We start from the raw sequence: 49462 nt of genomic DNA, 5'->3' as shown, positions 1-49462 counted from the left end.
CGATGCTCCGCGACGGCACCTTCTACGACCCACAGCCCGCCCCATCAGCTTGACGAAACCCATAGGGGCACCCCCCCCACCGCCAACTCCCCGTCGCCACGGAGGCTCATGTCCGCGCCCGCGAAGATGCACGCCGACGAGCTGGACATCGACGAGACACTGGTCGCCCGGCTCGTCGCCGAGCAGTTCCCCCGGTGGGCGGGGCTGCCGGTGGTGCGGGTCGAGTCCGCCGGGACCGACAACGCGATGTACCGGCTGGGCGCCGACATGGTGGTGCGGTTGCCGCGGCTTCCGGGCGGGGCCCATCAGGTCCGGCGGGAGCAGCAGTGGCTGCCGCGGCTGGCGCCGCGGCTTCCGCTGGAGGTGCCCCTGCCGCTGGGGCTGGGGGAACCGGGCGCGGGCTACGGACTGCCCTGGGGCGTGTACCGCTGGCTGGACGGTGACAACGCCCACGACATGCCGTTCACTCGACCACTGGACGCAGCAGCCGAGTTGGGGCGTTTCACGGCGGCGCTGCGGGCGGTGGACGCGACCGGTGGTCCGGCGTCCTTCCGCGGCGACCCGGTCGCCCGGCACGACGGACCCGTCCGGGCCGCGATCCGGGACCTCGGTGCCGTCGGCATGCTGGACGCGCGGCTGGCGACCGCCCTGTGGGAGGAGACCCTCCGGCTTCCGCAGTGGGCCGCCGCGCCCGTCTGGCTGCACGCCGATCTCCTCCCGGGCAATCTGCTGACCCGCGCCGGGCGCCTCACCGCGGTCATCGACTTCGGCGGCCTCGGCGTCGGGGACCCGGCGGCCGACACCATCGCGGCATGGGCGGTCTTCGACGCCGGGGCACGTGAGGTGTTCCGGGCGGCGGCCGGCCTCGATGACACCACGTGGGCCCGGGGGCGCGGATGGGCCCTGTGCTTCGGGCTGACGGCGGAGCACTACTACGGCGAGCGCTGCGGGAACGGGACGAATCCGGTGCTGGCGGAGGTGGCTCGGCGGACCGTCGGTGAAGTGCTGGCGGAGTACGGGGGCGGGTGAGCCCGCGGGTCACCCGTTCACACCCCGGCGCCCCGACCATCCGGTTTCTCTTCCGCGCCGCACCCGCAGGGCCGCGGTGACCTGCTGAAACGGCTTCGCGCCAAGGGGTGCGGCCTCGCGCGGCGACACCCGTTCAGCACATTTCCGACGCTGTCTCGACAAGCGCTCCCGCCCCGCTGGCCCTTACCTCGAAAGGGCAGGGCTCGGCCGAGGCGGCGGCACTTGGGGGTGCCGCGGGTCATGGGCCCGTGCGCTCGGAGGAGCATCGATGCGACGTACCGCCCGTCTGCTGACCGGGACCGCGCTGGCCGTCGGCGCCGTCGGTCTCGTCGTCACGCCCGCGTACGGCGTTGACGGTGGCGGTGACGGTGGCGGTCTGGAGGTGTATCCGTCGTCGGTGGTGCCGGGCGGTCAGGTCACGGTGAACACGGCGGACTGCGGTGCGGGCGGTTCGGCGGACGGTGACGCCAGCGCGGTGGGTGCCGGTTCCTTCCCGCTGGCGCCAGGCGGGCACGAGCAGGAGGCGGGCGGGCAGTTCCGGGTGCCGCCGAGCGCGCAGCCGGGGACGTACGAGATCGTCGCGACCTGCGCCGACGGCGGGCGGCGGGTGACGGGGGACCTCGTGGTCACGCTGACGGCCGCGCGCGGGCAGGTGCATCCGCGAGGAAGTGTGAAGACGGGGGTCGGCGGTGCTCTCGGCGCCGACCCCGTGCAGACCGCGGCAGGCGTGGCGGCTCTCGCCGTCGCCGCCGCGGGCGGTACCTGGCTCCTGCATCGCCGGGCGAGAGGCGACGGGATCTGACGGACACCCTCCGCTGTCCGTCGACCGGTACCGCATGTCCCCTCCCCCTCCGGGTCCGACGCCCCTCGCGGCCCGGAGGGGGACGAGGGCGGCCCCAGGGAGAGTCCAGGAGGCTCACGTGCGCAGTCACCGCAGCGTCGGTAACGCCGCCATAGCCGCGGTCACCGCCCTGGCCCTGTGCTGCGGCGCCTGGCTGCTGCACAACGGCGCCGAGACACACGCCCCGCCGCAGCCCTCCGCCGCACAGGCGGGGGAGGCAGGGCAGGCGGGGGAGGCGGGGGAGGCCGGAGGGAACGGGGAGTCCGGAGCGGGCTCCGCGACGGAATCGGCAAGGACCGGAAGTCGGGAGCCCGGGGTCTCCGGGACCCCCGAGCCGCGCGCCTCGCACACCGGCCCAGGTGCCCGCGCCTCGCACACCGGCCCAGGTGCCCGGCCCTCGGCCGCCGCCGCGCTACCTCCCTCGCCGCCCGCGCGCATCCGCATCCCCGCGATCCGCGTCGACGCGCCCTTGATGGGCCTGGGCCTGACGAAGTCCGGCAGCCTCGACGTCCCGCCCGCCGAGCGCGAGAACCTCGCCGGGTGGTACGAGGCGGGCACCACGCCGGGCGAGCGGGGTACCGCCGTTGTCGCCGGGCATGTCGACAACGCCGACGGGCCCGCCGTCTTCTACCGACTGGGCGCCCTGAAGAAGGGCAGCACGATCGAGGTGGACCGGCGCGACGGCGGGACTGCGCTGTTCACCGTGCACGCCGTCGAGGTGTACGACGCGAAGGCCTTCCCCGACGCGAAGGTGTACGGCCCGGCGCCGCGCCCCGAGCTACGGGTGATCACCTGCGGCGGCGGCTACTCACGGACGACCGGGTATCAGGGCAATGTCGTGGTGTTCGCGCACCTCACCGGCAGCCGCTGACCGCTGCTCGCGAGGACCCAGGATGTTCTCCCGTCCCCAGGCCCCCAGCGGTCCCAGCGCGTCGTTGAGCGACAGGCCGAGCGGCGTCAGGGAGTACTCGACGCGCGGCGGCACCTCGTCGAACGCCGCGCGGTGGACGATGCCGTCCGCCTCCAGCTCCCGCAGCTGCGCGGCGAGCACCTTCTCGGTCACCCCCGGCAGCTCCCGGCGCAGCGCCCCGAAACGGCAGGGACGTTCGTTCAGCGCCCACAGGATGAGCACCTTCCACTTGCCCCCGACCACGTCCATCGCCGCGTCGATCCCACAGACGTACGCCCCCGGCCGCCGTCCGATCGCCATGCCGCCCCTCCCCTGCCTGGATGCTTTCCCGGCGGTAACCACCCACTCGGAAGTACGTACTTGAGCAGGCCGTTCCTCTGCGACGAGCCTAAACGCCATGACTGACAACCACGCCATCACAGGCAACTCCGACGGCCAGGCCGACAACCCGGTGGACCCCCGCTCGCCCTCCCCCGCCCTCACCCTCCTCGGCACCGGCGCCATGGGCACCGCCCTGGCCCGTGCCTGGCTCGCCGCCGGTCACCCCGTCACCGTCTGGAACCGCAGCCCGGCCCGGGCCGAGCCGCTGGCCGCGCTGGGCGCGACGGTCGCCGCGAGCGCCGCCGAGGCGGTGGCCGCGAGCCGGCTCGTCGTCGTCTGCCTGCTGGACGACGCCTCGGTCGGCGAGGCCCTCGACGACACCGACCTCACCGGCCGCGACCTGGTGAACCTCACCACCGGGACGCCCGCCCAGGGCCGTGCCCGCGCCGCCTGGGCCGAGGCGCGCGGCGCCCGTTTCCTGGACGCCGGCATCATGGCCGTACCGCCGATGATCGGGGCCGCGGGTTCGGGAGCGTACGTCTTCTACAGCGGCTCGCCCGGCCTCTTCGAGGAGCACGCCGCCACCCTCGCCGTCCCGGCCGGCACCCGGTACGTCGGCGCGGACCCGGGGTTCGCGGCGCTGCACGACGTGGCGTTGCTGAGTGCGATGAGCGGCATGTTCGCGGGCGTCCTGCACGCCTTCGCGCTGATCCGGCGGGAGGACATCGCGCCCAAGGACTTCGCGCCGCTGCTCGTGTCCTGGCTCGGCGCGATGACGCCCGCCGCGTACCAGGCCGCCGAACAGCTGGAGAGCGGCGAGTACGGCGAGGACGTCGTCTCCAACCTCGCCATGCAGGTGGCGGGCAACGCCACCCTGCTGGCCACGGCCACGGAACAGGGGGTGAGCCCGGAGCTGCTGACGCCCTACATGGCCCTGCTGGAGCGATGGCAGGCCGAGGGCCACGGTGACGAGGACACGACCGGAGCGGTCGAACTGCTGCTGCGCGGAGAAGAGTCGTAGGCAGGCCGGCCACTGCTCGTCGGTCACGGCTCGTCGGTCACGGCTCGTACGTCAGGCCACCCACTGCTCGTACGCCAGGTTCGCCACCAGCGCGAACACCACCGTCAGGAGCACGACCCGGACGAAGCCGCTGCCCTTCTTCAGGGCCGTGTGCGCGCCCAGCGTGCCGCCCGCGAGGTTGAACACGGCCATCAGCGCGGCCAGTTGCCACAGGACCGTGCCCTGCCAGGCGAAGGTGGCCAGGGCCCCGGCGTTGGTGCAGCAGTTGACGATCTTGGCGGTGGCGGAGGCCGTGACGAGGTCGAGGTGCAGGACGGCGGTGAGGGCGAGGACCAGGAAGGTCCCGGTGCCGGGGCCGATCAGTCCGTCGTAGAAGCCGATGCCCAGGCCCGCGAGCCCGATCGCGGCGAGCACCTGGCGGCGGGTGGCCGGGCCCGTCGCCGGTGCGGTACCGAAGGCGGGGCGCAGGATCACGAAGGCGGCGACACCGAGCAGCACCACCATGATCACCGGCTTCAGCACCTCGGTGCTCATGCCGGCCGCGAAGAACGCGCCGCCGGAGGAACCCGCGAGTGCCGCGAGGCCGATGCGTACGGCGAGGCCCACGTCCACCGGCGCCTTGCGGGCGTATGTCACGGCGGCGCCCGTGGTGCCGACGATCGCGACCGCCTTGTTGGTGCCGAGCGCATAGGCGGCCGGGGTGCTCGCGGGCAGGCCGAGCAGCAGCGCCGGGAGCAGCAGGAGTCCGCCGCCGCCGACCACGGCGTCGATCCAGCCGGCCGCGAGGGCGGCGAGGCACAGCAGGACGACGGTGGTCAGCGATATGTCGGGCATGATCGCGACCCTAGGCGGCGCCCGCGCGTGCCGTCCATGCGACTTGAGGGACTCCTGAGGTAGGCGGTTCCTGCGGCCCGAGGGACTCCTGAGGTAGGCGGTCCTGCGGCCCGAGGGATTCCCGAGGTGAGCGGTCCGGCCGCCGAGCCCGTCTCACAGCCCGTCCACGCCACGCCGCCCGAACCCTCACATCGCCCCCGGGCCCTCGCTGAGGGCAGCGTTCCTCGCGGGAAACAGAGGTGATGCGGTCGGGAAACACCCGCCCCGCACGCTCGATGCCATGACCTCGAATACGCGTGTGGTGGTGATCGGCGCCGGCCTCGCGGGCGTACGACTCGCCCGGCGGCTCGGCGAGCTCGGCACGCCCGTGACGCTCGTCGGCGACGAGGAGCACCGCCCGTACAACCGGGTCCTGCTCGCCGAGGTGCTGGCGGGCCGCTACAGCCCCGACGTGATCGCCCTGCCGGCGCCCGCGCGGCTGACCCGCGGCCGGGTCACCGGGATCGACCGTCAGGTGCGAGCCGTACACCTCGCGGACGGTTCGGAGATCGCATACGACACGCTCGTGCTGGCCACCGGCTCCAACCCGGTGCTGCCGCCGCTGCGCGGCCTGTTCACCGCCGACCATGTGCTGCCGGAGGGCATCCACGCCTTCCGGACGATGGACGACTGCCTGGGGCTGTCCAAGGCGGTGCGGCCCGGCGTGAAGGCGGTCGTGATCGGCGGTGGGCTGCTCGGGGTCTCCGCGGCCCGCGCGCTCGCCCGGCGCGGCGCCCAGGTCGTGCTCGCCCAGCAGGGCGAGCGGCTCATGGAGCGCCAGCTCGACCCGAACGCCTCCAAGCTCGTCCAGCGGCATCTGAAGGATCTCGGCGTGGAGATCCACACCGAGTGCCGGGTGCGGGACGTGCGCTGCGTGGGCGGCGCGGTCCGCTCCGTCGAGATGCACGACGGCTACGCCCTCGACGCCGAACTCGTCGTGCTGGCCTGCGGCGTGCACCCCCGCACGGGCCTCGCGCAGTCCGCCGGACTCGAGGTGCGCAAAGGGATCGTCGTCGACGACGAGCTGCGCACCAGCGACCCGCACATCCGGGCGATCGGCGACTGCGCACAGCACGACGGCACGGTGTACGGCCTCGCCACCCCCGCGCTCGAACAGGCGGAAGTCCTGGCCGAGCTGCTCTCGGGCCGCCGCCCGCACGCGCGGTACACCGGTACCCGCGCGCTCACCCGGCTGACGCTCGCCGGACACGACTCCCCCTTCGACCTCGCCGCGTTCGGCGAGACGGAGGCCCTGCCCGGCGACGACGTCGTGCAGCTGACCGACGCCACCCGCGGCACCTACCGCAAGGTCGTCGTCCGCGACGACCGCCTGGTCGGCGGGGTCCTCGTCGGCGAACTCGGCACCGTCGGCGCGCTCGCCCGCGCCTGGGAGTCGGCGGAGCCGCTGCCCGACGACGCCCCCCTGCTCCACCTGCTCACCAACGATGGAGGCTCCTGATGACCGCCACCCCGGAGGCCACGGAGGCCACCCCCACGATCGTGCTCGTCGGCCATGGCATGGTCGGCCAGCGCTTCCTCGAAGCGCTCGCCGAGCGCGGCCTGACCGCCACGCACCGCGTGGTCGTGCTGTGCGAAGAGCCGCGCCCGGCGTACGACCGCGTGGCGCTCACCTCGTACTTCTCGGGCCGGACGCCCGAGGACCTGTCCATGACGGACATGGAGTTCATCAAGGACCACGGCATCGAGCTGTACGTGGGCGACCCGGCCGAGCGCGTCGACCGCGAGGCGAAGGAGGTCACCGCCCGGTCGGGCCAGGTCTTCCGGTACGACGTCCTCGTGCTGGCCACCGGCTCCTACCCCTTCGTACCGCCGGTCCCGAACAAGGACGCCGAGGGCTGTTTCGTCTACCGCACGATCGAGGACCTGCTCGCGATCGAGGAGTACGCGAAGACGAAGGCGACGACCGGTGCCGTGGTCGGCGGCGGTCTGCTGGGCCTGGAGGCCGCCGGCGCGCTGAAGGGTCTCGGTGTCGAGGCGCACATCGTGGAGTTCGCGCCGCGGCTGATGCCGGTGCAGGTCGACGACGGCGGCGGCGCGGCGCTGCTGCGCACCATCGAGGACATGGGCCTGACCGTGCACACCGGGGTGGGCACCCAGGAGATCGTCGTCGACGAGTCCGGTGCCGTGACCGGCATGAAGCTGTCCGACGGTTCCGAACTGGCCACCGGCATGGTGGTGTTCAGCGCCGGTGTCCGCCCCCGCGACCAGCTGGCCCGTGACTGCGGCCTGACCGTCGGGGAGCGCGGCGGCATCGCCGTCGACGAGCAGTGCCGTACGGTCGCCGACCCGCAGGTGTTCGCGATCGGCGAGTGCGCGCTGGCGTCGGACGGCCGGGTGTACGGCCTGGTCGCCCCCGGTTACGAGCAGGCCGAGACGGCCGCCGCGACCATCGCCGCCGACGAGGCCGCCTTCGTCGGCGCGGACCTGTCCACCAAGCTGAAGCTGCTCGGCGTGGACGTGGCGTCCTTCGGTGACGCGCACGGCACCACCGAGGACTGCCTGGACGTGGTGTACTCCGACTCCCGCGCGGGCCTGTACAAGAAGCTGGTCATCGGCCGGGACGGCACCCTGCTCGGCGGCATCCTGGTCGGTGACGCGGAGGCGTACGGCACGCTCAAGGCGTTCACCGGTTCGGTACCGCCGGTCTCCCCCGAGTCGCTGGTGCTGCCGGCCGGTGCCGGGGCGCCCGCCCAGCTGGGTCCGTCCGCGCTGCCGGACGACGCGGTCGTCTGCTCCTGCCACAACGTCACCAAGGGCACGATCCGCGGCGCGGTCACCGACCACAAGTGCACGACCGTGCCCGAGGTCAAGAAGTGCACCAAGGCCGGCACCGGCTGCGGCTCCTGCGTCAAGGTGCTCGGCCAGCTGGTCACCGCCGAGCTGGAGGCGTCCGGCGTCGAGGTCGACAAGGGTTTGTGCGGCTGCTTCGCACAGACCCGCGAGGAGCTCTACGAGATCGTCCTCGCCCTGCGCATCAACACCTACCAGGACCTGCTCGACCGCTACGGCCGCGAAGGCGCCCGGGGCGGCGACGGCTGCGAGATCTGCAAGCCGGCCGTCGGCTCGATCATCGCCTCCCTCGCCCCGACGATCGGCGCGAGCGGATACGTCCTGGACGGTGAGCAGGCCGCCCTCCAGGACAGCAACGACCACTTCCTCGCCAACATCCAGAAGAACGGCTCGTACTCGATCGTGCCGCGCATCCCCGGCGGTGAGATCACCCCGGAGAAGCTCATCGTGATCGGTGAGGTGGCCCGCGACTTCGGCCTCTACACCAAGATCACCGGCGGTCAGCGCATCGACATGTTCGGCGCCCGCGTCGAGCAGCTCCCCCTGATCTGGGCCCGCCTGGTGGATGCCGGCTTCGAGTCCGGTCACGCCTACGGCAAGTCGCTGCGCACGGTGAAGTCCTGCGTCGGGCAGACCTGGTGCCGCTACGGCGTCCAGGACTCGGTCCGCATGGCGATCGACCTGGAGCTGCGCTACCGGGGGCTCAGGTCCCCGCACAAACTGAAGTCGGCGGTCTCCGGCTGTCAGCGCGAGTGCGCGGAGGCCCAGTCGAAGGACTTCGGCGTGATCGCCACCGCCAACGGCTGGAACCTCTACGTCGGCGGCAACGGCGGCGCCACCCCGCGCCACGCTGACCTGCTGGCGCAGGACCTGTCCGACGCCGAGCTGATCCGGCTGATCGACCGTTTCCTGATGTTCTACATCCGCACCGCGGACCGCCTGGAGCGCACGTCGACCTGGCTGGAGCGGATCCCCGGCGGCCTGGACCATGTGCGCGAGGTGGTCGTCGAGGACTCCCTCGGCATCTGCGAGGAGCTGGAGTCCCTGATGACGGCCCATGTCGCGCACTACCGCGACGAGTGGGCGGAGACCATCAACGACCCCGAGAAGCTGTCCCGCTTCGTCTCCTTCGTGAACGCCCCCGACACCCCCGACCCGGTCGTCGGCTTCGTCGCCGAGCGCGACCAGATCAAGCCCGACCTGCCGTTGCTGTCCATCGGTATGCGACCCGACGCTGAAGTCCTGGAAGGAAGCGCCCAGCGATGACCCTGGCCCCCGAGACGACCGACCTGAAGGTTCAAGTACGCCTCAGCGACGACTGGTTGACGGTCTGCGACCTGACCCATCTGCTGCCGGGGCGCGGGGTGGCGGCCCTGCTGCCCGACGGCAACCAGGTGGCGCTGTTCCGCGACCGCGCGGGGGAGCTGTACGCCATCGACAACCGCGACCCGTTCGGCGGCGCGGCCGTCCTCTCCCGCGGCCTGACCGGCAGCCACGCGGGCCGCCCGTTCGTCGCCTCGCCCCTGCTGAAGCAGCGCTTCGACCTGGAGACCGGGCGGTGCCTGGACGACGAGGCGGTGCGGGTGGCTACGTACGAGGTGCGAAGCGCCTGAAGGCGACGTCCGTCGTCACCCCCGTCAGCCACTCCGACGCCTCCCAGAGCCGTTCTCCCGCCTCGTCGTCCAGGGTCCAGCGCGCCCGCCGCGACGGGGCGGGTGAGCCGCGCCAGCCGGCGAAGGACGGGCCGGTGAAGGAGTCGGGGCGGACGCCGGGGGCGGTCGCGGCGTACAGGGTGGGCAGGGCGCCGGCCTCGGCGGACTGGGCGAGGACCCGGTTGCCCAGCCGGACGAGCCGCTCGGCGGCCCGGCGCCCCGCCATCCGCGGCCCCGCTGCCTGGAGCTCGGTGTCCGCGTACCCGGGATGGGCCGCGGCGGCCACCACGTCCACGCCCTCCCGCGCCGCGAGGCGGCGCGCCAGCTCGTGCGTGAAGAGCAGGTTGGCGGTCTTGGACCGCGCGTAGGCGATCCAACGCCGGTAGCGGCGCTCCCCGTTGAGCTCGGCCAGGTCCACATCGGCCAGTGCGTGCAGCGGGCTGGAGACGGTCACCACCCGCGCGCCCGGAGTCCCGAGCAGCGCGGGCAGCAGCCGGCCGGTGAGCGCGAAGTGCCCCAGATGATTGACGCCGAACTGCGTCTCGAAGCCGTCCACCGTGGTGCCGTACGGCAACGCCATCACCCCGGCGTTGTTCACCAGCAGGTCGAGCCGGTCGTACGGGAACTGTCCGACGAAGTCCCGTACGGAGCCGAGGTCGGCGAGGTCCAGGTGCGTCAACCGGAGCCGTGCGGCCGGGACTTCGGCCTCCACGGACATCCGGTCCCGGGCCGCCGCACCCCGCGCCTCGCTGCGGCAGGCGAGCACCACCTGGGCACCCTTGCGCGCCAGCTCCCGCGCCGTGACGTAACCGAGCCCGCTGTTGGCGCCGGTGACGACGGCGACGCGACCGCGCTGGTCGGGGATGTCGTGCGCGCTCCAGCCGGCCATCGCGGGCTCCTTCCGGTACGGACGGCCCGGGATCCAGTCTACGAGCGGTGGGTGCTCGCGTAGTCGCCGTGGGCTTGGCCGTATCCGCCGTGAGCCTGGCCGTGTCCGCCGTGAGCTTGACCGTGTGCGCCGTGAGGCAGACCGTGGTCGCCGTGAAGCCGCCCGTGGCCGCCGTGGACAGGGCCATGGCCGGTCTGTCGCGCGCCATGGTCGGCGGGTTCCAGGCCGTAGTCGCCGTGACCTGGGTCGTGGTCGCCGTAGCCCCGCTCGTGGTCGACGTGGCCGTACTCCTGGCCGCCGTGGCCGTGCTCATGGTTCGCCGGGACGGGTCGCGTGTCCAGGTAGAACCATTCGGCGTCCGGGCCGGGGGCCGACCGCCCTGGGGAGGTCGGTGGCGGGGACGGGACCTGGCCCGGCCCGGGCGCGGCCGTGGTGGCCACGGGTGGCTCCGTGGGCGCCGGTCCCGGCATCAGCAGTTCCACCCGGGTGCCGAGCCCGCGTTGCTGTGCCGTGAACTCCTCCACCTGGTTGCGGCAGGCGTGGTCCAGGTGGGTCACGCCGGTCAGGTCGAGGCGGATGCGCGGCTTGCCCGAGGCCGCGGCGCCCTCCAGGGCCTCGATGACCTGGGGCAGCCGTAGGAACGTCGCGTTGCCGGCCATGACGACCTTCGCGGTGTCGTCCTCGACGTGCTGGCGGATCACCGTCTGCGACATGCGCAGGGCGGCGAGCACGATCCCGGCCGCGAGGCCGATCAGGACGCCCTCCAGCAGTGCCGTCGCCACGATGACCAGGGTCGTCACCGTCATGACGACGAACTCGCCCCGGTCCTGCCGCCACATCTTCGGGAACTCCTGCGGCGCGAACAGCTTCCAGCCGCTGTGCACCAGGACGCCCGCGAGCACCGAGATCGGGATCAGTGCGAGCACCTGCGGCAGCAGCAGCGCGAAGGCCAGCAGCCACAGGCCGTGCAGGGTGCGCGACAGGCGGGTCTTGGCGCCGGCCTGGACGTTGGCCGAGCTGCGGGCGACGACCGCCGTGACCGGGAGGGCGCCGAGCACGCCCGCGATGGTGTTGCCGGCGCCCTGGGCGATGAGCTCGGTGTTGTAGCGGGTACGCGGGCCACTGTGCATCCGGTCCACGGCGGCCGCGGTGAACAGGCTCTCCGCGGAGGCGATGACCGTGAAGGTGAGGATGGAGCCGATGACGGCGGCGTTGGCGAGTCCCGCGAACTGCTCGGCCCCCGGCGGCTGTACGGACGCCAGCAGATTGCCGACCTGGAGCGTCTTCACGTCCACGCCGGGCAGCGCGGCGACCGCGATGCCGATGCCGACCGCGACCAGTGCGGCCGGGACCTTCTTCGCCGGGCCCGGCACCTTGTTCCACAGGAAGCTCAGCACGATCGTGGCGACACCGAGCAGGGTGGCGATCATCGCCTGCGGGTCGGTCAGGATGTCGGCGAACAGGCCCGGGATGCCCGCCATGTTCTCGATCGGCGTGCCGGGCGCCTTGGCGTCGGCCACCGGGTACGCCTGGCTGAACATCAGCGGGAGCCCGATGCCCGCCAGCATGCCCTGGACCACGGCGATGGAGATCGCCTGGAACATCCGGCCCAGACGTACGACGCCGAGGACGATCTGAAGGAGGCCGGAGAACAGGACGATCACGCCGAGCATCGCCAGGCCGTGCCGCAGCACCGTCTCCGCGACCAGTGCGGCGAGTCCGGCGGCCGGGCCGCTGACCTGGAGGGTGCTGCCCCGGACGGCGCCGACGACGAGACCGCCGATCACGCCGGAGATGATCCCGAGCTCGGCCGGGACTCCGGAGGCGACGGCGACGCCGATGCACAGGGGAAGGGCGACGAGGAAGACGACGAGGGAGGCGGTGATCTCGTTGGCGAGGTCGGGCTTGGCGCCCTTCCCGGGCTTCACCGGCTTCCCGCCCCCGGCCGCCCCGATGCCGGGCGTCTCGATGCCCGGCGTCTCGATGCCCGGCGTCTCGATGCCCGGCGTCTCGATGCCGGGCGCACCGGAGGCCCCGGCCGCCCTCGATGTGCCGACCTTGGTGCGCGTACGACCGCGCGCATGCGCCCCGCTCATCCGCTATGCACCCGGAACCGGCCGTCGTCCTCCAGCTCGTGCACCTGACCGGTGTCGACCTCGTAGTACCAGCCGTGCAGCCGCAGCCGCGCCGCCTCCAGACGCCTGCGTACCACGGGGTAGGTCCGCAGCACGGCAAGCTGGTTGACGATGTTGCCCTGTGCCACGTCCGGCAGTGACGGGTCGTCGGACGCGGTCGCGAGGACCGGCACCAGTTCCGGACGGGCCAGGCGCAGCCACGCGTCCACACCGGGCAGCGCCGAGAGGTCGTCGCCGGACTTCAACGCCCCCATCGCACCGCAGTGTGAGTGACCGCACACGACGATGTCCTGAACCCCGAGCACCTCCAGTGCGTATTCGATGGTGGCCGCCTCACCGGACGCGCCCGGGCTGCCGTACGGCGGCACGATATTTCCCGCGTTGCGCAGCTCGAATATCTCACCGGGCCGCGCACCGGTAATCAGTGCGGGTATCACCCGGGAGTCCGAGCAGGTAATGAAGAGCGCCTCGGGATATTGTCCCTCGGCGAGTTTCCGGTATTCACCGCTCTCGAATTCGACCTGCCGCCCGAACGAGCGCGCATGGTCCAGCAATGCCTTCAACGTAGCCTCCTCGATGGGGAGTTGACCAGGTCGTCTCACCGTAGAGCAGGCCACACCAGACGAAGGTTAAGCGAAGGCAAGCGCCCGCACAGAAATTGGCCATTCTTTGGCGCACTGTTCTGCAAGGGCCTGTTTCTTGTAGCGTGTTCAGGCCAGGGCAGAGAAATAAGAATTCGAGAGACGGGACCCATGGGCATACACGTGCTGCTCATCGAGGACGACGAGACGATCGCCGAACCGCTCACCGAGGGCCTGGCCCACTTCGGGCTGAGGGTGGATCACGTCACCACCGGGGCCGAGGGGTTGAGAAGGCCGTACGGCGACGTCGTCCTGCTCGACCTCGGGCTGCCGGACATGGACGGGATCGACGTCTGCCGCGGCATCCGGCAGGTCTCGGACGTGCCGGTCATCATCCTGAGTGCGCGGGGTGAGGAGGCCGACCGGGTCCTGGGGCTTGAGCTCGGGGCGGACGACTATCTGGCGAAACCGTTCAGCGTCCGGGAGCTGGTGGCGCGGGTCCGTGCGGTGACCCGCCGGACCCAGCGCACGGAGGCGGCGGCCGAGGGCGGGGACCCGCCGGCGACGGCGGACCGTGCGCGGCCGGAGGCGCTGGTGGAACGGCTGCGGACGGAGGCGGTGGCCTACCGCGAACGCGCCGAGGCGGTGGTGGAGCGGTTGCGCGCGGAGGCGCTGGCGGAACGTGACCGCACGCGGGGGGCGTCGGAAGGCAGGCACGCACGGACGACGGCGGAACACGGGAGTACGCCGACAGCGACGGAACCCGGGCGCACGCAAGCAGCGGCGGAACACGGGCGCAGGCAAGCAGTGGCGGGGCACGGGCGAACGCAAGCGGTGGCGGAGCCGGCGGTCGCACCGCCACCCGCTTCGTACGAGTACACGCTGTCCGCGTCGGACGAGGCCGCGCCGCCGCCGTCGGACAGGTCCGCGCGGCCGAATCCGGACGGGGACGTCTCGTCGGCTCCCGGATCGTCCCCCGCATCGCCACCCGGCGAGGGCCCCGGCCCGCTGGTCGTGGACCGCCGTACCCGCCGGGTCTGGGTCGGCGAGTCGCCCGTCACGCTCACCCCGAAGGAGTTCGAGCTGCTGGCGCTGCTGGCCGAGGACGCGGGCGCGGTCTACTCCCGGCAGCAGATCCTGGACCGGGTGTGGGACCCGCACTACGAGGGCCCGACCAAGACGCTGGACGTGCATGTCGCCTCGCTGCGGCGGAAGTTGGGCGACCCGGCGTGGATCCAGACACTGCGCGGGGTCGGCTTCCGGCTGGCGGTGCAGACCGAGCCGGACGGCCGGCGGGTGCCCTCCCCGTGACCCGCCGGCTGCTGCTCAGCTATCTCAGCCTCGCCGCGCTCGTGCTGCTCTGCCTGGAGATCCCGCTGGGCTTCATGTACTCGCGCAGTGAGCGGGAGCGGGTGGTGAACGCGGCGACGGAAGAGGCGGAGTCCGTCTCTGCGTACGCCTCGCTGTCCCTCAGCACGGGCCGCGCCGCACGGGACCTGCCGCGCCGGGTGGTCCACTGCGCCGAGCGGATCGGCGGCAAGGTGGTGATCGTGGACGCCGTAGGCACTCTGCTCGCCACCTCGCATCCGCGGGCCGCCGTGATGTCCTCCGACCTCGCGTCCCGACCCGGCATCGCGGCGGCCCTGCGCGGCACCTCCACGGTGGACGTCCGTACGTCGACCATCGGCGGTGTCGAGTATCTGTCGGTCGCCGCGCCGATCCAGCGCGATGCGCGGATGCAGGGTGCGGTCTGGCTGACGTTGCCGACGCAGACCGTGCACGAACGCGTCCATCACGTCTGGCTGTTGCTGGGCCTCGGCGGGCTCGGGGTGCTCACGGCGGTGGCCGTGGTCGGGTTCGCCATCGCCTGCTGGGCGGGCCGGCCCATCCGTGAACTGGAGCGCGCCACGCACGAGTTGGCCGAGGGCGGCCGGGCCACGCCGGTGACCATGACGAAGGGTCCGCCCGAGGTGCGCCGGCTGGCCGCCGCGTTCAACCGTACGGCGGCCCGGCTCGGGCAACTCCTCGCCGCGCAGCACGCGTTCGCCGGCGAGGCGTCCCATCAGCTCAAGACGCCGCTCGCGGCACTGCGGCTGCGGCTGGAGAACCTGGAGCCGAGTGTCGCCACCCGCGGCCGGGGCAGTCTCGCCGCGGCCGTGACCGAGACGGACCGGCTCTCCCGGATGGTGGAGGGGCTGCTGGCGATGGCGCGGCTGGAGGAGAGCGCGGCGACGCCCGGTCCGGTCGACGTGGGGGCGATCTGCGCGGAACGGCACCGCACCTGGCAGCCGCTCTTCGAGCAGCAGGGGGTTTCGCTCGTGCTGTTCGCCGGGAGTGTGGGGCCGGTGCTGGCCGTGCCGGGCGCGGTCGAGCAGATCGTGGACAATCTGCTGTCCAACGCCCTGCGGGCCTCGCCGTCCGACAGCACCGTGACGATGGAGCTACGGCTCCATGTGCCGGCCCGGCGCGCTCTGCGGGACGCCCGCCCGGCCTGGGTGGACCTGCACATCACCGACGAGGGCCCCGGGATGACGTCGGAGCAGCGCGCCCGCGCCTTCGACCGTTTCTGGCGTGCGCCCGGCGCCCCCAAGGGCGGCACGGGGCTCGGCCTGTCACTGGTCCAGCGGCTCACCCACGCGAGCGGCGGCGAGGCGAGCCTGCACGCCGCCGCCGCGGGCGGCCTGGACGCGGTGATCCGCCTGCCGTCGGCGGAGCCGCAGCGCGAGGTCCATGGGCAGGGGGGTGAGCGGCCGGGGCAGCGCAAGCGGCACTTGCCGGCGTTGCGGACGTGAGCCCGGGCACGGCGGCCGGCGTCGCCGGGACGGAGGGGATGCCGCTCCCTCAGTGCCGCTCGTTCGCACCCACGGACAGTGCTCGCGAGCGCACACAGTCAGCTCTCGGACGCGCCGTCCTGCGGCCATGCGGTGGCCACGGTCCGTCCACCGAGCGCGCCTAGTTTCCATGCCGCCCCACCACATCCACCAACCCACACCCCCCACGCACGACCCCGCCGTCGACCGGCGGCGGGGCGGTACGGCACCTCCTGGAGTGAGAGTGGAACGTCGTAGCCTTCTGCGTGCGGCCGTCCTCGGCGGCTCGACGGCCGTGTTCGGCGGAACCCTGTGGCGCGGCGCCGCCGAAGCGGCTCCCGCCCAGCCCGGCGCCGGCCCCTACGGGCCGCTGGGCTCCCCCGACGCCAACGGCATCAGACTCCCGAGCGGCTTCACCAGCCGCGTCATAGCCCGCTCCGGCCAGACGGTCACGGGCACGTCGTACACCTGGCACAACGCTCCCGACGGCGGCGCCTGTTACGCGGACGGGGCGGGCTGGATCTACGTCTCCAACTCCGAGATCAACCCGAGCGGCGGGGCGAGCGCGGTGAAGTTCTCCTCGACGGGCGCGATCACGGGCGCGTACCGCATCCTCTCCTCCACCCGGCAGAACTGCGCGGGCGGCAAGACGCCTTGGAACACCTGGCTGTCCTGCGAGGAGGTGTCGCTCGGCTACGTCTACGAGACCGACCCGTGGGGGACGAACCCTGCGGTCAGGCGGGCCGCGATGGGCCGTTTCAAGCACGAGGCGGCGGCGGCCGACCCGGTGCGCAAGGTCATCTACCTGACCGAGGACGAGACGAACGGCCGCTTCTACCGCTTCGTTCCGACGACATGGGGCGATCTGTCCTCCGGCACGCTCCAGGTGATGGTCGCGGGCAGCGCCACGAGCGGTTCCTTCACCTGGGCGAACGTCCCCGACCCGGACGGCTCGCCCACGGCCACCCGCTCCCAGGTGTCGGGCTCGAAGTCCTTCAACGGCGGCGAGGGCTGCCACTACGCCAACGACACGGTCTGGTTCACCACCAAGGGCGACAACCGCGTCTGGCAGCTCAACCTCACGTCCAACACCTATGAACTGGCCTACGACGACTCCCTCGTCAACGGCACGGCCCCGCTCACCGGCGTCGACAACATCACCGGCGCCTCCTCCGGCGACCTGCTCGTCGCCGAGGACGGCGGCAACATGGAGATCTGCGTGATCACCCCGGACGACGTGGTCGCCTCGTTCCTGCGGATCGACGGCCAGTCGGGCTCGGAGATCACGGGCCCCGCCTTCTCACCGAACGGCTCCCGGCTGTACTTCTCCAGCCAGCGCGGGACGTCGGGGAGCTCGTCGGGCGGCATCACCTACGAGGTGACGGGGCCGTTCCGCACGTAGCGGCACCGCAGCGGGCGGGTCGTCACAGCACCTTGTACGTCAGCTCGTACAGGGACTGGGACAGCGCGCCGATCGCCTGCGTCCGCTCGCCGAGGCCGACTTCGGAGGGGATGATCTTCGCCCCTCCGATGAACTTGACCTTGCCCGACGCCTCGTTCAGTTCGTGCAGGACGACGTCGATCGACGGCTGACCGGAGAACGGCACGAACCGCTCGTCGAACTCGAACACGTCACCGTCGCGCATGCGGACCTTCTCGAAAGTACCGCCGTCGCCTCTGCCGACGAGGATCTCGTCGGCCCCGTCCGGGTCCTGAACCCTCTTCGCCTCCAGAAACAACAGCTTGGCGAAAGCCGCAGCAGCCATGCCGAATCTCCCATGCTCCCGTTTGCACGCGTTTGCCAAGTCGTAACACGCGCATCCGGGCCGCGCACGCCGGGAGACTCCCCTGGACTGCCGGCGTACGGCTATTGCGTGCCGTCCGCCGGCAGTCGCTCCGGCAGTCCGAGCCGCGGGAACTGGTCGTCGTGGAACGTGACGATCTCGGTGATCGCCCCGCCGGTGACGCGCAGGACGTCGATCGTCAGCGGCGCATACGCGCCCCCTCGCTTCCCCTGGATGTAGAAGGCGACGGCGGGCTGCCGGTTCACGGCGGTGGGGATGGCACGCAGGCCCGTCATGCCCTCGAAGCCGCTCTCGATCCAGTACTTCACGACCGTGTCGCGGCCGACGTACAGGCCCGGCGTGGGAGGCATCGAGCTGCGGACGTCGTCCCGCAGCATCGACGCGAGCGCCGGCACGTCCGTGGCCACGCTGGCGTCGGTGTAGCGGCGCACCAGCTCGCGCGTCCCGGCGTCCTGTTCGCCGCCGGTCCAGTCCTGCCGCTCGACGGGCAGATGCTCCCGCATACCGGCGCGGGCCCGCTGCAACGCGCTGTTCACCGAGTTGACGGAGTCCCCGAGGCACTGGGCGACGTCCTTCGCCGGCCAGCCCAGCACGTCCCGCAGGATCAGCACGGCCCGCGGGCGCGGCGCGAGGTGCTGCACCGCCACCACGTAGGCCAGCTCGATCGTCTCCCGGGCGACGGCGACGGCCTCCGGCTCGTCCGCGTCGCCCGCGGGCAGCTCGTCGAGCAGCCGGTCCGGGTAGGGCTGGAGCCACAGCACCTCACCGCCGGTCGCGGGCTCCGGGCGCTTCTTGGCGAGCAGGTCCAGGCAGGCGTTGGTGGCGATCCGGTACAGCCAGGCCCGGAACGTCGACCGCCCCTCGAAGGTCTCCCGCCGCCGCCAGGCCCGCAGGAACGTCTCCTGCACGGTGTCCTCGGCGTCCTCGAACGACCCGAGCATCCGGTAGCAGTGCACATGCAGCTCCCGCCGGTGCCGCTCCGCCAGCCCCGAGAACACCGGCTCGTCGACCTCACCCAGCCCGCTCACGCCCAGCTCCGCCAGCCGCGTCTCCGCACTCATCACGCCATCCTTCCGCCGCGTCCTGTCCTGTCGTAGGTGTGACGGGCGAAACAACGAAAACTCATCACCGGGACCGACCGGCCTCGGCGGAGCGGCCCGACCGCACCGGACGCGACAGAGGGCGGCACCCCCGCACAGGGTGCCGCCCTCTTTCGTGCACCGGAGCCGCCGCCCATCGGTACTGAGGGTCGGGGACGGACGACGGCTCCGGAGTCGGGGGAGGTCAGCGGTGGTCGCTGCCCTCCGACTGGGTGGCGGCGCGGCCGGCCTCCAGGCGGGCCACCGGGATGCGGAACGGCGAGCAGGAGACGTAGTCGAGGCCGACCTCGTGGAAGAAGTGCACCGACTCCGGGTCACCGCCGTGCTCGCCGCAGACGCCGAGCTTCAGGTCGGGGCGGGTCTCCCGGCCGGCCTTCGCCGCGGCGGCGACGAGGGAGCCCACGCCGTCCTTGTCGATGGTCTCGAACGGGCTGACGCCGAAGATGCCCTTCTCCAGGTACGCCGTGAAGAACGAGGCCTCCACGTCGTCCCGGCTGAAGCCCCAGACCGTCTGGGTGAGGTCGTTCGTGCCGAAGGAGAAGAACTCCGCGGCCTCGGCGATCTGAGCGGCCGTGAGGGCGGCGCGCGGGAGCTCGATCATCGTGCCGATCGACAGCTTCAGCTGCACACCGGTCGCCGCCTCGACCTCCGCGATGACCTGGTCGGCCTCCTCGCGGACGATCTCCAGCTCCTGGACGGTGCCGACGAGCGGGATCATGATCTCGGCGCGCGGGTCGCCCTTGGCGTTCCTGCGCTCGGCCGCGGCCTCCGCGATCGCCCGCACCTGCATGGTGAACAGGCCGGGGATGACCAGGCCGAGACGGACACCGCGCAGACCCAGCATCGGGTTCTGCTCGTGCAGCCGGTGCACGGCCTGGAGCAGCCGCAGGTCGTTCTCGTGGGACTCCTGGCGGGACTCCGCGAGGGCGACACGGACCGACAGCTCGGTGATGTCGGGCAGGAACTCGTGCAGCGGCGGGTCGAGGAGACGGATCGTCACCGGCAGACCGTCCATCGCCGAGAACAGCTCGACGAAGTCCTTCTTCTGCAGCGGCAGCAGCGCCTTCAGGGACTCCTGGCGCTCGTCCTCGGTGTCGGCCAGGATCAGGCGCTCGACCAGCTCACGGCGGTCGCCGAGGAACATGTGCTCGGTGCGGCACAGGCCGATGCCCTGCGCACCGAAGCGGCGGGCGCGCATGGCGTCCTCGGCGTTGTCCGCGTTGGCCCGTACGCGCAGCCGGCGCTTGCGGTCCGCGAAGGCCATGATGCGGTGGACGGCCTCCACCAGCTCGTCCGCGTCCTGGGCGCCCGCGTGCATGCGGCCCTCGAAGTACTCCACGACCGGGGACGGGACGACCGGGACCTCGCCCAGGTAGACCTTGCCGGACGAGCCGTCGATCGAGATGACGTCGCCCTCCTCGACGACGTGCCCGCCGGGCACCGTCATCCGGCGGCGCTTGGTGTCGACCTCCAGCTCCTCGGCACCGCAGACACAGGTCTTGCCCATGCCGCGCGCGACGACGGCCGCGTGGGAGGTCTTGCCGCCGCGGGAGGTCAGGATGCCCTCGGCCGCGATCATGCCGTCGAGGTCGTCGGGGTTGGTCTCCCGGCGGACCAGGATGACCTTCTCACCGGAACGCGACCACTTCACGGCGGTGTACGAGTCGAAGACCGCCTTGCCGACCGCCGCGCCCGGCGACGCCGCGATGCCCCGGCCGACCTGCTCGACCTTGGCCTGGTCGTCGAACTTCGGGAACATCAGCTGGGCGAGCTGGGCGCCGTTGACGCGCTGGAGCGCCTCGGCCTCGTCGATCAGGCCCTGGTCGACGAGCTGCGTGGCGATGCGGAAGGCGGCGCCCGCCGTGCGCTTGCCGACGCGGGTCTGGAGCATCCACAGCTGACCACGCTCGATCGTGAACTCGATGTCGCAGAGGTCCTTGTAGTGGTTCTCCAGCGTCTCCATGATCTGCATCAGCTGGTCGTACGACTTCTTGTCGATCGTCTCCAGCTCCGCGAGGGGGACGGTGTTGCGGATGCCCGCCACCACGTCCTCGCCCTGGGCGTTCTGGAGGTAGTCGCCGTAGACGCCCTGGTGGCCGGAGGCGGGGTCACGGGTGAAGGCGACGCCGGTGCCGGAGTCCGGGCCCAGGTTGCCGAAGACCATCGAGCAGACGTTGACGGCCGTGCCGAGGTCGCCGGGGATGCGCTCCTGGCGGCGGTACAGCTTGGCGCGGTCGGTGTTCCAGGAGTTGAAGACCGCCTCGATGGCGAGGTCCATCTGCTCGCGCGGGTCCTGCGGGAAGTCCCGGCCGGCCTCCTTCTTGACGATCTTCTTGAAGGCGGTGACCAGCTTCTTGAGGTCGGCGGCCTCCAGGTCGGTGTCGACCGTGACCTTCTTGGCCTCCTTGGCCTTGTCGAGGGCCTCCTCGAAGAGGTCGCCGTCGACGTCGAGGACGGTCTTGCCGAACATCTGGATGAGGCGCCGGTAGGAGTCCCACGCGAACCGCTCGTCGCCGGCCTGCTCGGCGAGGCCCTTCACGGACTTGTCGGAGAGTCCGATGTTGAGGACCGTGTCCATCATTCCGGGCATCGAGAACTTCGCGCCCGAACGGACCGAGACCAGCAGCGGGTTGTCGGCCTGGCCGAGCTTCTTGCCCATGCGGGCTTCGAGGGCGTCGAGGTGCGCACTCACCTCGTCACGCAGTGCCGCCGGCTCCTCGCCGCTCTCGAGGTAGACCTTGCAGGCTTCCGTCGTGATGGTGAAGCCGGGAGGAACGGGAAGCCCCAGGTTGGTCATCTCGGCGAGGTTCGCGCCCTTGCCACCCAGGAGGTCCTTGAGGTCCTTGTTTCCCTCGGTGAAGTCGTAAACGAACTTCGCTACGTGGGGTTCTTTGTTTTCCGACACGGTCTCGACTCCCTCGAGGACGCGGTGGCTGCCCTGACGGCGAGGAACATACCCAGATCGAAGGCGCCTGGGTACGTCTACGCGTGCGTCATACGCCTGTAACCACCCGTCCGCCAGTGGATCGAAAGTCAAGGCTTGGCAAGCGAAGACGGGCGGATGTTTTCACTTCTTGAACGCAAGACCTTCCAGAAGTGCGGTTTTACGCTCAGATGAGCAGGCATCCCGCACGTCTGATTTCGATCGATGAACGATCAGAGGGTGGCACCGAGTGCCACCCCTTGGAGAAGTGCAGTCGCCCAAGATCCGCTCATCTGAGCGCAACCCTTATCAAGGGTGGCGAGAATCACGCTCCCACAGCCAACCGGATTTCACCATGCGGACGTGCCCTGGACATGCCTCGGTACGGAAACCCGCCCGTCACAGACCCGCCGACTCGCGACCCTCTGCTTCTGCGGTTGGGCCTGTCGCGCGCCCCGCCCCTCACACCCCCAGCGCGACCAGCCGGTCCTCCACCCGCTCCGGCGCGTACAGGTGCTCCACGACCAGCGCGCCGGCCCCCACCAGCCCGGCCCGCTCCCCCAGCCGCGAGGTCACGACGTCCAGATGAGCCGTGGAGCGCGGCAGGGCCCGCTGATACAGCAGCTCCCGTACGCCGGTGAGGAAGGGCGTTCCGGCCAGATCCCCGGCGATCATCAGCACCCCGGGGTTGAGCAGCGTCACCACGGTCGCCAGCACGTCCCCGACCTGCCGGCCCGCCTCCCGGGCCAGCGCCGCCGCCCCCGGGTGCCCGGCCGCGAGCAGGTCCCGCACATCCGCTCCCGAGGCCGCCGGCACCCCGCTCCCGGCCAGCCGCCGGGCCACGGCACCACCGCTGGCGACGGCGGCGAGGCAGCCGTACGAACCGCACCGGCACTGCGCGTCGGTGCCGGCCGGCACCCGGATGTGGCCGATGTCGCCGGCGCCGCCGTCGATGCCCCGGTAGATCGAGCCGTCGACGACGACCCCGGCGCCGATGCCGGTCGAGACCTTGACGAGGACGAACGCCGAGCAGCCGGGGAAGCCGGTGCGCTGTTCGCCGTACGCCATGAGGTTGGCGTCGTTGTCGACCAGGACCGGGACCGGCGGGTCGCCGACGGCCTCGGCGAAGGCACGGGCCAGGCGGGCCCTTATGTCGTAGCCGTCCCAGCCCGGCATGATCGGCGGCTGCACCACCCGGCCGGTGCCGGTGTCGACCGGCCCCGGGACGGCGAGCCCGATGCCGCAGACCTCCCGCCCGCGACGCCCCGCCTTCTCCAGCAGCTCGGCGAACCAGTGGCCCAGCTCCCCCAGCACCCGGTCCGGCCCCTCCTCGACGATCAGCGTGCCGGTGTGCTCGGCGAGGATCTCGCCGCTCAGCGACAGCACGGCGGCGCGCGCGTGCCGGGTCTCCAGGTCGGCGGACAGGACGACGGCATGGGCGTCGTCGAACTCCAGGGTGATGGAGGGCCGGCCGCCCAGCGGGGAGCCCACGGGCCCTACGGCGCCCTCGCGCAGCCACCCGGCGCGGAAGAGGCGGTCGAGGCGCTGGCCGACGGTGGCACGGGACAGCCCGGTCGCCTGCTGGAGGGCGCCGCGGGTGACGGCCCGTCCGTTCCGTACCAGTGCGAGCAGTTCCCCGGCGCTCGCCGGTCCTCGTGCGCCCATGCACGCCCCCTTGTGTTCCTCAACCCTGCATTACATATTGGGTTTTGCGTGTTAAATAGACGTAACCCTACGGTAGCCATGACCGAACCGGTCGGCCGGACGTCTTTTCGGGGAGCCCCGAGTGGAACGCAGTGCCCAACTCACCGTTCCCGCCGCGGAGCGTGACATCGCATACGATCCGCCGCGCGCCGCGGGTCCGCTGCACCTGAGGGCCGCCCGGGTGCTGGAGGCCAACTGGACCGGCGCCTCGACGGTGCCCTCGCGCGGGCTGTATCCCCACCAGTGGTCGTGGGACTCGGCGTTCATCGCGATCGGCCTGCGGCACATCTCGCCGTTACGGGCGCAGACGGAGCTGGAGACGCTGTTCGACGCCCAGTGGGGTGACGGGCGGATCCCGCACATCGTCTTCAACCCCTCCGTGCCGCTCGACGCCTACTTCCCGAGCCCCGACTTCTGGCGCTCCCCGGCCGCCGGGCGGGCCACGGGCGCCCCGCGCACCGTACAGACCTCCGGCATCGTGCAGCCACCGGTGCACGCGCTGGCGGCCTGGCTGGTGCACCTAGCCGATCCGGTGCTCTCCCGGGCGCGTGGCTTCCTCGCCCGGGTCCATCCCCATCTGGCCGCCTGGCACCGCTATCTGCTGCACCGTCGGGACCTGGGCGGCGGCGGCATCGTGTCCGTCGTGCACCCGTGGGAGCAGGGAATGGACAACAGCCCCTGCTGGGACGCCCCCCTGAGCAGGATCACGCCCGCCCCGGCCCGCTCCTTCCGCCGCGCCGACCTCGACCACGGGGCTCCCGAGGACCGGCCGACGGATCTGGACTACGGCCGCTATGTGCGGCTCGCGGCGGACTACCGCGACGGCGGCTATGCCGACGGCGCCGGTGACTTCGCCGTCGAGGACCCGGCGTTCAACGCCCTGCTCATCGCGTCCGAGCACGCGCTGGCCCGGATCGCCCGGGAGCTGGGCGCGACGGGCACGGCCCGGCACACGCGCGCCGAGCGGCTGACGGCGGCGCTGATCGAGCGGTTGTGGAACCCGGCGGCGGGCATGTTCCTCTGCCGTGACCTGCGGGGCGCCGGACCGGCCGGGGAGCTGATCCCCGAGCGCGGCGTCTCGGGTCTCGTCCCGCTCCTGCTGCCGACGCTCCCCCGTGACATCACCGCCACCCTGGTCGGCACGGCACACGGACCGCACTTCGGCCTCGGTGACACGACCCGCCTCGTGCCGTCGTACGACCTCCTCGGCGAAGCCTTCGACCCGCATCGCTACTGGCGGGGCCCGGCCTGGTTCAACACCGGCTGGCTGCTGGAGCGCGGGCTGCGCACCCACGGCGAGCGGCAGCGGGCCGACGCCCTGCGCCGCGCGGTGCTGGAGCTCGCCGACGCCTCGGACTTCGCCGAGTACGTCGACCCGTACACCGGCGCGCCCTGCGGCACCACCGGCTTCAGCTGGACCGCCGCCCTCACGCTCGACCTGCTGCACGAGGAGCCGGCGCGGGACGGGTACGGCGCCCCGGACGGCGCAGTCGGGGATCGCGGGGCCGAAGAGTTCGAAGAGTTCGAGGAGCTCGAAAGGACCGAGGAACCCGAGAAGTTCGACGCGTTCGAGGAATTCAAGGAATTCAAGGAGTTCAAGAAGTACAAGGAGTCCAAGGGAGGTAACCGGGGATGACGGACCGGCATCATCTGCTCGTGTTCGGAGGCACGTTCGCCGCCGTGGGCGACGGCGGGGACATCAGCGGCGTACGGGGCTCCGGCTCCCCGGACGGGCTGTTCGTACGCGACGCCCGGCACCTGAGCCGCTGGCAGCTCACCGTGGACGGGGCGGTGCCCGAGACGCTCTCCCCCGTCGCCGACGGGGACACCGCCCGCTGCGCCCTCGTCCCGCGCGGCGGTCGCAACGAACCGCCCGCGTACACGCTCTTTCGTGAACAGGCCGTCGGGGACAACGCGTTCATCGAGTCGCTGCGGGTGACGAGCAACCGCCCCGTACCGACGACGGTGCGCCTGGCGATCACCGCCGACGCCGACTTCACCGACCAGTTCGAGCTGCGCTCCGACCATCGCACCTACGCCAAGTCCGGTGCCGTCCGCTCCCGCCGGGTCCTGGACCACGGCGTGGAGTTCGGCTACCGGCGCGGCGAATGGCGCTCGCTGACGACCGTGACCGCCGACCCCGTGCCCGACGGCGTCGAGGAGACGGGCACCGGCGCCCGCCGTCTCGTGTGGACCCTCCACCTGGAACCGCACGGCACGGCCGAACTCATCCTCCGGGTGATGGCCCGCCCGCACGGCGACGAACGCCCCTTGCGGGTCCCGCGCTCCCCCGCCGCCCTCAACGAACGACTCCTCGCCGTCGAAGGCGAGTTCGTGGAGGGCGTAGCCTTCCCGACCGGCTGGCCGGAGCTGGCGGCGGCATGCGCCCGCGGTCTCGCCGACCTGGCCTCGCTCCAGGTCCGCGCGACGGGTCCCGACGGCGAGGACCTGCGCGTCCCGGCCGGCGGTGCCCCCTGGTTCCTGACCCTGCTGGGCCGCGACGCCCTGCTGACGTCCCTGTTCGCCCTGCCGTATCGTCCCCGGCTGGCCGCCGCCACGCTCCCGGCCCTCGCCGCGACCCAGGCGACGCGGACGGCCCCGGCCGGCACGGACGCCGTCTGCCGGCCCGGCAAGATCGTGCACGAGGTACGGCACGGCGAGCTGGCGCACTTCGGGCAGGTGCCGTACGGCCGTTATTACGGCTCGGTCGATGCCACGCCGCTCTTCCTGGTGCTGCTGGGTGCGTACGTGGAGCAGACCGGCGACCCGGCGCCGGCCCGCCGCCTGGAGCCGCACGCCCGCGCGGCGATCGGCTGGATGCTGGACCACGGCGGTCTCACCTCCCGCGGCTACCTGGTCTACCGCGCCGACCAGGGCGGCCTGGCCAACCAGAACTGGAAGGACTCCCCCGGCGCCATCTGCTCGGCCGACGGCACCCGTCCCGGCGGGCCGGTGATGGCCGCGGGCGCCCAGGGCTACGCGTACGACGCCCTGCGCCGCACGGCGTGGCTGGCGCGCACCGTATGGCAGGACGAGACCTACGCGGCCCTCCTGGAGCAGGCGGCGGGCGACCTCCGTGACCGTTTCCAGCGGGACTTCTGGATGCCTGCGCACTGCTTCCCCGCCCTTGCGCTGGACGGCGCGGGCAACCAGGTGGACGCGCTGGCGTCGGACGCGGGGCATCTGCTCTGGTCCGGGCTGCTGGACAAGGAGTACGGCGAACTGGTGGGCCGCCGCCTGCTCGAACCGGACTTCTTCTCCGGCTGGGGCGTACGCACCCTCGCCTCCGGCCAACCGGCCTACCACCCCCTCTCCTACCACCGGGGCTCGGTCTGGCCGCACGACAACGCGCTGATCGCCCTGGGCCTGGCCCGCTACGGCCTGCACGACGAGGCCCGCACGGTCGCGCACGGCCTGGTCGACGCGGCGACGGCGACCGGTCACCGGCTGCCGGAGGTCCTGGCGGGCTACGGCCGCGACACCCATGCGGAACCGGTGCCGTACCCCCATGCCTGCGTGCGCGAATCCCGCTCGGCGGCGGCTCCGCTGGCGCTCCTGACGGCGGTGGGCGGAGCGTAGACCGCAGCGCACGGAGCCCCCCGGCGCCCTGTTGTCCGGGCGTTTGCCCAGCGTTTGCCGAGCGCTGGGGCACCGGGGCTGAACACCGCCCGAGGACCCACCGTACGGAAGGACGGCGGGCCCCCAGCCTCCCCAGCGAGGGCCCGCCCCCACTCCACCAGGGGCCTCGCACGGAAGGACCTTCGGGTGCCCGCCTCCACACGCCACCACCAACCACCGGACCAGAACAACACCTCACCCGAACCGCCCCCCACCGATGCCCCGCTCTGCCCACCCCCCGACCACGAACCCGCGGACGCCGACGGCGGGGACGCGCCGCAGGGACCACCCGCACCCGGCGATGAGAGCCGCACGGGTGGAACGGGTGGGAAGAACGACCCGGCCGAAGGCGAAGCCGAGACCGGCCCGCCGACGCGCCCCCACGACCCGGCCGATGGCGAAGCCGAGGCCGGCCGCCCCGCGCGCCCCTACCTCCGCTGGGCCCTCACCGCCCTCGCCGCCGTCCTCATCCACGTCTGCCTGCAGATGCCGAACACCCTCGGCAACCTCAGACCCCGCGAATTCGCCCGTCTCCCCGCGGAGGCAGTCATCGCGGCGGCCGTATTCCTGGCCCTCCCCCGCCGCCCCCGCCGGATCCTCGCGGCCACCGCCGGTACCGCCCTCGGCGCCCTGACCGCCCTGAACGTCCTCGACATCGGCTTCAACGAATTCCTGGGCCGCCACTTCAACATCGTCCTGGACTGGGAACTCCTCGACGACGCGCAGTCGTATCTGAAGGACTCCCTCGGCGGCACGACCACCACGCTCCTCACCGTCGGCGTGGTCCTCCTCGTCGTCCTGCTGACGGCCGCGGTCGCCCTGGCCACCGTCCATGTCGCCGACCTCCTCGCCCGCCACGGGGCGAACGCGTCGAAGGGCGCCCTGGTGGCCGGCACCGTATGGATCACCTGCACGGCGTTCGGCGTCCAGGTCGCCGGCGTACCGTTCGCCGCGGACCACACCGCCGGTGTCCTCAAGGTCCACGCCCACCGTGCGCTGGACACCCTCCGCGACGAGGCCGCTTTCGCGAAGGACGCCAGGGCCGACACGTTCGGCAACACGCCTCCCGACCAGCTGGTCCCGGATCTGCGCGGCAAGGACGTCCTGTTCACCTTCATCGAGAGCTACGGCCGCAGCGCGCTGGAGGATCCGCAGATCGCGCCCGGCGTCACCAGGACCCTCGACACGAGCGACGAGGCCCTCGCGAAGGCCGGGTTCCGGGCGAGAAGCGGCTGGCTGACGTCGGCGACGTTCGGCGGCAGCAGCTGGCTCGGCCACTCCACCACGCTCTCGGGCCTGTGGATCGACAACCAGCAGCGCTACCGCACCGTCATGGCCAGTGACCACCTCAGCCTCACCAAGGCGTTCCGGAAGACCGGCGACTGGGACACCGTCGGCGTCATGCCCGGCGTGCAGAAGGGCTGGCCGGAACAGGCGTACTACGGCCTCGACAAGGTCTACAACGCCTTCCAACTCGGCTATGAGGGGCCGAAGTTCAGCTGGTCGACCATGCCCGACCAGTACGCGCTCGAAGCCTTCCAGCGCCAGGTCCACGGCAAGAAGCGTGACAAGCCCCTGATGGCGGAGATCATCCTGACGTCGTCTCACCAGCCGTGGGCCCCGATCCCGACGATGGTCGACTGGGACGACCTGGGCGACGGCTCGCTCTTCGCGTCGATCCAGAAGGCCGGGACCACGCCGTCGGACATCATCTCCGACTCGACCCGCTCCAAGCAGGAGTACGGCAAGTCGATCTCGTACTCCGTCACCAGCCTCACCCAGTGGCTGGAACGCTATGGCACCGAGGACACCGTCCTGGTCTTCCTCGGCGACCACCAGCCCATCTCCCGGGTCAGCGGCAGCAGCGCCGGCCGTGATGTGCCCGTCTCGATCGTCGCCAAGGACCCGGGGGTGCTGGACAGGATCGCCGACTGGAAGTGGACCGACGGCCTCCGGCCCGACGCCGAGGCCCCGGTGTGGAAGATGAGCTCGTTCCGGGACCGCTTCCTGACGGCGTACGGCTCGACACCGCACCCGTCGACGGGCTGATCAGCCCCCGGAGGTGTCCAGCTCCGCGTCCTCGCTGACGCCCGCGCAGTCGTACGGGTCCTTCAGCCAGCCGTCCGGCAGCACCACCCGGTTGTTGCCGGACGTACGGCCCCGGGGTCCGTCGGCGCCGGTGGGCCACGGCTGGTCGAGGTCCAGTTCGTCCAGCCCGCCCCGCAGTTCCTCCAGGGAGGACGTGATCGCGAGCCGCTTGCGCATCTCGGAGCCGACCGCGAAGCCCTTCAGGTACCAGGCGACGTGCTTACGGAAGTCGATGACCCCGCGCGCCTCGTCCCCGATCCACTCCCCGAGCAGCGTGGCGTGCCGGACCATGACGTCGGCGACCTCGCGCAGCGAGGGGCGGGCGATGTGCTCGGGGCGGCCCTCGAAGGCGGCGACCAGGTCGGCGAAGAGCCACGGCCGCCCCAGGCATCCGCGTCCGACCACGACACCGTCGCACCCGGTCTCCCGCACCATCCGCACCGCGTCCTCGGCCGACCAGATGTCGCCGTTGCCGAGCACGGGAATCTCCGGCACATGCTCCTTGAGCCGCGCGATGGCGTCCCAGTCCGCGGTGCCGCCGTAGTGCTGGGCTGCGGTGCGGCCGTGCAGGGCGATGGCGGTCACGCCCTCCTCGACGGCGATCCGGCCGGCGTCGAGGTAGGTGATGTGATCGTCGTCGATGCCCTTGCGCATCTTCATCGTGACCGGCAGGTCGCCGGCCCCGCTGACCGCCTCCCGCAGGATCGCGCGCAGCAGGTTCCGCTTGAACGGCAGCGCGGAGCCCCCGCCCTTCCGGGTCACCTTGGGCACCGGACAGCCGAAGTTCAGGTCGATGTGATCGGCCAGGTCCTCCTCCGCGATCATGCGGACGGCCTTGCCGACGGTGGCCGGGTCGACGCCGTACAGCTGGATCGAGCGCGGCTTCTCGGTCGCGTCGAAGTGGACCAGCTGCATGGTCTTCTCGTTGCGCTCGACCAGCGCCCGGGTGGTGATCATCTCGCTGACGAACAGCCCCTTGCCCCCGCTGAACTCCCTGCACAGGGTGCGGAAGGGCGCGTTGGTGATCCCGGCCATGGGGGCCAGGACGACGGGCGGCTGGACGGTGTGCGGGCCGATCTTCAGGGGCGAGGTGGTCGTGGGCATTCCCCCATTGTCGCGTACGGCGAAGGATGCGCCAGTCGTTAGTTAGACGCACTATCGAAACGGGCGTACCCTGGGCCCCATGCCCGAGCTCACCCCTCGCCGGCGCCTGCTGGTCCTCGCGATCTGCTGCATGAGTCTGCTGATCGTGAGCCTCGACAACACCGTGCTCAATGTGGCCCTGCCGGCCCTCCAGCGCGACCTGGGCGCCGGCACATCGGGCCTCCAGTGGACGATCGACGCCTACACCCTCGTCCTGGCCTCCCTGCTGATGCTGGCCGGCTCCACGGCGGACCGCATCGGGCGCAAACGCGTCTTCATGGCGGGCCTGGTCGTCTTCACGATCGGCTCGGCGCTGTGCTCCCTCGCGCCGAACCTGGACGCGTTGATCGCCTTCCGGATGGTGCAGGCGGTGGGCGGTTCGATGCTCAACCCGGTCGCCATGTCGATCATCACCAACACCTTCACGGACCCGCGTGAACGGGCCCGGGCGATCGGTGTGTGGGGTGGGGTGGTCGGCATCTCCATGGCGGCCGGGCCGCTGGTCGGGGGCCTGCTGGTGGAGTCGGTCGGCTGGCGGTCGATCTTCTGGGTCAACCTGCCGGTGGGGCTCGCGGCGCTGCTGCTGACCCTGCGCTTCGTCCCCGAGTCCCGCGCCGCGAAGCCGCGCCGCCCCGACCCGGTCGGACAGCTGCTCGTCATCGCGCTGTTCGGCTCGCTGACGTACGCGATCATCGATGCGCCGACCGCCCCGGCCGGCGAGATCCTCCTGTTCGGCGGCATCGCCGTGGCCGCGCTGATCGCCCTGCTGGCGTACGAGCCGCGGCGCGCCGAGCCCTTGATCGATCTGCGGTTCTTCCGTTCGGCACCGTTCAGCGGTGCCACGGTGATCGCGATCAGCGCCTTCGCGGCGCTCGGCGGGTTCCTGTTCCTGTCGACGCTGTATCTCCAGAACGTGCGCGGCCTGAACGCCCTGGACGCGGGGCTGTGGATGCTGCCGATGGCGGCGCTGTGCTTCGTCTGCGCACCGGTCGCGGGGCGTGTGGTCGGCAGTCGTGGGCCGCGGCTGCCGCTGCTGGTCGCGGGGGTGTCGATGACGGCGTGCGGGGTGCTGTTCGCCGCGTTCGAGGCGGAGACCGCGAACTTCACGCTGGTGCTGGGGTATGTGCTGTTCGGGCTGGGCTTCGGCTTCGTCAACGCGCCGATCACGAACACGGCGGTGTCCGGGATGCCCCGGGCCCAGGCCGGCGTCGCGGCGGCCGTCGCCTCCACGAGTCGTCAGCTGGGGCAGACCCTGGGGGTCGCGGTCGTGGGGGCGGTGCTGGCCTCCGGGGTTGGGGCGGCGTCGTATCGTTCGGCGTTCGTCGACGCGGCTCGTCCGGCGTGGTGGATCGTGGCCGGGTGCGGGCTCGTGGTGCTGGTCGTGGGGCTGGCGACCAGCGGGGCGTGGGCGCGTGGGACAGCCCGGCGCACGGCCGACCGGCTGGAGTCGGCCGAGCTGCGCGACGCGTCCCGGGTCAGCGCGTAGCCACCTCGCGCCGGGCCGCCTTGGCCAGCGCCAGTTCGTGCAGCTTCCTCAGTCCGACCTCGGCGGTCGGTGTGATCGACCACGAGCCGTCCCGCATGGCAGTCGCGGAACCCCTTGCGCTTGCTGCGGTGGGCCACCACCTCGTGGCGGTCCCAGGTCTCGCGGAACTCCGCCGACTCCGTACGCAGGCGCTTGAGGAGCATCCGGCCATCAGGCGCCGGCTCTCCTCCAGGCGCACGATCGACGAGCGGTATGGGGGCCTTCGGGCTGACCTCGCCGGTGTGCGGGCCGGGGTGATGATCACGACCCAGCATGCCTCCCTGGCGCTGGGGGTGGCGACACTCGGCACGCTCTTCCTCTGACGGGGCTGCTCAGCCTGCGCCTGCCGCGCACCATCGGCTGACCCACATGTGAGGGTGTGGCCACAGGTTGGTCAACTCAAGGGGGAGGTGTCCCTGTTGATGTTGGTCTTCATGCACACTCCTTGCTGCGCGGGGCCGTTCGGGTGCCGCGCGCAGGCGATGTCCTCGGACGCTGGAGGCGTCATGCTGGAGATCAACACGAGCAAGGTGAGCCGCTGGGACCAGCACGGACGGGAGCATGTCGTCAGAGTGGAACGCAAGGGCGCGCAGCGCGCGATCAGATGTGACACCTGCGGCTGGCGCAAGAGCGCGCAGTTCCTGCCGTGGCTGAAGGCCCAGGAACATCTGGCCCAGGCCCACCAGGCGACGGTGGATCCGGCGGAGACGAAGTCGGACCGCTGACCCACGTCCGCCGCCACCGCCCCGAGGGCCGGGAGCCGACGAGGCATCCCGGTCCCCACAGCGCACGGGGGCGGCGGGCGCAGGCTTCGTCCCAGTCACGGGCCCGGCGGGGCGTGGAGGTGCCGGCGGGGCATGGAGGGCTCGGTGGCGAGTGGAGGGCCGGCGGGACGTAGAGGGCTCGGCGGGACGTAGAGGCCCCGACAGGGGAACCCGAGGCCCTGACGGCGTGACAGGCTCGCGGATGTCACGGGCGTCCAGGCCGTCGCGGGCGTTTTGCCGCTCAGCCCTGTGCCCGAAGCCCCCGGATCAGCAGGTCCACGAGCGCATCGAACTCCGCCTCCACACCCGGCTGTTCCCACTCGCGTGCGTAGTGCGGGTCGTGGAAGCGGTCGGTCGCGCGGAAGAGCGCGCCTGCCGTGGTGGCCGGGTCCTCGGCGGCGAAGGCGCCCGCGTCGGCGCCCGCGCTCACGATGTCGGTGAGCTGGCCGGTGAGTTCGGCGATGTGTTCGCCGACGACCGTCTCGGCGGTCTCGGTGGTCAGCACCGAGTACGTGGCGAAGAGCTCCGGGTCGTCGAACGCCTTGCGCCGCTTGGCGGCGAAGAGCGCCGCTAGCCACTCGCGCACCCGGGCCTCCGGGTCCAGGCCGGGTCGCGCGACGATGGCTGCGAGAACCTCGGTCGTGCGGTCCAGCCACCTCTTCGTCACCGCTTCCCGCAGCGCCGCCTTGGTACGGAAGTGCCGGTAGACGCTGCCATGGCTGACGCCGAGCGCCCGGGCCACGTCGACCACGGTGGCCTTGGCCGGGCCGTGCCGACGCAGCACCTCTTCGGTGGCTTCGAGGATGCGCTCGGCGGTCAGGGTCTGGGGCGTCGGTGACATGCCCTAGACCGTACCCGGCCCGGGCGGCGGCGCCGCGCTCACTACTTGCTGCCCAGGTGGGCCATCTGCGCGGCCGGATACCGGTCGCCCGCCGCCGCGCCGGCCGGGACCGCCGCCTCGATCGCCGCCAGGTCGGCCGCGTCCAGCGTGACGCCCAGCGCGCCCAGCGACTCGGTCAGCCGCTGCCGGGTCCGGGCGCCGACGAGCGGCACGATGTCCTCGCCGCGGGAGAGCACCCAGGCGATGGCGGTCTGCGCGACGGTCACGCCCTTCTGCTCGGCGATGGCGCGCACGGCCTCGACCAGGTTCAGGTTGTGCCGGAGGTTCTCGCCCTGGAAGCGGGGCGAGACGGAGCGGAAGTCGTCGGCGGCGAGCTGCCGGTCCCGGCTGAAGTGGCCGGAGATCAGCCCGCGGGACAGGACGCCGTAGGCGGTGATGCCGATGCCCAGCTCGCGGGTGGTGGGCAGGATCCCCTCCTCGATGCCCCGGGAGATCAGCGAGTACTCGATCTGGAGGTCGCAGATCGGGGCGGTGGCGGCGGCGCGGCGGATGGTGTCGGCGCCGACCTCGCTCAGGCCGATGTGACGGACGTACCCCTTCTCGACGAGTTCGGCGATGGCGCCGACGGTCTCCTCGATCGGCACGTCCGGGTCGAGCCGGGCGATCCGGTAGACGTCGATGTGGTCGACGCCGAGGCGCTGGAGGGAGTACGCGGCGAAGTTCCGCACGGCGGCGGGCCGTCCGTCGTAGCCGCTCCAGCCGCCGTCCGGGTCCCTGAGCGCCCCGAACTTCACGCTGACCAGCGCCTGTTCACGGCGCTCGGCGGGTGCGGCGCGCAGGGCCTCGCCGATCAGCGTCTCGTTGTGCCCCATGCCGTAGAAGTCGCCGGTGTCGAGCAGGGTGACGCCGGCTTCCAGGGCGGCGTGGATCGTCGCGATCGACTCGGCGCGGTCCGCGTCGCCGTACAGCGCGGACATGCCCATGCAGCCGAGGCCGAGGGCGGAGACCTGGGGGCCGGTGGTTCCGAGGGTGCGTGTCTGTGTGGTCATGGATCCAGCTTGGCATGACAGCTGACAGATTTCAATATCTGTTAGCTGTCATTTGCCACCCACCGCCATTGACACCATCCACCCCTCCCTGCAAACGATTGGTCCAGACCTATTGACGAAAGGTCTGGACCGCGAGCACAGTCATCCCGAACAGCTCTGTCATGCCTACGACACCTCACCGCACCCCCACCGGGAGGCCCCGCATGATCCGCCGCGCCCTCAGCCTGCTCACCGCAGCAGTGGCGACCGTCTGTCTGACCCAGCTCCCAGCCGCGCCCACCGCCACCGCAGCGGAGACCTGCGCCGTGAAGTCCAAGCCCGCCGGCAAAGTCCTCCAGGGGTACTGGGAGAACTGGGACGGCGCCGCCAACGGCGTCCATCCGCCCTTCGGCTGGACCCCGATCACCGACTCCCGGATCGGCGCGCACGGCTACAACGTGATCAACGCGGCCTTCCCGGTCATCCGCTCCGACGGCACGGCGCTGTGGGAGGACGGCATGGACACGGGCGTGAAGGTCGCGACACCGGCCGAGATGTGCGCGGCGAAGGCGGCGGGCCGCACGATCCTGCTCTCCATCGGCGGGGCGACGGCCGGCATCGACCTCAACACCACCGCCGTGGCGGACCGCTTCGTCGCGACCATCGTGCCGATCCTGAAGAAGTACAACTTCGACGGCATCGACATCGACATCGAGACCGGCCTGATCGGCAGCGGCAGCATCAGCCAACTGTCCACGTCCCAGGCCAACCTGATCCGCATCATCGACGGGATCCTGGCCCGCATGCCGTCGAACTTCGGCCTGACGATGGCCCCCGAGACGGCCTACGTCACCGGCGGCAGCGTCGTCTATGGCTCGATCTGGGGCGCCTACCTGCCGATCATCAAGAAGTACGCCGACAACGGCCGCCTGTGGTGGCTGAACATGCAGTACTACAACGGCAGCATGTACGGCTGCTCCGGCGACTCCTACTCGGCCGGCACCGTCGAGGGCTTCGTCAAGCAGACCGACTGCCTCGCCAAGGGCCTGGTGGTGCAGGGCACGACGATCAAGGTGCCGTACGACAAGCAGGTGCCGGGCCTGCCCGCGCAGCCCGGCGCGGGCGGCGGCCACATGTCACCGTCCCTCGTCGCCCAGGCATGGCGGCACTACGGCAGCGCCCTCAAGGGCCTGATGACCTGGTCGATCAACTGGGACGGCTCGAAGAACTGGACCTTCGGCGACAACGTCAAGGCGCTCCAGGGCCGTTGACGGAGCGCACGCCCGGAACCCCGAGCACGTCGAGTATCGCCCGCGTGGCCGGACTCGGATTGAACCGGCTCCACGCGAGCACCTCGATCCGGCGCGGCCCGTCCACCACCGGGACCAGCGCCAGCCCGGGGTTCCGGTCGGCCAGCGGCCGGACGAAGGCCGACGGCAGCAGCGCGACCCCGAGCCCCCGCTCGGTCAGCCGGGTGATCAACTCGACGACCCCGACCTCGTACGCGACGTCCCGCACCAGCCCGGCGGCGGTGAACGCCTGATCGGACTGGGCGCGGGCGGGCGTGCCCTGCATGAAGTCCACGAACGTCTCGTCGGCGATGTCCCGCAGCCCGACCCGCTCGACGCCCGCGAGCCGGTGCCCGGCCGGCACCACCAGCACATGCTCGTCGTGGTCGAGGATCAGCGTCTCCACCTCGGTGGGCCGCTGGTCCTCGGGCAGTCCGAGGAAGGCGATGTCCAGCTCCCCGTCCCGGATCGCCGTCACCAGGTCGTCGCTGCGCCCGGAGCGCAGCACGACCCGGACCTCGGGGTGCAGGCCGCGATAGCGCTGCACCAGCTCCGGTACGTCGACCGCGGCGGCCGTCACGATGACACCGACGGCGAGCCGTCCCCGTACGATCCCGGCCGCCGCGGCGGCGTCCGCGGCCGCGCGGTCGGCGGCGGCCAGGCACTCCCGCGCGCCGGCCAGGAACGCCTCCCCGGCGCTGGTCAGTTCCACGCGCCGACTGGTCCGGGCGAAGAGCTTCACCCCCAACTCCCGTTCCAGACCGGCGATCCGGTGGCTCAGGGAGGACTGCACCACGGCGCAGCGCTCGGCGGCCCGCGTGAAGTTGCGGGTCTCGGCGACGGCGACGACGTACCGCATCTGCTGAAGGTCCACGCATTCATCGTTCAAGTTCATCGCTGCTATCGCAACCATGCTTTGGAGGCATGGCTGTGGCGGGCCGAGACTGCGGGACATGCCCAACTCCTCCGCCCGGCACGCCTCGACCGTCGCTCTGACCGCCCTCGCCCCCGCGTCCTGGGGCACGACCTACGCCGTGACCACGCAGCTGCTGCCGCCCGGGCACCCGCTGTTCGCCGCGGTGCTGCGGGCCCTGCCCGCCGGGCTGCTGGCGCTGGCGGTCACCCGGGTCCTGCCGCGCGGCGACTGGTGGTGGAAGGCGGCGGTGCTCGGCACCCTCAACATCGGCGCGCTGTTCCCGCTGCTGTTCGTGGCGGCGGAGCGCCTGCCCGGAGGCGTGGCCGGCACGCTCGGCGCCGTCCAGCCGCTGCTGGTCGCCGGGCTGGCCGTACCGCTGCTCCACCAGCGGGCCACGGCCTGGGCCTGGAGCTGGGGCCTGCTCGGCGTGCTCGGCGTCGGGCTCGTGGTGCTCGGTCCGGAGGCCCGGCTGGACGCGGTCGGGGTGCTCGCGGGTCTCGGCGGTACGGCGGGCATGGCGGCCGGAGTCGTCCTCACCAAGCGGTGGGGCCGGCCGGCCGGAGTCGGTCCGATGACCCTCGCGGGCTGGCAACTGACCGTCGGCGGACTGGTGTTGCTGCCGCTCACCGCCGTCTTCGAGGGCGCGCCGCCCGTGATCGACGCCGAGGCGGTCCTCGGCTACCTCTGGCTCGGCAGCATGGCCGGGCTGATCTCGTTCACGCTCTGGTTCCGCGGGCTCGGCCGGCTCCCGGTCGGCGCGTCCGCCCCGCTGGTGCTGCTGTCCCCGCTGGTCGCGACCCTGGTGGGCCTCGCACTCGGCGAGACGCTGGGCGCCCTCCAGGTGATCGGCTTCGTCCTCGCCCTGGCCGCCCTGCTCGCCGCGCAGTTCAACACCCCCGATCTGACACGCCTGTTCACAAGGAGAGCGGATTCCATGACGAAGCACCTCACCATCGCCGTGCTCGGCGCCACCGGCATGGTCGGCAGCCGGGTCGTCACCGAGGCCGCCGCCCGCGGACACCGGGTGCGCGCGCTGTCCCGCAAGCCCGCGGCCGACGACCCGAACGTGACGCCGTACGCGGTGGACGCGAGCGACCCGGACGCCCTGCGCGAGGCCCTCGCGGGCGCGGACGCCGTGGTGGTCGCCGTGCGGACCGAGCCGGCCGACGGGGACTTCCTCGTCGCTACGACCCGTGCCGTGCTGGACACCGGCATACGCACCCTCGTGGTCGGCGGCGCCGGGGTGCTGCGCAGCCCCGGGGACCCCGCGCTGCTGGTCGCCGACAACTCCGCGTACGTGCCCGCCGAGGTGCGGCCGGTCGCCGCGGCCGGGGTCGCCCAGCTGCGGGCCTGCGAGGCGCACGCCCACCGCGACTGGGTCTATCTGGCGCCGCCCGCCCTGCTGGAGCCGGGTGAGCGGACCGGACGCCACCGGCGCGGCACCGACACCCTGCTCACCTCCGCCGACGGCCGCTCCTGGATCAGCGCCGAGGATCTGGCCGTCGCGGTCCTGGACGAACTCGAAAGCCCGGGCGCCGACCGGCTGTTCACGGTCGCCCACACGCCTACCGGGTGGTGAGGGCCAGCTTCGCCCCCAGTGCCAGGAAGGACCCGGCGAAACTCCGGCGCAGCCAGGTCATCACCGCGGGCCGTGAGATGACCTTGCTGCGGACGGAGGCGGCGAGCACGCCGTAGACCGCGAAGACGACGAAGGTCGCCAGCATGAACACCCCGCTGAGCGCCAGCATCCCCGGCAGGGCACCCGGTCCGTCCGGGTCGACGAACTGGGGCAGGAAGGCGAAGAAGAAGACCGTCAGCTTCGGGTTGAGCAGATTGATGAGCACCCCGCGCACGATGACCTGCCGGGCGGGCACCGGCCCCGCGTCCTCGGTGGTGACGGCGAGGGCCGCACGGTCCCTGAGCGTCGCCCACGCCATGTACAGCAGGTAGGCGACACCGGCGTACTTGAGGATGTGGAAGGCGGTCGCGCTCGCGTGCAGCAGCGCGGCCGCGCCGGTGACGGTGGCCAGCATGTGCGGCACGATCCCGAGCGTGCAGGCGAACGCCGCGAGCACGCCTGCCCGGCGGCCACGGGCAAGCCCGGCGGCGAGGGTGTGGACGACGCCGGTGCCGGGGGTGGCGACGACGACGAGGGTGGTGAGGAGGAAGGCGATACTCATGCCCCTCACCCTGCTGCGGCTGCGCCCCGGGGCACCGGACCAATCGAGGTCCCCGGTGGCGGGCCAATCGGCTCCGTTGGACACCCCTGCCGGCCGCTCGGAGAATGGTCATCGTCGGCGCGCAGTCACCCCGGCGGCGCCTGCCGTCGTCCGAGCGGCACCTCTGCGCCGCCCGAGGAGGCGCGCCATGATCGTCCGTATCGCCACCTTCAACGCGGAGAACCTCTTCCGCCGGCCCAAAGCCTTCAACCTGCCGGATGCCACGAAGCGGAACGAAGTCCTCTCCGATTTCAGCACCTTGGTCGCCCTGCTGAACCTGACGACCTACGACAACGACGACAAGACGCGGATCTCCGCGCTCATCAAGAAGCACGGGGCCTACGAGCTGACCCCCGGGAACCCGCCGCCGATCTACATCAATCAGACCCGCTTCAGCGGCGGCAAGCTCTTCGTGCTGGACGGGCGGCCGGAGGACGACGACTTCAAGGTCAAGGTCGTGGCCAAGGGCCGTGGGGAATGGGCCGGTTGGGCCGAACTCGTCCGGGACGACGTCGACACGGAGGCGGTACGCAACACGGGCCGGGTGGTCGACGAGGTCGACGCCGACATCCTGCTCATGGTGGAGGTCGAGGACCGGATCACGCTGGACCGCTTCAACGCGCAGATCCTGGCCGGCGCGCTCGGCAGGCGGCCGTACCCCTACAGCATGCTGATCGACGGCAACGACAGCCGGGGCATCGACATCGGCCTCCTCAGCCGCCACCCGATCACGTCCGTACGGCCCCACATCTTCGACCCGGACCCCGACCGCCCCGGAGAGCACCTGTTCAGCCGCGACTGCCCCGAGTTCGAGATCCAGGTCAACGGAACGCCGTTGGTGCTACTCGGCAACCATCTCAAGAGCAAGAGCAACGACGATCCGCTGCTGCGGCTCGCCCAGGCCAAGCGGGTCGCGGAGATCTACGAGGCGGCCCGGGAGCGCACCCCGCACGTCGTGGTCGCCGGCGACCTCAACGACCACCCGGAGAGCGAGCCGCTCGACGCGCTGCTGGACACCGGCCTGCGCGACGTGATGAGCCACTCCGCCTACGGAGGACCCCCCGGCACCTTCGCCCCGTGCGACACGGCCGACCGCAAGATCGACTACCTGCTGCTGCCACCCCAGCTGTGGCACCGGGTCCAGCACGTCGGCCTCGAGACCCGCGGAATCTTCTGGAACCCGCCCCCGGAGATCAAGCGCTTCGAGGAGGTGACCTCAAAGGTCACCGCCGCCTCCGACCACGCGGCGCTGTACGCCGACCTGGACCTGTGACCGTCGGCGGCCGACACCCTCGCCCGAGGTTGACCAGGCAACCAACTCCGGCCGAAATTGCCCGAATTGCACCTGTCTCCCCCTGGGTCTACGGTCATTACAGAGGGACTGACCGGCGGTAACGCCACGGGGATCCTGCCCATCTGACGTCTCGGCGGAGGCTTGTCATGTCGGGCTTCGACGACAGCACGGGACGGGTGGTCGCGGGGCGATACCGGCTCCTGCGCGAGATCGGCGCCGGGGGCATGGGCCGGGTCTGGCGCGCCTACGACCTCGAGCTGGCTTGCGAGGTCGCCGTCAAGCAGATCACCTTCGCGCGGGACCTGCCGGAAGCGGAACTCACCTCCCGGGTGGCCCGGGCCCGGCAGGAGGCCCGTCTGGCCGCCCGGTTGCGCGACCATCCCCATGTGGCCACGGTCCACGACGTCGTCGAGGAGGACAAGCTGCCGTGGATCGTGATGGCGTACGTGCCGGGCGCGATCAATCTCCAGGAAGTCGTACGCCGGCATGGGCCGCTGGACGTGCCGGAGGCCGCCCGGGTCGGACTGGCCGTCCTGGACGCGCTCATGGAGGGCCACCGCCTCGGCATCCTGCACCGCGATGTCAAACCCGCCAACATCCTGCTGACGAGGCCCGAGCAGCCCGCCGCGGCCCGCGGGGAGGCGGGTCAGATCCTGCTGACGGACTACGGCATCGCCCTGCGAGCCGACTCCGGCGAGCCGCGCCTCACCGACGTGTCCAAAGTCGTCGGAACCAGCGGATTCCTGGCGCCCGAACGGGCCCGCGGCGCGCAGCCGAGCCCCGCCTCCGACTTGTTCTCCCTCGGTGCCACGCTCTATTTCGCCGTCACGGGCAACGGGCCCTTCGACCGCGACTCGGAAGCCTCCACGCTGACCGCTCTTCTCTTCGAGGAGCCCGCACCGCCCGAGGGTGCGGGGGAACTCTCCCCCGTCCTCACCGGTTTGCTGGCCAAGGAGCCGGAACAGCGGATGGACGCGGAGGAGGCCGCCCGCAGGCTCGCGGAGTTGGCGGCGATGGCCTCCGGGCCGACCCGGATCCCGGAGCCGCCTCGGCCGACGGAGCCGTCCCCGACACCCGCCCCGACGCCGACACCCGCTCCGGCGCCGCAACCGACCGAGACGGAGGTCGTATCGCCGGGCGACCGCCGGCCACCCGACACGCCTGCACCCGGGCCCAGCCGCGAGCCCGAGCCCGAGTCCCGCCGTACGCCGTACCGGCGTTCCCGCAAGTCCGTCATCGCCCTGGTGGCCGTCGTCGTGCTCCTCGTCGGCGGCGGCGTGTGGGCGGGCTCGTCGCTGGTCGGCGGCGCGGACAAGCAGCCGGTCGCGGACGCGGTGAGTCCGACCGGCCCGACAGCGCCGGTGCGGCCCTATGGGGATCAGGTCGAGCTGACCAAGGAACTGAAGTCCGGGGACTGCGTCTCCACGGTCTGGGGCCAGGGGAAGCTGAAGGGCCGGCCGAATTCCGTCGGGGTCGTCGACTGCCGGGAAGCTCGCGATTCCGTGGACGGCCAGGTGATCGGGACGGACGTGGCCACCTCGCTCGACGACGCGCGGGAGAACGGCGCCGACCGCTGCGAGAGCCTCTCGGACAAGACCGTGAAGAACATGCCCGACGCGCAGCCGTATGCGCTCGTCCCGAGCGAGCAGGGATGGGAAGCGGGCGTGCACAGGACGGCATGCCTGGTCTTCAACAAGACCGCGGCCCTGTACGGGCCGGTCGGCGATCACCGCGCCATGGGCGAGGAGTTCTTCCTGACCAATGGCGCGGTCGGGGACTGCTTCACCAAGAAGCCGAGCGGAGACGGCGTCCGGCTCTATCTCGCCGACTGCGCCACCGCGCATGACGACCAGGTGGTCGGCTTCGTGCAGGCGCCCGCGGGCCTGGATCACAAGGAAGGCTACGACCAGGCGTACAAGCTGTGCGCCAACAAGTACCAGTCGGTGAACATGCCGGAAGGCGCGGACCTCCAGGGCTGGACGAACGACACCGACTGGAAGAGCGGCTTCCGGTACGTCATGTGCACCGTCTACCGTCCCGACGGCAAAAAGCTGACGGGAGACGTGGCGTCTCCCGTCAGCTTCAGCTCTGGTTTCTGATCACGCGCCGATCAGCCGGCTCGCCAGGTAGCCCTCGATCTGGTCCAGCGACACGCGCTCCTGCTTCATCGAGTCGCGCTCGCGCACCGTCACCGCGTTGTCGTCCAGGGTGTCGAAGTCGACCGTCACGCAGAACGGCGTGCCGATCTCGTCCTGGCGGCGGTAGCGGCGGCCGATGGCGCCGGCGTCGTCGAACTCGATGTTCCAGTTCTGGCGGAGCGCCTGGGCGAGGCCCTTGGCCTTCGGGGAGAGCTCCGGGTTGCGGGAGAGCGGGAGCACCGCGACCTTCACGGGGGCGAGGCGGTGGTCCAGGCGCAGCACGGTGCGCTTCTCCATCTTGCCCTTGGCGTTGGGCGCCTCGTCCTCGACGTAGGCGTCGAGGAGGAAGGCGAGCATCGCGCGGCCGACACCGGCCGCAGGCTCGATGACGTACGGCGTCCAGCGCTCGCCGGCCTCCTGGTCGAAGTAGGAGAGGTCCTGGCCGGAGGCCTTGGAGTGGGCGCCGAGGTCGTAGTCGGTGCGGTTGGCGACACCCTCCAGCTCGCCCCACTCGTTGCCGCCGAACTGGAAGCGGTACTCGATGTCAGCGGTGCGCTTGGAGTAGTGGGAGAGCTTCTCCTTCGGGTGCTCGTACCACCGCATGTTCTCCTCGCGCAGGCCCAGGCCGGTGTACCAGTTCCAGCGCTGCTCCATCCAGTACTCCTGCCACTTCTCGTCCTCGCCCGGCTTGACGAAGAACTCCATCTCCATCTGCTCGAACTCGCGGGTGCGGAAGATGAAGTTGCCGGGCGTGATCTCGTTGCGGAAGGACTTGCCCATCTGCGCGATGCCGAACGGCGGCTTGCGGCGCGAGGTGGTCTGCACCTGGGCGAAGTTGGTGAAGATGCCCTGCGCGGTCTCGGGGCGCAGGTAGGCGATGGAGCCGCTGTCCTGGGTCGGGCCGAGGTGCGTGGAGAGCAGGCCCGAGAACTGCTTGGGCTCGGTGAACTGGCCCTTGTTGCCGCAGTTGGGGCAGTTGACGTCGGCCAGGCCGTTCTCCGGGAGGTGGCCCTTCTTGGCCTCGTACGCCTCCTCCAGGTGGTCCGCGCGGAACCGCTTGTGGCAGGAGGTGCATTCGGTCAGCGGGTCCGTGAAGGTGGCGACGTGACCGGAGGCGACCCAGACCTCGGGGGCCAGGATCACGGACGAGTCGATGCCGACCACGTCCTCGCGCGACGTCACCATGTAACGCCACCACTGACGCTTCAGGTTCTCCTTGAGCTCGACACCCAGCGGTCCGTAGTCCCAGGCGGCGCGCTGGCCGCCGTAGATCTCACTGCACGGGAATACGAAGCCACGGCGCTTGCTCAGGCTGACGATGGTGTCGATCTTGTCGGCGGCCACGGTGCTCTCTTCATTACGACGACGGGCGACGAAGCGAGGCGCTTCACAGCGAATGCTTCAGGGTACCGGCGGGGGCTCCCCCTCAATCAAATCGGTAGCGCTCTGTGGACCGCTGCTCACGCTTGTTGACAATGGTTTCCACTACTGCTGAAAATGACTGTCATGAACGTACGACGACATCACATATCCGGGGTTGCGCTCGCCGCCGTCACCGCCCTCGGCATCGGCACCCTCTCCGCCTGCTCCTCGGACAGCGCGGCCGCGGGCAACACGGACAAGTTCGACGTCGTCGCGTCCTTCTACCCGATGCAGTTCCTCGCCGAGCGGATCGGCGGGGAGCATGTCAATGTCAGCACGCTGACCGAACCCGGCCAGGAGCCGCACGACCTGGAGATCAGCGCCCAGCAGCGGGCCCAGCTGGAGGACGCGGACGCGGCCCTCTTCCTCAAGGGACTCCAGCCCACCGTCGACGAGGCCGTCGAGCAGTCGGGCCTGAAGACGAAGATCGACGCCGCCACCCTGACCGAGCTGGAGGACCACGGCGACGTCGAGCACGAGCACGAGGGCGGGGAGGCCCACTCCGAGGAGGAGGGGCACGCCCTCGACCCCCACGTCTGGCTCGACCCGGTGAAGTACGCCGAGATCGCCAAGGGCGTCGGCGCCGCCTTCGAGAAGGCGGACCCGGACCACGCGGCCGACTACAAGAAGAACACCGCGGCACTGGTGAAGAACCTCGACGGGCTCGACCGCGAGTTCGCCGACGGGCTCAAGAACACCAAGACCAAGGTCTTCTTCACCAACCACGCGTCCTTCGGCTACTTCGCCGAGCGCTACGGCCTCACCCAGGAGGCCATCGCCGGCGTCGACCCGCAGAGCGAGCCCAGCCCGGCGCGCATCAAGCAGCTGCGTGACGAGGCGAAGACCGACGGGGTCACCACCGTGTTCTACGAGACACTGGTGTCCGACAAGACCGCGAGGACCCTCGCCGACGACGCCGGCCTGAAGACGGATGTCCTCGACCCGCTCGAGGGCATCACCGACAAGTCCAAGGGCGACGACTACTTCGGGGTCATGCAGGCCAACCTCACGGCCCTGAAGACCGCCCTGGGAGCCAAGTGACCAACCCTGTGGAGGACGGCATGACCGAGCCCGTCATATCGCTGCGCGAGGTCCGCGCCGAGCTGGGCTCGCGCCCCGTCCTGCGCGGCATCGACCTGACCGTGCGCCGCGGCGAGGTCGTCGCGCTGCTCGGCGCCAACGGCTCGGGCAAGTCGACCGCCGTGCGCAGCATCATCGGCCAGGTGCCGGTCAGCGCCGGCGAGATCGAGCTGTTCGGCACCGACCGGCGCCGGTTCCGCGACTGGCGGCGCGTGGGCTATGTCCCGCAGCGCACCACGGCCGCGGGCGGGGTGCCCGCCACCGTCGGCGAGGTCGTCTCCTCGGGCCGCCTCTCGCGCACCCGCTTCGGCGTCTTCCGCAAGGCCGACCACGAGGCCGTACGCCAGGCCCTGGACCTGGTCGGCATGGCGGACCGGGTCAAGGACTCGGTGAGTGCCCTCTCCGGCGGCCAGCACCAGCGGGTGCTCATCGCGCGTGCCCTGGCCCCCGAGCCCGAACTGCTGATCATGGACGAGCCGATGGCCGGCGTGGACCTGGCCAGCCAGGAGGTGCTCGCGCACACCCTCACGGCGCAGGTCGCGGCCGGCGCGACCGTCCTTCTCGTACTGCATGAACTCGGCCCGCTGGAGCCCTTGATCGACCGGGCGGTCGTGCTGCGCGACGGCTGCGTGACGCACGACGGCCCGCCCCCGAAGGCCGTCGGCCAGCACGCGCTGCCCGGCCACGACCATGTACACCCGCACGCGGCCCACGACGCCGAACCGATCCGGACGGGGCTGCTGAGCTGATGGACTTCCTGAACTACGACTTCATGCAGCGGGCGCTGCTCGCCGCCGTCCTGGTCGGCATCACCGCGCCCGCTGTCGGCATCTACCTCGTCCAGCGCCGCCAGGCCCTGATGGGCGACGGCATCGGCCACGTGGCGATGACCGGCGTCGGCCTCGGCTTCCTGCTCAGCTGGTCCCCGGTGTGGATGGCCACCCTCGTCTCCGTGCTGGGCGCCGTGCTGATGGAGCTGATCCGCTGGTACGGCCGCACCCGCGGCGACATCGCCCTCGCGATGCTCTTCTACGGCGGCATGGCCGGCGGCGTGATGTTCATCAACCTCGCGCCGAACGGCTCCAACGCCAACCTCACCTCGTACCTCTTCGGCTCGCTGTCGACGGTGAGCGAGTCGGACGTGACGGCGATCATCCTGCTCGCCGCCTTCGTGGTTCTCGTCACACTGGGACTGCGCCGCCAGCTGTTCGCGGTCAGCCAGGACGAGGAGTTCGCCCGGGTCACCGGCCTTCCGGTACGCGCCCTGAACCTGCTGACGGCGATCACCGCAGCGGTGACGGTGACGGTCGCGATGCGCGTGGTCGGGCTGCTGCTGGTGAGCGCGCTGATGGTGGTGCCGGTGGCGGCGGCCCAGCAGCTGACCCGCAGCTTCGCGGCGACGTTCGCGATCGCCGTCGCCATCGGGATCACGGTGACGCTCGGCGGCACGGTGACCTCGTACTACCAGGACGTTCCGCCCGGCGCGACGATCGTGCTGCTGACCATCGGGGCGTTCGTCGCGCTGACGGCGCTGGCGGTTCCGCTGGCCCGCCGCAGGGCCCGCGCCCTGGCCGCCGCGCACCCCTCCGGCGATCCGGCGGAGTGTGTGATTCCGGCCGGCCGGGGGACCGACGGGAAGGTCGGCGTCTGACCGCCGACAGTGCGGGCTGGCACAATGGCCCGGCAAGGCGCAGACGTTTGGAGGCAACCGGTGACGACCGCTGGACCGCCCGTGAAGGGCCGAGCCACCCGGCAGCGGGCCGCCGTGGCGGCGGCTCTCGACGAGGTCGACGAGTTCCGCAGCGCGCAGGAGCTCCACGACATGCTCAAGCACAAGGGCGACTCGGTCGGGCTGACGACGGTGTACCGCACCCTGCAGTCCCTCGCCGACGCCGGTGAGGTCGACGTCCTGCGCACCTCCGACGGCGAGTCGGTCTACCGCCGCTGCTCGACCGGCGAGCACCACCACCACCTCGTCTGCCGCGTCTGCGGCAAGGCCGTGGAGGTCGAGGGCCCGGCCGTGGAGAAGTGGGCGGACGCCATCGCCGCCGAGCACGGCTATGTGAACGTGGCGCACACGGTGGAGATCTTCGGCACCTGCGTGGAGTGCGCGGCCGCCACCAACTGAGCGCCGCCCCCGGACCCGGGGCGGCGCGGTTCGCAGCGCGGCGGCCACAGCGCCGCCGCGCACGGCACGCGCGGGCGTCAGACGTGCGTGAGGTGACGGTGCAGCATGGCCCGCAGGCGCTCCACGTCCTGCTCGTCCCGCACTCCCCGCTTGGGCAGGACCGTCACGCCGACGGCCTTGTTGTCGCCGCTGAGCAGGACGAACACGTCCGTGGTCTCCGCGAAGCGCGGCATGGCGGCCCAGTCGAACGCCATCGTGGAATGGTCGGTGACCACCTGCACCCCGGTGTCCGACACCCTCGCGCGGAAGATGCCCTGCCGTTTGGCCAGCCCGTGCACCTGGCGGGCCTGAAGCCACGGTATGGCCGCCACCAGCGCCGCCGCGAGCAGCGACCACAGTGTGAGCCCGAGCGCCCCGCCGCCGGTGGCGATCATGAGTGCCAGCTGCAATGCCCCGAGCACGGCCAGCACGCCGGGCAGCCACCGCTGCATCCGTCCCGACCGACTGGCGCGCAGCCGCGCCCTGAGTGCCTGCGTCACGTCCTGCACGGTCGGCTCGTACTCGAGCTCGACCACGCCGTCCTGTACGGCGTCCCGCCCCATGTTCATGTCCATGACCATGAGGCGGGATCGTACTGTGTGGCTCAGCCCTCTTCGGGGCGGCCCTCCATGGCGAGCAGCTCCTCGTTCGGGATGGCCCCGCCGAACCGCCGGTCGCGGGAGGCGAACTCCACGCACGCCCGCCACAGGTCGCGGCGGTCGAAGTCCGGCCACAGGACGTCCTGGAAGACCATCTCGGCGTAGGCGCTCTGCCAGAGCAGGTAGTTGGAGGTGCGCTGCTCGCCGCTCGGGCGCAGGAAGAGGTCCACGTCCGGCATGTCCGGGTAGTACAGGTACTTCGCGAAGGTCTTCTCGGTCACCTTCGACGGGTCCAGCCGGCCGGCCTTCACATCCTCCGCGAGGGCCTGCGCGGCGTCCGCGATCTCGGCCCGGCCGCCGTAGTTCATGCAGAAGTACAGGGTCAGCTTGTCGTTGCCCTTGGTCTGCTCCTGGGAGATCTCCAGCTCCTTGGCGACCGACTTCCACAGCTTCGGCATCCGGCCGACCCAGCGCACCCGCACGCCCAGCTCGTCGAGCTGGTCACGGGTCTTGCGGATGAAGTCCCGGTTGAAGTTCATCAGGAAGCGCACCTCGTCCGGTGACCGCTTCCAGTTCTCGGTGGAGAAGGCGTACAGGGAGATCGCCCCCACGCCCATCTCGATCGCGCCCTGGAGGACGTCCAGCACCCGCTCGGCACCGACCTTGTGCCCCTCGGTGCGCGGCAGCCCGCGCTCCTTCGCCCAGCGGCCGTTGCCGTCCATGACGATCGCCACGTGCTTGGGGATCAGCTCGCCGGGGAGCTTCGGCGCGCGGGCGCCCGACGGATGCGGCTCCGGCGTCCTGTACTCACGGCGCTGGCGCCCCAGGAACCCGCGTACGACCATGTGCTTCTCGTCTCCCTAGCTTCTACTTCTCGACATACCGAAGGGAGCGCAGCCCGCGCTCCAGGTGCCAGTGCAGGTAGGCGGAGACCAGTCCGCTCCCCTCCCGGACGTACCGCGCCTCGCAGGCGTCCGCCGTCTGCCAGTCTCCCGTGAGCAGCGCGGCGAGCAGTTCCAAGGTCTGCGGCGACGGTACGACGCTACCGGGCACCCGGCAGTCGACGCATACCGAGCCGCCCGAGGCGACCGAGAAGAAGCGGTTCGGGCCGGGCATCCCGCACTTCGCGCAGTCGCTGAAGCTCGGGGCGTAGCCGTTGACGGCGAGCGAGCGCAGCAGGAAGGCGTCGAGCACCAGATGGGGGGCGTGCTCGGCGCGCGCCAGGGTGCGCAGGGCGCCGACGAGGAGCAGGTACTGCTGGACGGCCGGCTCGCCCTCGTGGTCGGTGAACCGCTCGGCGGTCTCCAGCATGGCCGTCCCGGCGGTGTAGCGGGCGTAGTCGCTGACGATGCCGCCGCCGTACGGGGCGATGGTCTCGCTCTGGGTGCACAGCGGCAGCCCGCGCCCGATCAGCTCGCTGCCCCGCGCGAAGAACTGCACGTCGACGTGGGAGAACGGTTCGAGCCGGGCGCCGAACTTCGACTTCGTCCGCCGCACCCCGCGAGCCACGGCCCGCACCCGCCCGTGCCCGCGGGTGAGCAGGGTGATGATCCGGTCGGCCTCGCCGAGCTTCTGCGTCCGCAGGACGATCCCGTCGTCCCGGAAGAGACTCATGGGGTCATTCTCTCGTACGTCCGGAGACGGGGAGGGGGCGGTCGGGGTCACGTATGGCGTCCCAGGGAGCCCGGTTCCAGGGGCTGGCGCGGTTCGCCGGGTCCAGGAGGGCCTGGAGATGGGCGTCGGCGACCGTCTGCGGCGGCAGCTCGGGGTCTCCCGGTGCCCGCAGCCCCTCCCGCCACACCCGCCGTCCCAGCAGATAGTGATCGGCGTACTCCTGCCACGAGCCGTACGTCCCCGCCACCGCCGGCACGATGTTCTTCAGGGCGGTCCAGGCGTCGGACTCGCCGATCAGCCCGCAGGCGAAGC

Annotated in this window: 42 protein-coding genes and 2 pseudogenes (1 of these 44 cut by a window edge); 24 read left to right on the top strand and 20 right to left on the bottom strand. The window is 71.5% G+C overall.

Annotated features, from left to right (window positions below; all coding sequences use genetic code 11):
- The first annotated feature begins 108 nt into the window (after positions 1 to 108).
- The 3 genes from ACHBTE_RS14380 to ACHBTE_RS14370 all read left to right on the top strand — a co-directional run bounded on the left by ACHBTE_RS14380 (position 109) and on the right by ACHBTE_RS14370 (position 2741).
- The gene (locus ACHBTE_RS14380; RefSeq protein WP_394724166.1) at positions 109 to 1029 is read left to right on the top strand and encodes an aminoglycoside phosphotransferase family protein; all 921 of its coding nucleotides are present in this window, start codon (positions 109 to 111) and stop codon (positions 1027 to 1029) included.
- 268 nt (positions 1030 to 1297) lie between these two features.
- On the top strand, positions 1298 to 1831 hold the full coding sequence (locus ACHBTE_RS14375; RefSeq protein ID WP_394724165.1) for a hypothetical protein: 534 nt from the start codon (positions 1298 to 1300) through the stop codon (positions 1829 to 1831).
- Between the two features lie 118 nt (positions 1832 to 1949).
- Complete coding sequence (locus tag ACHBTE_RS14370) at positions 1950 to 2741, top strand: class F sortase (RefSeq protein ID WP_394724164.1); 792 nt, start codon at positions 1950 to 1952, stop codon at positions 2739 to 2741.
- Here ACHBTE_RS14370 and ACHBTE_RS14365 read toward each other — a convergent pair.
- Positions 2679 to 3080, bottom strand: a complete 402-nt coding sequence (locus ACHBTE_RS14365) for a winged helix-turn-helix transcriptional regulator (RefSeq protein WP_394724163.1) — start codon at positions 3078 to 3080, stop codon at positions 2679 to 2681. The genes ACHBTE_RS14370 and ACHBTE_RS14365 overlap by 63 nt on opposite strands.
- A 202-nt stretch (positions 3081 to 3282) precedes the next feature.
- Between ACHBTE_RS14365 and ACHBTE_RS14360 the strand changes: the two genes are divergently transcribed.
- Positions 3283 to 4122 carry an NAD(P)-dependent oxidoreductase gene (locus ACHBTE_RS14360; protein WP_394724181.1) on the top strand — a complete coding sequence of 280 codons (840 nt, stop codon included), beginning with the start codon at positions 3283 to 3285 and terminating at the stop codon, positions 4120 to 4122.
- A 51-nt stretch (positions 4123 to 4173) separates the two neighbouring features.
- Here the strand turns inward: ACHBTE_RS14360 and ACHBTE_RS14355 are convergent, their stop codons facing one another.
- Positions 4174 to 4956 carry a sulfite exporter TauE/SafE family protein gene (locus ACHBTE_RS14355; RefSeq protein WP_394724162.1) on the bottom strand — a complete coding sequence of 261 codons (783 nt, stop codon included), beginning with the start codon at positions 4954 to 4956 and terminating at the stop codon, positions 4174 to 4176.
- 280 nt (positions 4957 to 5236) lie between these two features.
- Between ACHBTE_RS14355 and ACHBTE_RS14350 the strand changes: the two genes are divergently transcribed.
- From ACHBTE_RS14350 to nirD, 3 genes are read left to right on the top strand one after another with little or no spacing between them, the layout of a single operon-like run.
- The gene (locus ACHBTE_RS14350; RefSeq protein ID WP_394724161.1) at positions 5237 to 6454 is read left to right on the top strand and encodes an NAD(P)/FAD-dependent oxidoreductase; all 1218 of its coding nucleotides are present in this window, start codon (positions 5237 to 5239) and stop codon (positions 6452 to 6454) included.
- Entirely contained in the window at positions 6454 to 9072 is a 2619-nt protein-coding gene (gene nirB / locus ACHBTE_RS14345; protein WP_394724160.1) for a nitrite reductase large subunit NirB, read from the top strand. The genes ACHBTE_RS14350 and nirB overlap by 1 nt, the downstream gene beginning before the upstream one ends.
- Complete coding sequence (nirD, locus tag ACHBTE_RS14340; protein WP_394724159.1) at positions 9069 to 9419, top strand: nitrite reductase small subunit NirD; 351 nt, start codon at positions 9069 to 9071, stop codon at positions 9417 to 9419. Before nirB ends, nirD begins: the two co-directional genes overlap by 4 nt.
- Here the strand turns inward: nirD and ACHBTE_RS14335 are convergent.
- Genes ACHBTE_RS14335 through ACHBTE_RS14325 form a run of 3 tightly spaced genes read right to left on the bottom strand, consistent with a single transcriptional unit; the run spans position 9394 to position 13045 of the window.
- Complete coding sequence (locus ACHBTE_RS14335; RefSeq protein WP_394724158.1) at positions 9394 to 10347, bottom strand: oxidoreductase; 954 nt, start codon at positions 10345 to 10347, stop codon at positions 9394 to 9396. The genes nirD and ACHBTE_RS14335 overlap by 26 nt on opposite strands.
- Before the next feature lie 38 nt (positions 10348 to 10385).
- On the bottom strand, positions 10386 to 12443 hold the full coding sequence (locus ACHBTE_RS14330; protein WP_394724157.1) for a SulP family inorganic anion transporter: 2058 nt from the start codon (positions 12441 to 12443) through the stop codon (positions 10386 to 10388).
- Positions 12440 to 13045, bottom strand: a complete 606-nt coding sequence (locus tag ACHBTE_RS14325; RefSeq protein WP_394724156.1) for a carbonic anhydrase — start codon at positions 13043 to 13045, stop codon at positions 12440 to 12442. Before ACHBTE_RS14325 ends, ACHBTE_RS14330 begins: the two co-directional genes overlap by 4 nt.
- A gap of 189 nt (positions 13046 to 13234) precedes the next feature.
- On the opposite strand from ACHBTE_RS14325, the pseudogene ACHBTE_RS14320 reads away from it, so the two are divergent.
- The 4 genes and pseudogenes from ACHBTE_RS14320 to ACHBTE_RS14305 form a co-directional block, all read left to right on the top strand.
- Positions 13235 to 13624, top strand: a pseudogene (locus ACHBTE_RS14320) (response regulator transcription factor); the annotation flags it as partial.
- Positions 13625 to 13657: 33 nt separating this feature from the next.
- Positions 13658 to 14374, top strand: a complete 717-nt coding sequence (locus tag ACHBTE_RS14315; protein WP_394724180.1) for a winged helix-turn-helix domain-containing protein — start codon at positions 13658 to 13660, stop codon at positions 14372 to 14374.
- Positions 14371 to 15855, top strand: coding sequence for an ATP-binding protein (locus ACHBTE_RS14310; RefSeq protein WP_394724155.1), 1485 nt, complete (start codon positions 14371 to 14373; stop codon positions 15853 to 15855). The genes ACHBTE_RS14315 and ACHBTE_RS14310 overlap by 4 nt, the downstream gene beginning before the upstream one ends.
- Positions 15856 to 16117: 262 nt before the next feature.
- Positions 16118 to 17275 (top strand): alkaline phosphatase PhoX, encoded by a 1158-nt coding sequence (locus ACHBTE_RS14305; protein ID WP_394724154.1) that lies wholly within the window; start codon positions 16118 to 16120, stop codon positions 17273 to 17275.
- A 22-nt stretch (positions 17276 to 17297) separates the two neighbouring features.
- Here the strand turns inward: ACHBTE_RS14305 and ACHBTE_RS14300 are convergent, their stop codons facing one another.
- The 4 genes from ACHBTE_RS14300 to ACHBTE_RS14285 form a co-directional block, all read right to left on the bottom strand.
- Positions 17298 to 17639 carry a hypothetical protein gene (locus tag ACHBTE_RS14300; protein WP_394724153.1) on the bottom strand — a complete coding sequence of 114 codons (342 nt, stop codon included), beginning with the start codon at positions 17637 to 17639 and terminating at the stop codon, positions 17298 to 17300.
- Between the two features lie 101 nt (positions 17640 to 17740).
- Positions 17741 to 18739 (bottom strand): RNA polymerase subunit sigma-70, encoded by a 999-nt coding sequence (locus ACHBTE_RS14295; protein WP_394724152.1) that lies wholly within the window; start codon positions 18737 to 18739, stop codon positions 17741 to 17743.
- Between the two features lie 223 nt (positions 18740 to 18962).
- Entirely contained in the window at positions 18963 to 21683 is a 2721-nt protein-coding gene (gene ppdK / locus ACHBTE_RS14290) for a pyruvate, phosphate dikinase (RefSeq protein WP_394724151.1), read from the bottom strand.
- Between the two features lie 480 nt (positions 21684 to 22163).
- On the bottom strand, positions 22164 to 23366 hold the full coding sequence (locus ACHBTE_RS14285; RefSeq protein WP_394724150.1) for an ROK family protein: 1203 nt from the start codon (positions 23364 to 23366) through the stop codon (positions 22164 to 22166).
- A 121-nt stretch (positions 23367 to 23487) separates the two neighbouring features.
- Here ACHBTE_RS14285 and ACHBTE_RS14280 point away from each other — a divergent pair, with 121 nt between their 5' ends.
- The 3 genes from ACHBTE_RS14280 to ACHBTE_RS14270 all read left to right on the top strand — a co-directional run bounded on the left by ACHBTE_RS14280 (position 23488) and on the right by ACHBTE_RS14270 (position 29072).
- Positions 23488 to 25041, top strand: coding sequence for a hypothetical protein (locus ACHBTE_RS14280; RefSeq protein WP_394724148.1), 1554 nt, complete (start codon positions 23488 to 23490; stop codon positions 25039 to 25041).
- A complete protein-coding gene (locus ACHBTE_RS14275; protein WP_394724147.1) occupies positions 25038 to 26984 on the top strand; it encodes a glycogen debranching N-terminal domain-containing protein in 1947 nt (648 codons plus the stop codon). Before ACHBTE_RS14280 ends, ACHBTE_RS14275 begins: the two co-directional genes overlap by 4 nt.
- A 186-nt stretch (positions 26985 to 27170) precedes the next feature.
- The gene (locus ACHBTE_RS14270) at positions 27171 to 29072 is read left to right on the top strand and encodes a CDP-alcohol phosphatidyltransferase (protein ID WP_394724145.1); all 1902 of its coding nucleotides are present in this window, start codon (positions 27171 to 27173) and stop codon (positions 29070 to 29072) included.
- Here ACHBTE_RS14270 and dusB read toward each other — a convergent pair whose 3' ends face one another.
- The gene (gene dusB, locus ACHBTE_RS14265) at positions 29073 to 30215 is read right to left on the bottom strand and encodes a tRNA dihydrouridine synthase DusB (protein WP_394724144.1); all 1143 of its coding nucleotides are present in this window, start codon (positions 30213 to 30215) and stop codon (positions 29073 to 29075) included.
- A gap of 79 nt (positions 30216 to 30294) precedes the next feature.
- Between dusB and ACHBTE_RS14260 the strand changes: the two genes are divergently transcribed.
- Complete coding sequence (locus ACHBTE_RS14260) at positions 30295 to 31740, top strand: MFS transporter (RefSeq protein WP_394724142.1); 1446 nt, start codon at positions 30295 to 30297, stop codon at positions 31738 to 31740.
- Between the two features lie 128 nt (positions 31741 to 31868).
- Here the strand turns inward: ACHBTE_RS14260 and ACHBTE_RS14255 are convergent.
- Positions 31869 to 31943, bottom strand: a pseudogene (locus ACHBTE_RS14255) (DNA-binding protein); the annotation flags it as partial.
- A 342-nt stretch (positions 31944 to 32285) separates the two neighbouring features.
- Here ACHBTE_RS14255 and ACHBTE_RS14250 point away from each other — a divergent pair.
- Positions 32286 to 32504, top strand: coding sequence for a hypothetical protein (locus ACHBTE_RS14250; protein ID WP_394724140.1), 219 nt, complete (start codon positions 32286 to 32288; stop codon positions 32502 to 32504).
- A 280-nt stretch (positions 32505 to 32784) separates the two neighbouring features.
- On the opposite strand, the gene ACHBTE_RS14245 is transcribed toward ACHBTE_RS14250, so the two are convergent.
- Together ACHBTE_RS14245 and ACHBTE_RS14240 are read right to left on the bottom strand one after the other, a co-directional pair.
- Complete coding sequence (locus ACHBTE_RS14245) at positions 32785 to 33384, bottom strand: TetR family transcriptional regulator (protein ID WP_394724138.1); 600 nt, start codon at positions 33382 to 33384, stop codon at positions 32785 to 32787.
- A 41-nt stretch (positions 33385 to 33425) separates the two neighbouring features.
- Positions 33426 to 34433 (bottom strand): aldo/keto reductase, encoded by a 1008-nt coding sequence (locus ACHBTE_RS14240; protein WP_394724136.1) that lies wholly within the window; start codon positions 34431 to 34433, stop codon positions 33426 to 33428.
- Positions 34434 to 34636: 203 nt separating this feature from the next.
- On the opposite strand from ACHBTE_RS14240, the gene ACHBTE_RS14235 reads away from it, so the two are divergent.
- Positions 34637 to 35683, top strand: coding sequence for a chitinase (locus tag ACHBTE_RS14235; RefSeq protein WP_394724134.1), 1047 nt, complete (start codon positions 34637 to 34639; stop codon positions 35681 to 35683).
- On the opposite strand, the gene ACHBTE_RS14230 is transcribed toward ACHBTE_RS14235, so the two are convergent.
- The gene (locus tag ACHBTE_RS14230) at positions 35661 to 36575 is read right to left on the bottom strand and encodes a LysR family transcriptional regulator (protein WP_394724179.1); all 915 of its coding nucleotides are present in this window, start codon (positions 36573 to 36575) and stop codon (positions 35661 to 35663) included. The two genes, ACHBTE_RS14235 and ACHBTE_RS14230, sit on opposite strands and share 23 nt — an antisense overlap.
- Positions 36576 to 36654: 79 nt before the next feature.
- Here ACHBTE_RS14230 and ACHBTE_RS14225 point away from each other — a divergent pair, with 79 nt between their 5' ends.
- Positions 36655 to 38196: an EamA family transporter gene (locus ACHBTE_RS14225; protein ID WP_394724133.1), complete on the top strand. Its 1542-nt coding sequence runs from the start codon at positions 36655 to 36657 to the stop codon at positions 38194 to 38196.
- On the opposite strand, the gene ACHBTE_RS14220 is transcribed toward ACHBTE_RS14225, so the two are convergent.
- Complete coding sequence (locus ACHBTE_RS14220) at positions 38183 to 38797, bottom strand: LysE family translocator (RefSeq protein ID WP_394724131.1); 615 nt, start codon at positions 38795 to 38797, stop codon at positions 38183 to 38185. The two genes, ACHBTE_RS14225 and ACHBTE_RS14220, sit on opposite strands and share 14 nt — an antisense overlap.
- A 187-nt stretch (positions 38798 to 38984) precedes the next feature.
- Here ACHBTE_RS14220 and ACHBTE_RS14215 point away from each other — a divergent pair, with 187 nt between their 5' ends.
- Entirely contained in the window at positions 38985 to 40109 is a 1125-nt protein-coding gene (locus ACHBTE_RS14215; RefSeq protein WP_394724129.1) for an endonuclease/exonuclease/phosphatase family protein, read from the top strand.
- Positions 40110 to 40276: 167 nt separating this feature from the next.
- A complete protein-coding gene (locus tag ACHBTE_RS14210) occupies positions 40277 to 42229 on the top strand; it encodes a protein kinase (RefSeq protein ID WP_394724128.1) in 1953 nt (650 codons plus the stop codon).
- On the opposite strand, the gene ACHBTE_RS14205 is transcribed toward ACHBTE_RS14210, so the two are convergent.
- A complete protein-coding gene (locus tag ACHBTE_RS14205) occupies positions 42230 to 43612 on the bottom strand; it encodes a glycine--tRNA ligase (protein WP_234768069.1) in 1383 nt (460 codons plus the stop codon). It abuts the gene before it with no gap.
- A 162-nt stretch (positions 43613 to 43774) separates the two neighbouring features.
- On the opposite strand from ACHBTE_RS14205, the gene ACHBTE_RS14200 reads away from it, so the two are divergent.
- The 4 genes from ACHBTE_RS14200 to ACHBTE_RS14185 are packed head-to-tail and all read left to right on the top strand — an operon-like array spanning position 43775 to position 46898.
- Entirely contained in the window at positions 43775 to 44731 is a 957-nt protein-coding gene (locus ACHBTE_RS14200; protein ID WP_394724127.1) for a zinc ABC transporter substrate-binding protein, read from the top strand.
- A gap of 20 nt (positions 44732 to 44751) precedes the next feature.
- Entirely contained in the window at positions 44752 to 45519 is a 768-nt protein-coding gene (locus tag ACHBTE_RS14195; protein ID WP_394724126.1) for a metal ABC transporter ATP-binding protein, read from the top strand.
- Positions 45519 to 46421 carry a metal ABC transporter permease gene (locus tag ACHBTE_RS14190; RefSeq protein WP_394724125.1) on the top strand — a complete coding sequence of 301 codons (903 nt, stop codon included), beginning with the start codon at positions 45519 to 45521 and terminating at the stop codon, positions 46419 to 46421. The genes ACHBTE_RS14195 and ACHBTE_RS14190 overlap by 1 nt, the downstream gene beginning before the upstream one ends.
- Positions 46422 to 46481: 60 nt before the next feature.
- Positions 46482 to 46898, top strand: a complete 417-nt coding sequence (locus ACHBTE_RS14185) for a Fur family transcriptional regulator (RefSeq protein WP_394724124.1) — start codon at positions 46482 to 46484, stop codon at positions 46896 to 46898.
- Positions 46899 to 46975: 77 nt separating this feature from the next.
- Here ACHBTE_RS14185 and ACHBTE_RS14180 read toward each other — a convergent pair whose 3' ends face one another.
- The 4 genes in view from ACHBTE_RS14180 to ACHBTE_RS14165 are tightly spaced (at most 23 nt apart) and all read right to left on the bottom strand, a layout consistent with a single transcriptional unit that may run on beyond the window.
- Positions 46976 to 47518 carry a YcxB family protein gene (locus ACHBTE_RS14180; RefSeq protein WP_394724123.1) on the bottom strand — a complete coding sequence of 181 codons (543 nt, stop codon included), beginning with the start codon at positions 47516 to 47518 and terminating at the stop codon, positions 46976 to 46978.
- Positions 47519 to 47541: 23 nt separating this feature from the next.
- The gene (locus ACHBTE_RS14175; RefSeq protein ID WP_394724122.1) at positions 47542 to 48381 is read right to left on the bottom strand and encodes an isoprenyl transferase; all 840 of its coding nucleotides are present in this window, start codon (positions 48379 to 48381) and stop codon (positions 47542 to 47544) included.
- Between the two features lie 22 nt (positions 48382 to 48403).
- A complete protein-coding gene (gene recO, locus ACHBTE_RS14170) occupies positions 48404 to 49150 on the bottom strand; it encodes a DNA repair protein RecO (protein ID WP_394724121.1) in 747 nt (248 codons plus the stop codon).
- Positions 49151 to 49154: 4 nt separating this feature from the next.
- A protein-coding gene (locus ACHBTE_RS14165) for a DUF1266 domain-containing protein (protein ID WP_394724120.1) crosses the window boundary here: on the bottom strand, positions 49155 to 49462 show its 3' portion. The gene runs 334 nt beyond the window's last position; only the last 308 of its 642 coding nucleotides appear in the window; its start codon lies off the right edge, out of view; the stop codon is at positions 49155 to 49157.

This window comes from Streptomyces sp. M41 (genome assembly GCF_043673425.1).
In the GTDB taxonomy this organism is placed as follows: domain Bacteria; phylum Actinomycetota; class Actinomycetes; order Streptomycetales; family Streptomycetaceae; genus Streptomyces.
This window is presented reverse-complemented; position numbering and strand designations above follow the sequence as displayed.

Bases quoted from the DNA above. Each gene is read 5' to 3' on its own strand.
- ACHBTE_RS14380 (WP_394724166.1), top strand. From the start codon at position 109: ATGTCCGCGCCCGCGAAGATGCACGCCGACGAGCTGGACATCGACGAG.
- ACHBTE_RS14375 (WP_394724165.1), top strand. From the start codon at position 1,298: ATGCGACGTACCGCCCGTCTGCTGACCGGGACCGCGCTGGCCGTCGGC.
- ACHBTE_RS14365 (WP_394724163.1), bottom strand. From the start codon at position 3,080: ATGGCGATCGGACGGCGGCCGGGGGCGTACGTCTGTGGGATCGACGCG.
- ACHBTE_RS14360 (WP_394724181.1), top strand. From the start codon at position 3,283: ATGGGCACCGCCCTGGCCCGTGCCTGGCTCGCCGCCGGTCACCCCGTC.
- ACHBTE_RS14355 (WP_394724162.1), bottom strand. From the start codon at position 4,956: ATGCCCGACATATCGCTGACCACCGTCGTCCTGCTGTGCCTCGCCGCC.
- ACHBTE_RS14350 (WP_394724161.1), top strand. From the start codon at position 5,237: ATGACCTCGAATACGCGTGTGGTGGTGATCGGCGCCGGCCTCGCGGGC.
- nirB (WP_394724160.1), top strand. From the start codon at position 6,454: ATGACCGCCACCCCGGAGGCCACGGAGGCCACCCCCACGATCGTGCTC.
- nirD (WP_394724159.1), top strand. From the start codon at position 9,069: ATGACCCTGGCCCCCGAGACGACCGACCTGAAGGTTCAAGTACGCCTC.
- ACHBTE_RS14335 (WP_394724158.1), bottom strand. From the start codon at position 10,347: ATGGCCGGCTGGAGCGCGCACGACATCCCCGACCAGCGCGGTCGCGTC.
- ACHBTE_RS14330 (WP_394724157.1), bottom strand. From the start codon at position 12,443: ATGAGCGGGGCGCATGCGCGCGGTCGTACGCGCACCAAGGTCGGCACA.
- ACHBTE_RS14300 (WP_394724153.1), bottom strand. From the start codon at position 17,639: ATGGCTGCTGCGGCTTTCGCCAAGCTGTTGTTTCTGGAGGCGAAGAGG.
- ACHBTE_RS14295 (WP_394724152.1), bottom strand. From the start codon at position 18,739: ATGAGTGCGGAGACGCGGCTGGCGGAGCTGGGCGTGAGCGGGCTGGGT.
- ACHBTE_RS14285 (WP_394724150.1), bottom strand. From the start codon at position 23,366: ATGGGCGCACGAGGACCGGCGAGCGCCGGGGAACTGCTCGCACTGGTA.
- ACHBTE_RS14275 (WP_394724147.1), top strand. From the start codon at position 25,038: ATGACGGACCGGCATCATCTGCTCGTGTTCGGAGGCACGTTCGCCGCC.
- dusB (WP_394724144.1), bottom strand. From the start codon at position 30,215: ATGCCCACGACCACCTCGCCCCTGAAGATCGGCCCGCACACCGTCCAG.
- ACHBTE_RS14260 (WP_394724142.1), top strand. From the start codon at position 30,295: ATGCCCGAGCTCACCCCTCGCCGGCGCCTGCTGGTCCTCGCGATCTGC.
- ACHBTE_RS14250 (WP_394724140.1), top strand. From the start codon at position 32,286: ATGCTGGAGATCAACACGAGCAAGGTGAGCCGCTGGGACCAGCACGGA.
- ACHBTE_RS14245 (WP_394724138.1), bottom strand. From the start codon at position 33,384: ATGTCACCGACGCCCCAGACCCTGACCGCCGAGCGCATCCTCGAAGCC.
- ACHBTE_RS14240 (WP_394724136.1), bottom strand. From the start codon at position 34,433: ATGACCACACAGACACGCACCCTCGGAACCACCGGCCCCCAGGTCTCC.
- ACHBTE_RS14235 (WP_394724134.1), top strand. From the start codon at position 34,637: ATGATCCGCCGCGCCCTCAGCCTGCTCACCGCAGCAGTGGCGACCGTC.
- ACHBTE_RS14225 (WP_394724133.1), top strand. From the start codon at position 36,655: ATGCCCAACTCCTCCGCCCGGCACGCCTCGACCGTCGCTCTGACCGCC.
- ACHBTE_RS14220 (WP_394724131.1), bottom strand. From the start codon at position 38,797: ATGAGTATCGCCTTCCTCCTCACCACCCTCGTCGTCGTCGCCACCCCC.
- ACHBTE_RS14215 (WP_394724129.1), top strand. From the start codon at position 38,985: ATGATCGTCCGTATCGCCACCTTCAACGCGGAGAACCTCTTCCGCCGG.
- ACHBTE_RS14210 (WP_394724128.1), top strand. From the start codon at position 40,277: ATGTCGGGCTTCGACGACAGCACGGGACGGGTGGTCGCGGGGCGATAC.
- ACHBTE_RS14200 (WP_394724127.1), top strand. From the start codon at position 43,775: ATGAACGTACGACGACATCACATATCCGGGGTTGCGCTCGCCGCCGTC.
- ACHBTE_RS14195 (WP_394724126.1), top strand. From the start codon at position 44,752: ATGACCGAGCCCGTCATATCGCTGCGCGAGGTCCGCGCCGAGCTGGGC.
- ACHBTE_RS14190 (WP_394724125.1), top strand. From the start codon at position 45,519: ATGGACTTCCTGAACTACGACTTCATGCAGCGGGCGCTGCTCGCCGCC.
- ACHBTE_RS14180 (WP_394724123.1), bottom strand. From the start codon at position 47,518: ATGGTCATGGACATGAACATGGGGCGGGACGCCGTACAGGACGGCGTG.
- ACHBTE_RS14175 (WP_394724122.1), bottom strand. From the start codon at position 48,381: ATGGTCGTACGCGGGTTCCTGGGGCGCCAGCGCCGTGAGTACAGGACG.
- recO (WP_394724121.1), bottom strand. From the start codon at position 49,150: ATGAGTCTCTTCCGGGACGACGGGATCGTCCTGCGGACGCAGAAGCTC.